Consider the following 55,461-nt stretch of genomic DNA (forward strand, 5'->3'; position numbering starts at 1 on the left):
GCTCCCCCTGGACCCGGACCTGCCGGTCATCCACGTCAATGCCTACGAAGCTGAAGCCTATTGCGCGTGGGCGCACCGGAGACTGCCGCGCGCGGCGGAGTGGGAGCATGCCGCGGCGGTGCTCGGCATGGCGTTCCACTGGGGCGCCAGCGTCTGGGAGTGGACCAGCGACGCCTTCCAACCGTACCCAGGCTTCAAGGCCGGTCCGTACAGGGACTACTCCCAACCTTGGTTCGGCAACCACCGCGAATTGCGCGGCGGTGCTTTCGCGACGCACGAGCGGATGCACGACCTTCGCTACCGCAACTTTTTCATGCCGCAACGAGCAGACGTCTTTGCGGGGTTTCGAACGGCCTCGAAGGGCTAGGCGCCTTTCAAGCAGGTTCAGTGAAATGAGCGATGTCGCCCTGCAGTCGACTATCACGTGCCCGCAGTGCGGTCACGCGAAGGAAGAGACGATGCCCCTCGATGCTTGTCAGTGGTTCTATGAGTGCGGAGGCTGCAAAGCGCTGTTGCGTCCAAAGCCCGGCGACTGCTGCGTCTTCTGTTCGTATGGCACGAACAAGTGTCCGTCGAATCAGGCCAAGTCCTCCTGTTGCTCGAGTTGAGCGCGAGGAGCTGAACGAGCGGCGGTACATCGTTACACTGTCGAAAGCCATGCTCCGCCGCCGCTTCCACCGCTGCATGACCGCATTCGCCGTGGTCCTCTCGCTGCTGTTCTCGCAGCTGGCGTTGGCGAGCTACGTCTGCCCTGGCGCGGCCGACGCGGTGGCAATGGCCGAGATGATGGCCGCCGGCGAGCCCTGTGAAGGCATGGATTCGGCGCAGCCGGTGCTTTGTCACCAGCATGCTGCCGGCATGACGCTGTCGCACGAACAGGTCAAAGTCGCCACCCCGTCGCTTCCGGCGGTCATTCAGGTCCTGGTCGTGCCGCTGCCGGTTGATGCGCAGCTGGCCGCGGCGTCTCCGGTCGCAGCGGCCCCGGAGCTCCGACCTCCGCCCGACCCTGTTTTCCTCTCCACACTCAGACTTCGCGTCTGAATCTCCGTCGACCAAACGGTGCTGGTGCGGCTTGCCCGCTCACCAGCTGTTGTGCCATTTGTCTTCGGAGCTTTCATGCAATCCCCATTCCTGCGTGCGGCAGCCTTGGCCTCCGCACTGCTGCCCTACCTGGTAGACGCCGCCCCCTTGACCCTCGACGCGGCCATCGACTTGGCTGTCCACCGCTCAGAATCCGCTCGGGCCGCGCGCGCCGGTGTCTTGAGCGCGTCCGAGCTCGCCAGCGCAGCAGGCCAGCTTCCGGACCCGACGTTGCGCGCCGGAATCGAGAACCTGCCGGTGACCGGGGCTGACCGCTTCAGCACCACGCGCGACCCGATGACGATGAAGCGCATCGGCATCGGCCAGGAATGGCTGTCGAGCGAGAAGCGAATGGCCCGCCAAGCGTCGGCCGAAGCCATGGTCGCGCGCGAGGGAGTCCAGGCACGCAGCGCCGTCGCCGAAGCCCGGCTGAACACCGCCCTCGCCTACCTCGACGCCTACTACGCCGCGGAAGCGCTGAAGCTGACGATGCTGACGGAACACCACGCCCATGAAGAGTTCGAAGCGGCGCGTGCCCGCCTGGCTTCGTCAATGGGCAGCAGCCAGGAAGTGCTGGCCCTGACCGGCGCGCGAGGCGCGGCGGAGGACGAGTCGGCCGAAGTACGTCAGCTGCAAAGTGCCGCTCAGGCAACGCTCCAGCGTTGGGTTGGAATTGCCGCCGACGCGTTGGCCCCCATCACCGCAGCTCCCGTTCCGACGGAGCAGGAATACGTCGCAGCGCATCCTGCCGTTCTGGCAAAAAGGTTCGACATCGATGTGGCCACGCGAGCCGCGGCGGTCGCGGCCTCGGAACGCAAGCCGAACTGGACCTGGGAGGTTTCATACGGGCAACGCACAGGCTATGCGGACATGGCGACTTTCGGAGTGAGCATTCCGCTTCAGGTGGCCCCGTCCGAGCGCCAGGACCGCGAAACCGCAGCGAAGCTCGCCTTGGCTGACAAAGCCGAGGCCGAACTTGCAGAAGCCACGCGCACGGCGACCGCCGAATATCGGGCGCTCGCCAGCGACGCCCAGCGCTTGCGCGAACGCGTCGAGCGGTACAGGTCCGGCGTCGTGGCGCCTGCCGAGCAGCGAACAGTCGTCGCCACCGCCGCCTATCGGTCGAACCAGGGCACGCTCCTGACGCTGTTCGAGGCACGGCACGCAGAAGTGGAAGCGCAGCGGAAGCTCCTCACGCTTCAACGCGACCTCGCCAAAACCCAAGCCCAGCTTGCATTCAAGCCTCTCGCGCAAGGAGCCGGCCTATGAAACGCACTCACCTCGCCGCGCTTCTCGTTGTCGGCAGCGCGGTCCTCGCCGGCGGAAGCTTCCTGCTGGGACGACGCCCCACCAGCAATGACGGCATGACCACGCAAGCCGGCGCCGGCGGTGGCACGTCGTCACCTGACGGGCGCAAGGTCCTCTACTGGCACGACCCGATGGTCCCAGGCCCACGCTTCGACAAGCCGGGCAAATCGCCGTTCATGGATATGCAGCTGGTGCCGGTCTACGCCGACAGTGACCCAAGCCCATCTGGCGTCAAAGTAAGTCCCACGGTGCAACAGAACTTGGGCATCCGCTCCGCCACAGTTCGGCGCGCCGAGACCTCGGCCTCGTTCGACGCCGTCGGCACGGTCCAGTTTGACGAGCGGCTGACCGTCGCGGTTCAGACGCGGGTCGCGGGGTACGTCGAGCGCCTGGCGGTGCGTGCTCCGATGGAGCGAGTGCGCAAGGGTCAGACATTGGCGACCATCTTCGCGCCGGAATGGCTCGGTCCGCAGAACGAGTTGCTTGCGCTCAAGCGCGCGGGGGTCGCGCCCGACCTCGTCGCTGCAGCACGCGAGCGGATGCGTGCCATGTCGATTCCGGACGACCTCATCCGCCGGAGCGAGGAGACGGGGACAGCCCAGGCGCGCTTCACCCTGAGCGCACCGGCCAGCGGGGTGGTGACCGAGCTTGGCGTTCGCGAAGGCATTGCCATCACGCCGGGCATGACACTGTTTCGCATCGCCGGGCTCGAGAAGGTATGGGCCGTGGCCGAGGTGCCGGAATCTCAGGCGGTGCGCTTGACCCGCGGCCAGAAGGTCAAGGCGGTGCTGCAAGCCGACGTCTCTCGGACTTTCGAGGGCGAGCTCAAGGAAATACTTCCCGAGGTCAGCTCGAATACACGCACGCTGAAGGCGCGTTTCGAGGTCGACAACAAGGACGGCATGCTCACGCCCGGAATGCTGCTGCGCCTGCAGGTGGCAGGGCCAAGGAGCACCCGGCTGCTTGTACCGGCCGAGGCGGTCATCCGCACGGGCAGACGAGCGGTCGTCATCGTCCGCAACAACGCCGGCGCGTTCGAACCGCGTGACATATCGCTCGGCATGGACCTGGGCGACGACCTCGAGGTCGTCCAGGGATTGAAGGAAGGGGACCAGGTGGTCGCCAGCGGTCAGTTCCTCATCGACTCGGAGGCCCGGCTGCGCTCGGTGCTGGCCAGCATGACGGCGGCCGCCACACCGCCCGTACCCGCCGCCTCATCGCCGGCAGGGAAGGCAGCTGTCACCCACGTGGGCGAAGGGAAGGTGGAGAACGTCGAGGCGGATGGCATCACCATCTCTCACGGCCCCGTGGCTTCGCTCAAGTGGCCGGCCATGACGATGGGCTTCTCGAAGCCGGACCCCACCGCGTTCGCGGATGTGAAGCCAGGCGATACCGTCCGATTCGAGTTCAAGGAGGGCGGGCCCATGGGCTACGAACTCCTCTCGGTACAGCGCGTACAACCGGGCACAAAGCAATGATTGCCGCGCTCATCCGATGGTCGATTGGCAATCGAGTCCTTGTGCTCATCGCGACGCTGTTTCTGGTGCTTGCTGGCATCTGGTCGGCGACCCGCATTCCGGTGGATGCGCTGCCGGACCTGTCGGACGTGCAGGTCATCATCCGGACGCCCTTCCCTGGCAAGGCACCGCAGGTGGTGGAGGACCTGGTGACATACCCGCTGACGACAACGATGCTCAGCGTGCCGGGGGCCAAGACCGTTCGCGGCTACTCGTTCTTCGGGGACTCGTTCGTCTACGTGCTCTTCGATGACAAGACGGACCCGTACTGGGCCCGCTCGCGCGTCGTGGAGTACCTCAACCAGGTGCAGGGCAAGCTGCCCATCGGCGCCAACGCGTCCCTCGGCCCGGACGCGACGGGCGTCGGCTGGGTCTACGAATACGCGCTGGCGGACCGCTCTGGCAAGCAAGACATCGGGCAACTGCGCGCGCTGAATGACTGGTTCCTGAAATTCGAGCTGAAGACCATCCCCGATGTGGCCGAAGTCGCGAGCATCGGAGGCATGGTGCGACAGTACCAGGTGGTGCTCGACCCCGACCGCATGAGAGGCCTTGGCGTCACGCAAGAGACGGTCGTATCGGCTCTACAGAAGGCGAACCAGGCATCAGGCGGTTCGGTGGTCGAGATCGCGGAGGCGGAGTACATGGTGCGCTCGCGCGGCTACTTGAAATCGCTGGATGACTTTCGCACGATTGCGCTCGCAATCTCGGGAAGCACTCCGGTGCTCCTGCGCGATGTGGCCACCGTGCAGGTGGGTCCGGAGATGCGCCGAGGCATCGCCGAACTCGACGGCGAAGGGGAAGTCGCGGGAGGCGTCGTGGTGATGCGCTCGGGCAAGAACGCCCGCACCACCATCCAAGCCGTCAAAGCCAAGCTGGAGACGCTCAAGTCCAGCCTCCCGGCTGGCGTCGAAGTAATTCCGACCTATGACAGGTCGCTGCTCATCGACCGCGCGGTCGAGAATCTGCGCTTCAAGCTGCTGGAGGAGTTCGCGGTCGTGGCGGTCGTGTGCGCCATCTTCCTGTTTCACATGCGCTCTGCCATCGTAGCGGTGATCGCGCTTCCCATTGGAGTGCTCACGGCTTTCATCGTCATGCAGTGGCAAGGCGTCAACGCCAACATCATGTCCCTCGGCGGCATCGCCATCAGCATCGGCGCCATGGTGGACGGCGCCATCGTCATGGTCGAGAACGTCCACAAGCACCTCGAGGCCTTCGAGACGAAGCACGCCAGGCACCCAACACCCTCCGAGCGATGGGATTTGGTCGGTACTGCCTCGACGGAGGTCGGGCCCGCCTTGTTCTTCTCTTTGCTCATCATCGCGCTCTCTTTCGTGCCGGTGTTCTCCCTGGAAGCTCAGGAGGGCCGGCTCTTCTCGCCGTTGGCGTTCACAAAGACCTATGCGATGGCAGCGGCAGCAGGCCTGTCCGTGACGCTGGTGCCGGTGCTGATGGGCTACCTCGTCCGYGGACGCATTCCTCACGAGGCTGCAAACCCAGTGAACCGCTTCCTCATGACGGCGTATCGGCCCGCACTGGAAGCAGTCCTCCGATTTCCAAAGGCTACCCTGGCGATTGCTGCGGTGCTCATGGTGCTGACTGCCATCCCCGTCATGCGCCTTGGCGGCGAATTCATGCCTCCGCTCGACGAAGGAGACCTGCTCTACATGCCATCAGCGTTCCCGGGCCTGTCGGTATCCAAGGCATCCGAGCTTCTCCAGCAGACGGACCGGCTCATCAAAACAGTGCCTGAAGTCGACCGCGTATTTGGGAAGGCCGGTCGCGCCGACACCGCCACCGACCCCGCTCCGCTGGAGATGTTCGAGACGACCGTCCAGTTCAAGCCACGCGGAGAGTGGCGACCCGGCATGACCCCAGACAAGCTGGTCGAAGAGCTGGACCGCGTCGTGAAAGTGCCGGGCCTGACCAATGTCTGGGTACCGCCCATTCGAAACCGCATCGACATGTTGGCGACCGGCATCAAGAGCCCGGTGGGCATCAAGGTGGCGGGCGCCGACCTCGCCGTTCTCGACAAGCTCACGATCCGGATTGAGGCGGCAGTCAGGGGCGTTCCAGGTGTGTCGTCGGCGTTGGCAGAGCGTCTGACCGGCGGTCGGTACATCGATGTCGACGTCGACCGGCTCGCCGCAGCCCGCTATGGCCTGTCTGTGGCCGACGTTCAAGCGATCGTGTCGACCGCCGTTGGCGGCGACAACGTCGGGGAAGTGATTCAAGGTCGGGAGCGCTATCCGATCAACGTTCGCTACCCTCGGGAGATTCGAGACTCGTTGCAACGGCTGCGGGAGCTGCCCTTCGTGACCGACAGAGGGGCCCAGCTACTGCTGCAGGATGTAGCGAAGGTCACCCTCGAGGATGGGCCGCCGATGCTGCGCAGCGAGAACGCGCGTCTCTCCGGTTGGGTCTACGTGGATGTGCGAGGCCGAGACCTCAGATCTGTCGTCAATGACATGCAGGGTGCAGTTGCACAGTCTGTGACCATGCCCGCCGGCTACGCCGTGTCGTGGTCCGGCCAGTTCGAGTACCTCGAGCGAGCCACACAGCGCCTCAAGCTCGTCGTGCCGGCCACCCTGGCGGTCATATTCGTGTTGCTGTATGTACTATTCAGGTCTTTCAGTGATGCGACGCTGGTCATGGCCGCGGTTCCCTTTTCGCTCATCGGGGGCTTCTGGCTGGTCTGGGCGTTGGGCCACGCCATCTCGGTAGCGACGGCAGTTGGGTTCATCGCGCTGGCTGGATTGGCTGCGGAGTTCGGCGTCGTCATGCTCATCTATCTCAAGAATGCGCTTGCCCGGTGCATCGAGGCTGGTGCGCCGATGAACGATGAGACCCTGCTTGCCGCCATCCGTGAGGGAGCGGTGCAGCGCGTTCGCCCAAAGGCGATGACAGTAGCCGTGGTAATGGCTGGCTTGATGCCCATCATGTGGGGAAGCGGAACTGGCTCGGAAGTGATGACTCGAATTGCTGCGCCCATGGTGGGCGGCATGGTGACGGCCCCTTTGCTGAGCATGCTCGTCATTCCAGCGGCGTGGTACTTGGTGCACCGGCGGCGGCCAAAGCCACGCCCTGAGGACCACGTTGCTTCAGCAGCAAAGGCTGCTTGAATCGCCCCCGCTTGAACCAACATCGAATTCCTGAAAGGTGACATTCATGCAAAGACGCTCCCCGCACGGGCCGCAGCCTCAAATGACGGTGTTCGCGAGCTATCCCGCTCAGCAGACATCGTTGAAGTCATGATGAAACGTCTAGGCATCATCGTCGCGCTCTGGCTCATGGCGTGCGCCGCAGCGCAGGCGCAGGAAGCAAAAGGCCCGGCTTCTGCCCCAGGCAAGACCTGGAGCGTCGGCACCCTTCCCGCGATGGCCCTCACCGAAGGCGAAGTAGAGAGAGTCGACAAGGAGCACGGCGAGGTCGTCATCCATCACGGCGACCTGCCCAACCTCGGCATGCCCCCGATGACCATGGGCTTCGCCGTGGCCGACAAGCGGATGCTGGACAGACTCCAGCCAGGCGACAAGGTGCGATTCAACGCCGAAATCAGGAAGGGCGAAGCGACGGTGACGTACATCGAATCCGTCCGCTGAACGCCAGCACCCTCCTCCTGGCTCGAGGCGCCTGGCGCGACCCACGACGCATGAAACCGGCGCAGCCAAATGCCAGGGATACCGCGGAACCGGCTTTGCCGGGCCGCTGGTATCGCCCCCTTGAGGGGCTGAGGTCCGCGGCTTCAAGCCTGCCTGCGCAGGCTTGGACGGACTCGAAGAGCCGCTGCCTCTGGCAGCGACTCGGGGCGCCGCAGGCGCTTCGGGGGTGTTTCATCCTATGCGCCCCGAATACCCAACGCGACGAACTCGCCCCTGAGCCAACCCACGCGTTGGCCTGCATGTTCGAGCACCGAACCGACCGAGATTCTTGCCTTGCCCTTGCGCGTCAGCGTGCGGACGAACTGATGCCACGCCTCGGGGTCCTCGATCGACGACCGGGCAGTGAATTCGCCGTCGATGGGGAGTTCGTATGCCATCGTGTTGCGTTGAATGACCAACCGGCTGGCGATGCCGACCCCCAGCAAGCGCGTGTGCAGCAACGACCAGGCCGCAAGGATGGCCAGCGCGGAGGCGCTGCCGCCGAATACCGTTTCCTGGTGATTGATGTTCGGCTCGAGCGGCGCCCTGAGGACCACGGCCTCCGCATCGACAGCCACGACCGACGTCTGCATCGCCTTCGACAGCGGAATGTTCAGGTGGAGGTATCGCTCAAGTTCGGCTGGCAACACGGATTCGTCTCCCTCGATGTCTGGCGTGGAAGACAGCATAGCGGCATTCGCGCCCCGGCCGAGGAGCGCCTGGTCGCGCTGCAAGCGCGCACGCGGCCTGCCGCTAGAGGAATCGGCCCGAGGGTTCGGCATGCAGACGCCCCTCCGATGCAGGACACTCCAGGTTCAAGGAATATTCCCATGTCAAAGCAGCTCCTCCATGCGTCGATCGCGGCGACGACGCACATCGTCACCAGGACAACCGACGGCGGGACAGCATGAACGCGCTCACCCACCACGGCGTGCTGGCCGCCCTCGGCGCGGCGGCGCTCTTCGGCGCCGGTACGCCAGTCGCCAAACTGCTGCTGGCACACGCGAGCCCTTGGCTGCTGGCGGGCTTGCTCTACCTGGGCTCCGGCACGGGTCTGTGGCTTTGGCGCCTTCTTTCGCGCGCGCCGGCGGTTCGGCTCCCTCGGGCCGAACTCGGGTGGTTGGCGGGCGCCGTGGTTTCGGGCGGCATGCTCGGCCCGCTTCTGCTGATGACGGGGCTGGCCGGCATGGCCGCAGCCGACGCTTCGTTGCTCCTGAACGCCGAAGGCGTGTTCACCGCGCTGCTTGCCTGGTTCGTGTTCAAGGAGAACTTCGACCGGCGCATCGCACTGGGAATGATTGCCATCGTGGCGGGCGCGGCCATCCTCAGCTGGCCAGGCAAGGCAGGCGTCGGCGCCCTCTGGCCCTCGTTGGCGGTCCTGGGTGCATGCCTGGCCTGGGCGGTCGACAACAACCTGACGCGCAAGGTGTCGGTGGCCGACGCGTCGTTCATTGCGATGGTCAAGGGCCTGGTCGCCGGCGCAACGAATCTCGCCCTGGCGGTCGCCACGGGCGCGGCGTGGCCGCCGGCAACAGTCGTCGCCGGCGCCGCTCTCCTGGGCCTGCTGAGCTACGGGACGAGCCTGGTCCTGTTCGTCGTCGCGCTGCGCCACCTGGGAACAGCGCGCACCGGCGCCTACTTCTCGGTCGCGCCATTTTTCGGCGCCGTGCTGGCCATCGGCCTGCTTCGCGAGCCCCTGACACTCCAACTTGTCCTGGCTGGCATCTTGATGGCCGTCGGTGTCTGGCTGCACCTGACCGAGCGCCACAGCCACCGGCATGTGCACGAGCCGCTGGCGCACAGCCACGCGCATGACCACGACGCGCATCACCAGCACGTGCATGCCGACGGCTCGCCCGCCACGGCCAGGCACACGCATTGGCACCGGCACGAGCCCCTGGCCCATAGCCACGAGCACTTCCCGGATATCCACCACCAGCACCCCCACCCGCATTGACCTCTTTGGGGGCGACACCTCGGGCCGGCGAATAGGGGATATGCACGCGAGCGTATGACCTTGGGCTGCCGACGCGCGAAACTGGCGGCTGGCGCCTCACGGCGCATGCACAACCGAGTACTTCCATGCCCAACTCGCAGATTCCTCCCATCGACAGACTCAGGGCCTTGCCGAAGGCGGAGGTCCATGCACATCTCGAAGGCTGTTTCGAAACGAGCTGTCTCGAGCAATGGGCATCGCAGGCGGGCGTGCCGATGCCCAGGCCTCGCGATCGCCTGTTCGAATTCGAAGGCCTGGCAGACTTCCTGCAGTTCCTCGACTGGGCTTGCGGCCTCGCGTCGACCCGCGAACGCCTCGCCGAGCTGAGCTACGGTTTTAGCCGGCGGCTCGCCGACGGCGGTGCAGGCTACGCAGACGTGATCGTCAATCCCACCCATTGGAAGGCGTGGCATGGCCGTCTGCCCGACATGATCGACGCCATCGATGCCGGCTTCACCGCCGCAGAGCAAGACGGACTTCCGCCGGTGGGCCTGTGCGTCAGCCTTCTGCGCACGCAATCGTCGGACGCCGCGGCCGAACTGGTCGACACGCTGGTGGCTCTGCGACACCCGCGGGTCGTGGCACTCTCCATCGATGGCAACGAGGCTGCCGCGGGCCGCACCGGCCCGCGTTTCGCAGAGGCGTTCCGACGGGCCGGTGCGGCGGGGCTGCGCCGCACCGTGCATGCTGGCGAGTCCAGTGGCCCCGAGGGCGTTCGGGATGCCATCGAACTGCTCGGTGCCGACCGCATCGATCATGGCGTGCGAGCGATCGAGGATCCGGCGCTGGTGCGACTGCTGGTCGATCGGCAGATACCCCTGGGCATCTGCCCGACTTCGAATCTGACCTTGGGCGTCTACCCATGCATCGAGGACCATCCTATCGATCGCCTGCGCCGTGCCGGCGTCGCCGTGTCCATCAACACCGACGATCCGGTCTTGCTGGGGGCCAGCCTGGTGAGCGAGTACGCCATGTGCAGCAAGGCGTTCGGCTGGTCGGATGACGACCTTCGATCGCTGGCACGCAATTCGATCGATGCGAGCTTCGCTGACGCCAGCGTCAAGGCAAGGCTGATCGAGGCGCTATCGCACTGGTGAGGGCGCCGGGCCACCCGATCGCCGGCGGGCGCTTTCGATGCCCCGTGTGCCCGATCGATCCTTGCGTGGCCATGCCCGCGCCGGCGGTGCGGGCGGCCTCAGAGGCGCGCCAGATACCGGGGCAGGAAGGTGGCCGCGCTCTGCAGAAGCTCGAACTCCAGGTCTGGGAGCGGCAAGCTTCGCATGTCGAAATGAGAAAGCGTGCCCCAGAGTTCTCCCGAAGTGTCGTCGAGCACGGGCACACTGTGATACGAGATAACGATTCCCCGCAAAGCATGCCCGACGAGGCGAGGGTCGGCAACGGAGTTGTCCGTACGGAACGACCCCCCCTTCACGACGAACTGGCAGAAGCTGCGACTGAACGGAACCACGGACAGGAAGTCAGGCCGCATCCGGCCGGCCTTGTCGTGAAGCAGTACGTTGTGAAGAAGCGGCCCGCCGAATCGATAGACCGCGGTGAACCGGTGCGGGACGCCTTCGTTGAGGTACGCCAAGGCCGCAGCGGGTCCACTTGCCGCCAATACCGCGGAGACAACATCCGGAGTTCGCACGCAGTCCATGGCGAATGCTAGCAAGGCCCGATCAAGTACGCTCGACTTTTGATGTCCTCGCTCCCACGGGGATCATGGCGAATTTGCCATGCCGGTGGTATCGTGCAAGGCGCTTCGATACGATCGTGCGCGCCGGTTCCGCCGGCGTGTGACCCTGGCTGGGTCACCCAGCCGAGCCGAACTTCGAAGAAGAGAAAGGCGGGCGATCATGAGCGAAGAAAGCTCACCGTTGGATGCCGGCCGGCGGTCAACCGCTCAGTTCGTATGCGCCCGCTGCAACACCCCTTTCAGTCCGGGTGCCAGGTTTTGTTCCGGATGCGGCGCGCGCCTGACCAGTCCGGCTCTGCTGGAATGCCGCCCCCTCACCGTCCTGTTCTGCGACTTGGTCAACTCCACCGCGATGGTCGCGGGCGCAGATCCGGAAGACGCCCGCACGCTGCTGACAACGTTCCATAGTGCTGTGACGGTCGCAATGAGAGCGGTCGGCGGCCACGTCGCACGCTTCATCGGGGATGCGGCATTGGTGTACTTCGGGTATCCGGAGGCACATGAAGACGACGCCGAGCGCGCGATCAATGCCGCGCTCGAAGCGTCGAGGCAAGTCCGGGCTTTGAAAGATCCTCGAGGCCGCCCCCTGCAATCGCGCATCGGCATCGCGACAGGTCTGGTCGTGATCGGCAACCTGCATGAAGAAATGACAACCGACGTGCTGGACGTCGCCGGAGAGGCTCCCCATCTCGCCGCCAGGCTTCAGGCAGCCGCGGAACCTGACGCAATCCTCGTCGACATGGCCACGCGCCAGCGTGTCGGTGACCTGTTCTCGTGGCGGGACCTCGGCAGCCTCACCCTCAAGGGCTTCGAGAAGCCCATTCATGGCTGGGCCGTCACGGGTGCGCGACCGGCGGCCAGTCGCTACGAGGCTCAGCACGAGAACCGCCTGTTGCCGATGCTCGGCCGCGACGATCTACGCGATGCCATTCTTGGCCACTGGCGCCAGGCGTGCGAAGGATGGGGCCGCAGCATCCTGATCCGCGGCGAGCCGGGTGTCGGCAAATCGCGCATGGCCGCGGCCATCCTCGAAGCGACCTCCGCACGCACCACCCTGCGCTACTTCTGTTCACAGTACCGCCTGGGCTCGACCCTGCACCCCTGCGTCCAGCAGCTTGAATGGGCGGCGGGGTTCGCTCGAGAGGACCCGAATGAGGTCAAGCTGGACAAGCTGTCCGCGGCGATCGGAGAGGTGTCGGAAGAAGACAGGGATCTGTTGGCCGAACTGGTCAACGTCACGCCGGCTGCGCGCGCGTCTGCGCCGACACTCACGCCGCAGGTCAAGCGCCGTCGCACGATGGAGGCGCTGCTCTCGCAACTCGAGCGCCTCGCCGCCAAAGAGCCAACGCTCGTGATCTTCGAGGACGCGCAATGGAGCGATGAATCGACGCTCGAACTTCTTGGCCTGGCCGTGGCGCGCGTACATCGTCTCCCCGTGCTCATGCTGGTTCTTGCGCGACCGGAGTTCAGTCCCGCATGGGTCAGGAGCAAGCACCTGGTAGAGATGTCGCTCACGCCACTCGATCCCCACGTTGGCGGTCAACTCGTCCGGATGATTGCGGCTGACATCGCCCTCTCCGGTCAGACGGTCAAGGACATCGTGGCCCGCACGGACGGCATACCGCTGTACATCGAGGAAGTGACCAAAGCGGTCATCGAGAACCGTCAGTGGCAGCCCTCGGCCAACCAGGCGACAGCGCAGTCGCTGCCGATCTCGCTGCAGGCTTCATTGCTCTCGCGGCTGGATCGTCTCGGCGAATCGCGCGAAGTCGCGGAGATCGCGGCGGCGATCGGACGCACCTTCAACGTCGAACTGCTGGCTCTCGCATTCAATCGATCCGACGCGCTGAAGCCAGCATTGGACACGCTCGTCGCAGCGGGCATCTTTCAGCGGCTGAGCGGAAAGGACTCGGAATACGCCTTCCGGCACGCACTGATTCGAGACGCGGCGTACCGGATCATGGTCCGCGAACGCCGTCAGGCCATTCAGCTGCGCATCGTCTCGGCGATCGAATCGCACTTCCCCGAGATGCGCAAAGTGCAACCGGAAGTCCTGGCCTGGCACTGCGCCGAAGGCGGACTGGCCCGTGAAGCCGCCCAGTACTGGCTCATGGCCGGCGTCGCGGCGCTGCGGCGCTCCGCCATGCACGAGGCGCTGGTTCACCTGCGCAGCGGCATCAAGGTCTTGCCGGCGGAGACGGACGAGGCCTGGCGTGCCAAGCTGGAACTCGATTTGACCATCGCCCTTGGCAAGGCGCTGATTGCAACGCAGGGCTATGCGATCGCCAGCACCGGGGAGACCTTCACACGCGCTCGGGTCTTGTGCGACCGGCTCGGAAATCCACCGCAGCTGCTGGCGGCCCTGCACGGCCTGTGGACACACGCCCTCCTGCGCGGCGAACTGGCCTCCGCTCAAAGCCAGGCCGATGCCCTGCTGACGCAGGGCCAGAACAGCGGCGACCGCATGCACCTGCTCATGGGCCATCGCTTCAGCGGCATCACGAGCCATCCGCGTGGCGAGTTCTTCGAAGCCGTGCGCCAATTGGAGGAAGGTCTCTCCCTCTACGATCCTGCGCAGCAGGCCACGTACTGGGCCCTGACGGTGGACGATCCGAAGGTCATCATGCTGACCTATTTGTCCTGGTCGCAGATGTGCCTGGGCCGCATCACGGATGCCCGCCAAAACAGCGAGCGCGCCATCAACGAGGCACGTGAAATGCACCACGCCTACACCCTGGCACATGCCCTGACGGGCGCCTCGTTCGTGACCCTCACGATCGACAGGCCCGAGGCGGCCCTGGAGAGGCTGGACGATCTGCGGGCACTGCTGGAGGACAACGGCATCTCCTACTACGACGCCGTCGAGACGGTGCTAAGGGGCTGGTGCCTCGCTGCAATCGGGCGTTTCGACGAATCGCACGCGCTGCTCGAGCGAGGCATCCTGGCCTACCGGGCAACAGACGCACGGCTCTATCTTTCCGGCTTCCTGAGACACGCCGCCGAAGCGCACGGGTGGGCGGGAAGGATCGATCTGGCACTGCAACTGATCACGGAGTCACTCTGCGTGCTGGAAGCGACGAATCAGCGTTGGGACGAGGCGGAAACACACCGTGTGCACGGTGCCCTGTTGAAGGCCGCCGGCGACAAGGAGGGCGCGCGACGCGAATTCGCCAAGGCCCTGGAGATCGCCCGACACCAGAAGGCACGACTTTGGGAACTGCGAACCGCCTGCGATCTCGTGGCGCTCGATGATTCGGCGGTCGGCTCGAACAACGCATCCATGAAAGTCCTCGCGGCTGCATTCGACGCCTCGGAGGCCTACGCCAACACCCCTGACCTCGCGCGCGCCCGGACCCTGCTGTTGCGAAGAAGCTGAAGTACCGCCGCGATCCTCATCAACATTGCGGTTGACTGTTGGCCGGTCGCTGGTAGCGTGGCTGTGGCGATACGTGAGGAGGTCCTTCCATGGTGAGCTCACCACTGTCCGTCCCGTGCGCGCTGGCGAACGGGCTCGCCAGGCAGACACTCAACGCCCGCGCGATCGGCCGCATCCTGGGAATCTCAACGGCGATTGCGATCACAGCGCTGGTGGCCATGAGCGCCGTCGACCCAACGCCTCGCGGTATCGGGTCGGTCTACGGCTTCGAACTGGCGCCGGATGCCGAGCAGCGCAAAGTGTTCCTGGATTTCTGGAAGGCGGGTGGTCTCGCGCACCGCGCGCGCCTCTTCCTGATCCTCGAGACGCTCGTGCTGGCACCGGCCCTGACGCTCGCGCTGCTCGCCTTCGGCGTGCGGCTGCGCCAACTGCTCGCGCGGGACAGAGGCACGGCTTCCGGGCCCGGCGCGCTTCCCACGCTCTTGTGGTTCTGTGCGCTGGTCTTCGCCGGCGCCGCCTTCACACTGGCGGCCAATCTGCTCACCCTGCTCGCGATCTCGCACGCCGACACGCCATGGTTCGCGCCGGCCGCACATTTCGCACAACTGGCGAAGTTCGGGCTGTGGGCGGCCGCCGCCCTGTACACGTCACTGTGGTTTGCTCACTGGTATTTCACGCTCGATACGCCCAACGCGCTGCAAGCTGCCAACGCGCGATCGCGCATGCGCGCCGACATCGCCGACATCCTGTGGCGGACCAAGTACGCGGTTGCCGTGTTGCTCGCCTACGGCGCGCTCGTTCTCCTCATGGACCAGACCCGTGACGGCCTGGTACGCCAGGTCCCCGACCCGACAGATCCGGGTGTGCACCCGGAGATGCTCGCTGGACTCCTGTTGACGGCCGCTTCGGTGTGGCTTCTCGCCTACGCCTCGTGGCTATGGCCCCGCCTCCTTTTGCGCCTCGCCACGCCGGGCCGAGAGAGCACGCCGAGCGCCGCATCGATTGCGTTCGCCAAATGGTGGGCCCGGCTCCTGGGCCTTGCACCCTTCGGGGCCGTCACCCTGGTGATCGCCTGGAGCCTGCGCGATCAGCCGCACGGATCCCCGGGGGCGCCATGGCTCGCCGGCCTGCTTGTGGGGATCGGCATGCTCGCTTTGCTTTTCCTCGCGGTTGTCACGCTGAGAAGCCACGAGAACGCCGTCGGCTACTACGAGGCGAAGGAGAGCGCCAGCGATGCGCGGGCCGACATGGGGCTGCGTCCTTTCTGGGTCGCTTGGGCACCACCGCTGCTCTTCATGCTCGTTCGGCTCGCCAGCCTCGAGACCTGGACGCCGCCGCTCGCGCTGGCGGTCATCACGAGCGGATTGGCGGCATGGGCCGGGATCTTCGGCTGGGTCGCCTATCTGTCGCGCCGCAACGCTGTTCCGTATCTGATCGCAGCCCTCGGCGCTTACGCCCTGTTTGCCGTCTTCGGATGGAGCGAGGTCCACAGCATCCGCACGGACCAGGCCTCGGAGCCGGCGGATCTCGCCAGGTTCCTCTGGTCGGTGGCCCTCGGGCTGCCCTGCGTGGTCTTGGCCTGTTGGCTCTACCGCCGCGATGTCCCATCGAGAGGCTGGTTGGCGATCGGCGTGCCGGTGGCGCTTGCGATCCTCGCGATCCTCAAGCTGCACGACAGGCCGCCGCATCCGCTCGGGCTGCCGCAGCGCCCCGATCTGGAAGCGGCGGTTGCACAATGGCTCGGAGCGCTGGCAAAGCAGGAACCCCAAGCCGCCGAGAACGCCCTCCCCGTCTACATCATCTCGGCCGAAGGCGGTGGCATCAGGTCGGCGTACTGGACCGCGTCAGTCCTGGCACGGCTGAAAGGCATCGATCCCGACTTCGATCGCCGCACCTTCGCCATTTCCGCAGTCTCGGGCGGCGCCCTCGGCGTCGCCACCTTCCGCGCCTGCGATCGCGAGGCCGGCGGTGATGCCCCGCGACTTCGGAAATGCGTGGACCGCATGGGCGGGGCCGACTTGTGGACGCAGCTGCTGGGTGGACTTCTGTTCGAGGATGCGCTTGCCGGCGCCTTGCCGACCTCACTGTTCTGCGCCAGCCCCGGTTGTGGCTTGCTGGGCCGATCCTACTGGTTCGAAGGAAGCATTGAAGGGGCTGTTCCATTCATGACGACCGGCCTCGCCGCATCGGGCACCGGGGCGCATCGACCCCATGTCCTCTTCGCCGTCACGCGCGTGGAAACCGGCGAAAGATGGATCCAGAGCGACCTGTCCATTGACTGGCGGGTTTTCCCAGGGGCTTGCGACGTGCTGGGCATGCTCGGATCGGACCTTCGGCTGAGCACCGCCGCACACAACAGCTCCCGCTTTCCCTACACAAACCCGGTGGGTGCGCTCTACGGCAATCAATGCGCCGATACCCCCGGCGAAAAGGGCCGGCCCCATGCGCTTCGAGCGCACCTGCAGGATGGCGGCTATTTCGACGACAGCGCCACCTCGACCAGCTCCGACGTCTTGCGCATGGTCACCCACTGTCTCTTTGGCCAGTGCGAGGCGCTCACGCCCAAAGGCGACACCGAAGCGGCGCAACGCCTGGAGCGGCTGCGCGCACGGCTTCGTCCAGTCGTCATCGCCATCCGCAACGAAGATCGATTCGAGAAGGAAGCGGCGCTCGATCCCAACGGGACGTGCAATGACTCGGCGCACCGTGATCCCGCCCAGCCACGCGAGCGAGCGCCGCTTCGGCTCGTGCCGGCGCTGCTGTCCTCGCCAATGACGCTCCTTGAAACGCGCGAGGCGCACATGCACGCCGCCGATGCGCAACTCGCTGCCGAGGCCAGCCAGCTCTGGGATCGCCTCGGAATTCGCCCTCGGCCGTCGACATCGCCGTGCGGACCGTTTGCGAATTGGGTGCTCGACCGGCCCGCTCACCGCTTCGATCTGGTGGCGGACGGCCTCTATCCGTCCGGATGGGTGCTGTCTCGCAGCGCAATGAACGGGATCAGCCGCCAGGTCGATGCGAAGCTGGGCGCGCCTGGGGCGCCGTAGACCGCTCGCGTGTTCCAATGGCCAGCGCCCGAAGCGCCGCACGTCCCGGCAGGAAGAAATAGCCCCCACCGCGCATCGTGACGAAGTTCGACAGGCCTGCTGCCTGACGACCCGGACAACCCGGGATGCTGAAATTCCGACCTTCGTCTTGGCATCCGAGTAGTGCGTCCGTCTCATCCTCCAGGCCGCTGAAGGAAGAATTGAGAAGCCATCGCTGTTGGACAAACTCGAACTGCCGCTCGATGCTCGCGTTGATGCACATGAACATCAATCCTCGGGTGCCGTCGTCATCGCGATAGGAGCGCCCGACGCGCAGCAGCCGGTGCGTCTGCACGGCGGCGAAACCCTCCGCCGACCCCGGCGCGAGCGCGTCGCGCGGATTGGCGCGGCGGATGTGGGCGCCAAGCGGGCAGCGCGCGCCGGACGCATCTTCCCGCGCATAGGAAAAAGTGTTGCTGCTATCGCCCCGCGCCATGCCGCCCCATCCGGTCGCCGGCTCGTCCGGATGACGAACCAGAGAACTGCCGTCGCGCCAGCGCCCCACCAACTTGGCAGCCAGCCATTCGATGCGTCGCCTCCCTGGCGCCGGTACGTCGGGGCCACGGATCCCGGCGGAGGCTGCGGCCAGCCAACGATGGAAGGACTCGACGTGCTGCTCCAGCTCACGCACGACCAGGTAGGTGCCATTGCGCCCCAGATCGCGACAAGTGACGTTGGGGCCGCCGTCGAAGTTCGGACGCTGTCGATCTGCTGGAAGGCCCGCATCGTCGAGCAGATGATGGGGGTCGCACGACGCGCGCAGGGTTGGCGAAGCAGGAAGTTCGCCGCGCTGATCCGGATAGCCGAGGACGAACTCGCCGGGTGCCACGACGTCATTCGAGCGCAGCCCCTTCGCGCGCCGAGTGCCGCTCAATGCGGGTTGCGAGATTCCATCGACAAAGCCGAAGGCCTCGCGCGACGGCCCTTTTTCCGGCATGTCCTCCAATTGCCGGCACAAGAGTTCGGTCTGTCCGCTCGCCTGCGACGCCGATCGAATCCGATCGAGCAGTTCAGCCAGGATGGCAGGCGCGCAGGCGTGCAACATCACGATGGCATCGATGCGCTTTGGGCCGCCACCCCAGAGCCAGCGCTGCGGCGCTTGCGCCCCGACGTCGCCGTTGGCTCGGGCGCGTTCGATGTCGTCCATGCCTTGCTGGAAAGCGACCGGGAACGTGGCCATGTCCTCGGCATTCGGCACGCCGGTCCTGAGGACTCCGCTCGCCGAAAGGGCCAGCGCCACCGCTCGGTCGCGCCCGGGATCTTCGCCATAGCTCGCCATGGGCTCGAGCCGACGGAGCCACGAGCGAACATCGTCCGGCGATTCGGTGAACGCGTAGGCGAGAAGGCACGCATACCGCAGCCTCGGCAAGGATCCGAACGCAAGGGCCGGAATGTCGTGAAACGCCAGCGAAGCGTTGGGCTCCTGCGCCGATCCGAAGCAGGCGAGCCAGTCGCGGGCATCCTGCGCGCTCGTCGCGTTGGCCAGTCCCTGGCGAATCGCGGCGTTGGTGCGGACGCGATCCGTGGTGATGCCGGGATAGGCCGTGTACCAGCCATGCACGGGGCGCTGCTGCCGCCTCGCCCAGCGCACCAGGCGATCGCGGTCCGCGGCGCCGTCGTCGAAGAGATTTCGGGTGCGGGGAAAACCCAGACAGTTGCTCCAGATCGAGGTCACGCCCTTTGCCCCTGCGGTATTGATGACGAAGTCGCCCACGTAGCCCTGCCAGCTACCGTCGTAGTTGGAGAGGAACAACATCTGATTCGTGCCCGGCACCACCAGCCAACGCGCAAAATGGATCACCCGGTTCGCACCCAGAAATCCGGGGCGGCAAAAGTACTTCACCAGACCCACTGAGAAAAAAGAAAGGCGCAAGGTGAAGCGGCGCAGAAGTCCCGGTTGAAGCCTGGACACCGAGAAGAGCAGGTTCTGAGCCGCATGGCCTTCGTGCTGCATCACGGATTCAACAGCACCTGACGCCGGCTCCTCGTCGACGGGCGTGTTCCTGGTTTCGAGACGCCGCAGCCTCAACACCACCAGGATCGACAACACAAGGAACAGCGCACCCACAAGCAGAAACGCGTCGACCACGGAGACAAACTGCGCCGCCCCGACGACAAGAAGCACGAACACGAGCAGCAACGGCCAACCGATCGTCGCCAAGAACTCCAATGCAATGCACGCGGTGGTGCGCATCGCCGCCAAGGCGTCGAACGAGCGCACCGGAATGGCGTCCCCGAAGAATCTGCGCACCAACGGCGTCAGCCCGCTGTCCGGCGCGGCCTTCAGGCATGGGGCCGCCTCAGGCGCGAATGCCCACTTGAAGCTTCCATCCCACCAGAGCACATCGCGGGCAGTCTGCAACCTTTCGAACGGAGGAAGATCGTCCGGCAGATCCTGAAGGATGGCGCGCAGTCGACGCGCGAGTTCAGCCTCTTGGCGGATCCGCTTGCATGGAGCGCCCGGGGTTCCCGCGAACGGCAGCCCCAGTGTTTCCCACCACGCCTGACCGAGGACGAGCCTGTGCCCCAGAAGCTTGTCTCGAAGTGAGCCGGGGCCCTGGATACCGGCCACCTGCAGCACCGCACCGAGCGGCACCTCGAGGTCTTTGGCAATGGCGTCGATACCGGCCTCGGCCGTGCCATCCACCGAAGCCTCGAGCAACAGGTTCGCAGGTCCACCAGGCTCCGCGGGAACAACAAGAAGACTCATGAAATGCACCACGGCGCGCGCATCCAGCGGCCGGGCAACGGCGTCGTGCATCGGATTGCCGAGTCGCAGATCGATCTCTGCCTCGACGGCTCCGGCCCGCGCAGCGTCGAACGGCATCAAGACTGTCACAAACCCTTGATCCATGGCGTTTGCTCCCGCACGAAAAGGATCTAGCTGAACTGCACGAACAGCTGTTCGGGAAAGAGGCCGAGCAACTTCGTCCGGCCGGCCGCCCCGGGGGCTCGACTCAGGCGCCCTTCCTGCCGCAAGAGGGCCTTGAATGCCTGTGTGATCTGGGCGTCGGCGATCGCCTTCCCGACGCACCAGTGCAGGCCGTACCCGAACAGCAGGGAGCCGGCGGGATCGCGTGTGCCGTCGAAGCGACCCGGTCGGTCGACATTGCGCGGATCAAGCATGGCCGATTGCGTGCTTGCCAGAACCACGGTGCCCGCGCGGATTCGTGTCTGGCGAGGCGTGCCGCGCGCCACGACGTATTCCTTCTCGCAGCGGCGCCACGGACCTGGGTTCAGTGGCTTGAAGCGCATCGCCTCGAAGAGGCAGCGCGACAGCTGGGCATCGTCGCCGCCGTGGGCAGCCGCGCGTGCGGCCTCCATGGCCTCGGGGCGCGAAAACAGGATTTCCAGAATGTGCCCGGCGGACACCGCATTCGTCGGCACCGACCCCATGATCATGCCGACCATGATCGCGCGCATCGTCAGCCAGTCCATCGCCTCGGGGTCATCGACATGCCGTCTTGCGAGCCTGTGGAGCACGACGTCTTCGGACGATCCGCTGTTGACCTGCTCGATGGCTCCTGCGATCGCGATGTCCACCAGTTCCGCGACACGGTCGGCGCCAGCGTCGGCCGTCTGCCATGCATGGTCCCGCTCGTAGGGCGGCCCGAACAGCAGGCCGCTCACGGCCACTGTCCATTGGAAGAATTTCGCATGTGAATCCTGAGGGACAGGAACCCCGAAATACCGCTCGCAGGTATCAATGAAGACTTCGACGAACAGCCCCTGGATGACGTCGAAAGGGCCATGGCCAGCGCACTGAACGATCTGCGATGCGCGTTGCGCAGCCATGGGGCGCACCACGTTCGCCACGTCATCACGCCGGAAGGCCTGCATGACCTGTTTGAGGCCATGCCAATACAACTTCTCTTCGTCGGGATCTTTCGTATCGAGACCCAGGATGAAGGGTGTTCCAGGCTCGCCGCCGTCGTTGAGCAGCCGCACATCCTTCCCCCACGGAACCGTGAAAATATCATCGCGGCCCAGAACCTCGCGGACGTCTTCATCACGCGTGAGAAGCACCCACAACTCCAGCTTGGGCACCGGAAGGCTGCCGACGTAGCGCCAGCCGGGGAGCCTCAGCGACGGGAAGACCGTTCGCAGGAAGGCGTAGACCCATGGCGGCGGATTGGCGGCGATACCCGCGAACCATGCCTTGATGCCATGCAGGCGCAGCGTCCTGGCATCGAAGACCTGGCGATTCGCGCGTCGACTGGATTGAACCAGACGCTGATCAGGGCGGAGGTCGCGAGCCACGGCGGACGAGGATGTGCAGGTCCGATGCTCCTGCCGTTCCAGCAACTCTTGCATGGTCCCTCCGGCGAACGGTTCAGTCGTGTTCTGCACCGGCAAGAACCAGGACGCGGTTTCCAGCCGGGGGCCGCTGATCGCAATGGTGATGCCCAGCCCCGGTGCGGTCAATCCTCATCCTCCCCAAGCTTGGGGATTGAACTGCCGGGTTCGCCGACGCGGAAGAACCCGGCCTCCTTGTCAGCGCATCGGCGCTCGAGTGAGCGTGTCGATCTCAGGACAAAAAGGGATCGAAGGCGAGGACAATGCGCCCATGAAAAAGCAGATCTCGGCACTGTTCGCGGCAGTCGCGGCGCTGATCGGCACCGAGCCCGCGATGGCCCAGTGGCACAACAGCCCCCAGTTCGATCGCGACCTTCATTTCTGCAGTCGCGGCCGTGGCAATTTCGAACGCTGCATGTGGGACCAGGGTTGGCAGCGTGACCACGGGCAGCGCTGGATCCGCCGGGCGCCCAACCAGCACTGGCACCAGCCACCGCCGCACCACTGGCACCAGCCGCCGCCTCCACCGCGGCGCAACCCGCCGAGGCTGAGCGACATGCAGCGGCGCGCACTGGACAACTGCAACTTCCTGCCGCCCCACGAGCAGCCGAGGTGCCGGGCGACGGTGATGTCGACCGTGCGCTAGTGACCCAAAGCGTCACTGGTTTTGACGGACGCCGAGCGTGAGGAGCTCAAGGCGCTGACGCTGCGACGCAAGAGGGCCACCATCGTGTGATGCTCGGCAACGACCGCTGGTACGGGGAGGCCTGAGGCGCGACTGCGACGCGTCGTCTTCCCTCCTCTCACCGCGTCTCAGCAGAGCGTCGATTCTGGCCTTGACAAACTCTCCAGCCGGTCTCAACGCTTGCGGAAGTGCGCCAGCGCGTACTCGACGAAGGCCTTCATCTTGGCGGACTGCTGCCGCCTGCTGGGGTAGTACAGGTGGAACCCCGGGAACGTCGGCGAGAAGCCGGTCAAGACGCGCTTCAAGGTCTTGGCTTTGATGTGGGGAAGCGCCAGCTGCTCGAATGTGTACGCCAGCCCGACTCCTTCCAGCGCAGCCTCGACTGAGAACAACGAGTCGCTGATCGTGAGACGCCCGCTGGGCTCGTACTCGACGAGCCGGTCGTCGACCTGAAGTTCCCACTTGTGAATGGCCCCGCTGCCGGAGAACCGGAATCGCACGCAGTTGTGACGCACCAGGTCGGAAGGGTGGCGTGGAACCGGGTGCTGCTTGAAGTAGTCGGGTGATCCCACGATGGCAACGGCAATCGGACCGCCCAGAGGCACGGCGACCATGTCCTTCTGAACGCTTTCGCCCAGGCGAACGCCGGCGTCGAACCCTCGTTCGACGATGTCGACGTAGCCCTCGTCGTTGGTCAGCTCGACCTGGACGTCAGGGTAGGTCTTCAGAAACCCGGCCAGCAGCGGCTGGAGGACCATCGCGATCGAGATTCGCGCCGCGTTGATGCGCAGCACGCCCGACGGCTGACCCTGAAGCGCGTGAAGTTGCTCCCCCGCTTCCTGCACGTCGCCCAGCGCCGGCCCGATCCGCGACAGGTAGGCCTCRCCGGCTTCGGTGAGGCTGACGCTGCGGGTGGACCGGTTCAGCAGACGGACCCCGAGTCGTGCCTCGAGATGGCGGATGGCTTGACTGAGCGCCGAGGGCGAGACCTCGAGCGCCGCCGCGGCGGCGGTGAATCCGCGGTGCTCCGCGACCTTCCAGAAAGCGAGCAGTCCATCAAGCTGGTTGAGTCTCATGGTTTGAAGAATATCTTCATATGGTGTTCAGTGATTGGGTATTTTTCTTCTTAGTCCAACTGCCTACATTCATGGCATCGAAAGAGAACCCAGACCCATGCCCCGCCTGTTCGATCCATATGTTCTCAAAGGAGCCGGCCGACTCCGACCGCCTCGTCATCTGCAACCACCCCATGCCATGCAACCGCTACGGCTACCCGGGGCACCTACCCCAGTGGAAGGACTTCGGCGGATTAGAGGTGAACTTCCTGCCGCAGTACAAGGCACTGCACGACGCCGGCTACAACGTGCTGGCCTACGACATGCGCAACCACGGCCGCAGCGGCATGGGCAGCGGCGGCGTCAACGGTCACGGCACGCTGAAGTACCGGGACGTGATCGGCTCGCTGCGCTACATGCGATCCCGCCTGGACACGAAGGACATGCGGACGGCGCTGCTCAGCCGCTGCCTCGGTGCGAACTCGACGATCGTCGGGATGAAGAAGCATCCGAACGAATTCGCCCACGTCAAGGCGCTCATCGCCGTCCAGCCCGTGTCACCGAAGGTCTTCATCGAAAAGGCCGTCGACAACGCCGGCATCGAAGGCGGGCTCGATATGTTTGAGAAGGCCTTCCACGAGCGGACCGGCCTTCGCCTCGACGAGACCTGGCCGATCGAGGACGCCAGGGCCGTGACCGTCCCGACGCTGGTCACCCAGGTCCACGACGACTTCAGGACCAAGCCGTCCAACGTGCAGCAGATCTTTGACCTGATCTCCGCCCGCGACAAGAAGCTGTTCTGGATCGAGGGCACGGACGAGCGCTTCCAGGGCTACAACCATTTCAACAACCGTCCCGAGTTGATGCTCGAGTGGTTCGACTCTCACATCTGACAAGGAGCATTCCATGACTGACAGACAAGTTTGGTTCATCACCGGCGCGGGCCGAGGCCTGGGCGTCGACATCGCCAAGTCCGCCTTGGCCGCCGGCCACGCCGTCGTCGCGACCGGTCGCGACCCCGCGAAGGTCGCGGCGGCGATCGGCGGCCACCCCGACCTGCTGGCCCTGAAGCTCGATGTCACCCGTGCCGACGACGCCCAGCCCGCTGTCGAGGCGGCCGTCGCGAAGTTCGGTCGCATCGACGTGCTGGTCAACAACGCGGGCAACTTCTACGCCGGCTTCTTCGAGGAACTCAGCCCGGATCAGGTCCGCCACCAGATCGAGACGCTGCTGTTCGGCCCGATGAACGTCGCCCGCGCGGCGCTCCCCGTGATGCGCAAGCAGCGCTCCGGCCTGCTGCTCACCATCTCGTCGACCGCAGGCATCGCCGGCGGCATGTTCTGCACGGCGTATGCCGCCGCGAAGTTCGGCATCGAAGGGTGGATGGAGTCGCTCACCCCGGAGATTGCTCCCTTCGGCATCCGCACGATGCTGGTCGAGCCAGGCTTCTTCCGCACCGAACTGCTCAGCAACGACTCCACCACCTACGCGCCACCGTCCATCGACGACTACGCCGAGCGCACCAGGCAGACCGTTGCCGCCTGGAGCAGCATGGATGGCAAGCAGGGAGGCGACCCCGCCAAGCTCGCCAATGCCCTCGTGCAACTCGCAGGGCTCAAGGAGCCTCCGGCGCGCTTTGCTGCCGGCGCCGACGCCGTGCAGACCTTCGAGGCCAAGGCCGACACTATGCGCGCCCAGGCCGACGCCCACCGCGAGCTGTCGTCCTCGTTTTCTTACGACGCTTGACCACGCAGGGCCGGGCTCGCACATCACGATCGACCAGGAGATACGACATGCATATCGGAGTCATCGGTTCGGGACTGATCGGAAACAAGCTTCGATGCGCATTGGGTCGCGTGACCACCGGCACCGCCCCGCAACCCGTCTCTATCCCTATCAACCTCACTCACGGAGAAACGACTCACCATGAGCACGCTCAACATCAACGGCCGTGATCGCACGGTCGATGCCGACCCCGGCACCCCCATCCTCTGGGCCCTGCGCGACACGCTGGGCATGACCGGCACCAAGTTCGGTTGTGGCGCGGCGCTGTGCGGTGCCTGTACCGTGCACCTGGACGGCCAGGCCATCCGCTCCTGCATCACGCCGATCTCGGCCGCCGAAGGCAAGAAGATCACGACCATCGAGGCCGCCACCGACGGCAGCGACCGTGCCGGTGCCGCTGTGCATGCCGCCTGGGTGAAGCACGAAGTGGCGCAGTGCGGCTATTGCCAGAGCGGCCAGATCATGAGCGCGACCGCTTTCCTCAAATCGGTGCCCCGCGGCAAGCAACCCACCTCCGCCGAGATCGATGGCGCGATGGCCGGCAACATCTGCCGTTGTGGCACCTACGCCCGCATCCGCGCCGCGGTGGCCGATGCCGCCAAAGCCCTCGCCTGAAGGAGCCACCATGTTGCCCAATTTCGACCACAGCGAAATGCCGCGCGCCCTTCAGCACCTGCTGACCCGTGGCCAATCCAACGATGTCGCCGTGCTGCCTCGCCGCAGCTTCCTGAAGCTCGCCGGTGCCGGCGGCCTGGCGCTCGGGGCGTTTCCGCACCTGGCCTCTGCGCAGGCCACCGACCAAGCGCCCAGCGCCCTGAAGCCGACGCAGCAGCCCTCAGCCTTCGTGCAGATCGCTCCCAACGGCGAGGTCACGGTGACCATCAACCGGCTCGAGTTCGGCCAAGGTGTGCAGACCGGCTTGCCGATGATCCTGGCGGAAGAACTCGACGCCGACTGGAGCCTGGTGCGCAGCCAGAACGGCACCGGCGATGCCGCTTACGTCGACCCGCTTTTCGGCATTCACCTCACAGGCGGATCGCATTCAATCAAGAACAGCTACACGCAGTATCGCGAGCTCGGCGCACGCGCCCGGGCCATGCTGCTGGGTGCCGCCGCAGCGCGCTGGAAGGTTGACGTGGCCACCTTGCGCACGCAGGCCGGCACGGTGCTCGGCCCGGGCGGCCGCAAGGCGGGTTACGGCGAACTCGCCGAAGCCGCGATGACCTTGCCCGTGCCCGAGAAGGTGACGCTGAAGAGTCCCAAGGACTTCCGGATCATCGGCAAACCCACCACGCGCCTGGACGCGCGGGCCAAGAGCAGCGGGCGACAGGACTTCGGCATCGACACGCGCCTGCCCGGTCAGCTCACCGCGCTGGTCGCGCATCCGCCGGTGTTCGGCGCCAAGCTCACCTCCGTGGACGACAGCGCAGCGCGCGCCATCAAAGGCGTGAAGGCCGTGCTGCGCGTGCCCGTGGATCGCGGCGGCGAAGGTGTGGCCGTGGTCGCCGACGGCTATTGGCCCGCCAAGCAAGGGCGCGATGCGCTCAAGCTGCAGTGGGACACGGCCTCGGTCGAGAAGGTGGACAGCGAACGCCTGCTGACCCAGTACCGCGAGCTGGCCGGCCAGCCCGGGCCGCGCGCGTTCGATGCCGACATGGCACCGCTGGCCACTGCGCCGCAGCAACTCGAAGCCGAGTTCGTCTTTCCGTACCTGGCGCATGCGCCGATGGAGCCGCTGAACTGCACCGTCCAACTGGCCGATGGGCGCGCCGAGCTTTGGGTCGGCACACAGTGCGCCGGCCTGGACGCCGCTGCGGCCGCACAGGCATTGGGCCTCAAGGCCGAACAGGTGACGATGCACGTGCAGACAGCGGGCGGCGGCTTCGGCCGCCGGTTCGTGGGCACGAGCGACTATGTGGTCGAGGCCTGCGCGATCGCCAAGGCCGCCCGCACCGCAGGCCTGAACGCACCGGTGCGCACGCTCTGGAGCCGCGAGGATGACATCAAGGGCGGCTACTACCGCCCCATGCACCTGCACCGCGCGCGCATCGGCTTCGACGAACGCGGCAACGTGCTGGCGTGGGACCACGTCATCGTCGGCCAGTCCATCACCACCGGTACCGTGTTCGGCCAGTTCCAGGTCAAGAACGGCATCGACGCCACGGCCACCGAGGGCATGCGCGAACCGTACGGCGTGCCGATGCGCCTGACCGTGCATCATCCGAAGGTCAACGTGCCGGTGCTGTGGTGGCGCAGCGTGGGCTCCACCCACACTGCCTACGTGATGGAGACTCTGCTCGACGAGATCGCCCGCACCACGAAGCAGGACCCGGTGGCCTATCGCATGCGGCTGTTCGGCGACAAGCACCCGCGCCACCGCGCGGCGCTGCAACTGGCAGTGGACAAGAGCGGCTACGGCAAGAAGCAGCTGCCGGCCGGACGTGCCTGGGGCGTGGCGGTGCACGAGTCCTTCGACTCCGTGGTGGCCTACGTGGTCGAGGCTTCGGTGCAGGAGGGCAAGCCGGTACTGCACCGCATCACCTCCGGCGTGCACTGCAATCTCGCAGTCAATCCGCGCAGCGTGGAGGCTCAGGTGCAGGGTGCAGCGGTCATGGGCCTGTCGATGTGCCTGCCAGGCGCCGCGATCACGTTGAAGGACGGCGAAGTGCAGCAGAGCAACTTCGGCGACTTCGTCGTGCCGCGCATCACCGACATGCCCCAGATCGCGGTGTACATCGTTCCCAGCGCCGATGCGCCCACCGGCATGGGTGAACCCGGACTGCCGCCGCTGGCACCCGCGTTCGCCAACGCCCTCGCGCGGCTGACCGGCAAGCCGCTGCGCGAGCTGCCGTTCAAGCTGGCGTGAGAATGCCGATTTGCAGACCATTGCGCAATGGCTGCTTGATGGCGCAAGGCAGTGAACTGGCCAAGTGGGGGGCGCCGGACCGGCCGCCGGTCGTGCTATGGCACGCTACTACCTAAACGATCCCGCGTGCCCTCTGGAGAGCTTCGAGTTTCCTGGACCGAACTGCGAGCCAACGCTTCTTAGATATTCAACACCATGCCCGAAAGGAACTAACGATGACCCCCGAGTCCAGCAAACAGTTGATGCAGAAGTTCACCGTGTTCATCAACACGGCCGACGAGCAACTTGCGACGGAACTCATCGCCAAGGATGCTGCTTTTCATGTGCCTGGTCAGACGGCGCCTCTGCAAGGCCCCGCTGGCTACCTCTTCATCATCGCGATGATGCGTGGGGGCTTCCCGGACATCCAATGGACCCTCGAGGAGACGATTTCGGAAGGGGAGAGGGTCGCTGCAAGATTTACGATGCGGGGAACTCACGAGGGTACCTTTATGGGAGTACCCCCTACCGGGAAGAAGTTTGAAGTGCAAGCGATCAACTTCTATCGGTGGTTTGACGACAAGATCGTCGAAGAGCATGGGCAGCCGGACCTGCTCGGGCTGATGCAACAGATCGGTGCCGTTCCTACGCCGTGAAAGGACGTGGCGACGAACGATCTTCCAGGAAGACGTTGCGCAGGTGGAGCGTGATGGAAGCCTGGTCTGCCACTCGGACCGCGGGTCGCAATCCAGGTTCAACTGGTCGTCGCAACATTGCTTTGCGGGGCTGAGCGTAGCAGTTCATTGAATGCTTCTGCCGGCGTGCGCCAGCCCAGTGACTTGCGTGGGCGCGTGTTCGATGCGAGGGCCACCAATGCCGGACGCTGGCTGCGCTACGGAGCACGCGAATCCCTCGCCTGCTCAATACCTTCCAGCAATTCGGAGCGGTCATCGGCTTGTCCGCCATGATCTCCACAGCGAGCTTCTACGCGTCCCATCTGGCCGGCCCCGAGCAGGCGCCGGTCGCCGCGGAACTGCTCGGCGGCTACAAGATGTCGTTCCTCCTCAGCGCCGTCGTCGCAGCCATTGCGACGGCCTGCCTGCTGATCAGCTTGATCCTGCGACGCGGCAGGAAGGGAAACGCGCCGATAGCCAGAGGCTGACCCTTGTCCGGCCGAATGGATTGAATTGACGTTCGGGGTGGAGGGGCCCATGAACGTCGACTGTCCTGTCGTACCGGTGCGCTGGAGGAAGGCGTCCGGCAGCGAGAGGCCACGGCGCCCACCATGACCGCTGAAATGCGACGCCACCGACAGATTGGTCATCGTATCGCTTCGCATCTCCTCGATCCCATAGAGCGCAGCGGCATTGAACAGCAGCGTCTCGCGACACACGAAGACGCTTCTCTCCGATCCTCAGACGAAGCCTATAGACGCTTTGGTGCCTGCGTTTTTATGCTGACCGGCTGTTGGCGCCAGGTCCTGCGCGCCGAGAAGCTGGACATTCCGCGCCCTCGACGCGGCAACAAGCAATATGATCTTTCTCCCCCGCCGGTGGGCGCGGCCCGCGGTGGCTGCGGGCCGCATTCCGACACTTTCGGTTTCTGCTCTCTCACCCCTCCTTCTCTCGGGGTTGACCGCGTCGTTCGCGTCTCACGCGCAAATCGCATCGGCACCCCGTCCCGTCGTCGAGGAGCAGCGCCAGCAAGAGCGCGAGCGCGCGTTGCGCGAGCAGCAGGAGCGCACGGTCGATGCGCACCTGCCCAGACAGCAGCCCATAGAGACACAGCGCCTGCTCGACCAGGAAGCCCCGTGCTTCCGCATCGATCACGTCGCGCTCTTGGGCGAACGCTCCGACGCGTTTCAATGGGCGCTCGATGCAATCACAGGCCCTCAGGGTGACGACTCCCCCATCGGTCGCTGCCTTGGCACGGAGGGCGTCAACATCGTGCTCACGCGCGTGCAGCAAGCCGTCATCGCGCGCGGCTATGTCACCACGCGCGTGCTCGCGGGTTCGCAGGACCTCACCCAAGGCGAACTCGGCCTCACGCTGATTCCCGGCCGCATCGCCGCCATCCGTTTCGACGGCGAGGGCTCGCCCACCAGCCTGCGCACGGCCATCCCCGCGCGAGTTGGCGACCTCCTCAACCTGCGTGACATCGAGCAGGGACTGGAGAATTTCAAGCGCGTGCCGACCGCCGAGGCCGACATCCAGGTCGAGCCATCGAATGCCGCGAACGCGCAACCCGGCGACAGCGATCTCGTCGTCAAGTATGCGCAGAACCGGCACCTGCGTGCCTCCCTGAGCCTCGACGACAGCGGCACTGAAGCGACGGGCCGCTACCAGGCGGGCGCCACGATTTCAGTAGACAACCCGTTGGGCCTGAACGACCTGTTCTACGTCGGCGCGAATCACAGCATCGACGGCCACTGGTTCAACAATCCCGACAAGGGAACTGCCGGCCAAATCGGCCATTACTCCGTGCCCTATGGCGACTGGTTGTTCAGTGCCACGGCATCGCAGAACGACTACCACCAGAGCGTTGCGGGCTACTTCCAGAACTATGTCTACGGCGGCGAGAGCAGCAATGCCAGCGCCAGTGTCTCCCGAATTCTGTATCGCGATCAGCACCGCAAGACCGTCGCGAGCGCGCGAGCCTTCCGTCGCTCCTCGCACAACTTCATCGACGACACCGAGATCGACGTCCAGCGCCGCGTTGTCGGCGGCTGGGAACTCGGCCTGAACCACCGCGAGTTCATCGGCCCGGCCACGCTCGACGCCAACCTCGTCTACAGACGCGGCACAGGTGCCTTCGGAGCCATTCCCGCCCCCGAGGAGCCCTTCGGCGAAGGCACCTCCCGCATGCGAATCATCACGGCCGATCTGGGCGTGAATCTGCCGTTCCAGCTTGGCGACCAGCAGTTCCGCTATTCCGGCCTCTGGCGGGCGCAGTGGAGCCGCACACCGCTCACGCCGCAGGACATGTTCTCCATCGGGGGACGCTTCAGCGTTCGCGGCTTCGACGGCGAGTCGAGCCTGATGGGCGATCGGGGCTGGCTCGTGCGCAACGACATCGGCTGGGCGCTCGGAGCGAGCGGCGCCGAGTTGTACGCAGGCGTCGACTACGGCGAGGTCGGAGGCCTGTTCGTCGATCTGTTGATCGGCAGTCATCTCGCCGGCGGCGTGATCGGCCTGCGGGGCGCCTATCAGGGTCTCAGCTACGACGTCTTTGTTGGCGCACCTATCAACAAACCCCAGGGCTTCCGTACCGCGGGGGTCACAGCGGGATTCAGCCTGGTTTACAGCTTTTAGGGGTGCGCCCTGACGCAGGACTTTTTTCAACCAACGGGAGTGAGATATGAAAAGAATGAATACGGTACTCAAAGGCTTGGCACTGATGTCAGCGCTGGGTGCATTGCATGGTTGCGGGGGCGGAGGAGGGAACGGCGGGTTTTTCCTGCCGCAATCTGATGCAGAGGCGAAGGCTCCGGATGTGGAGGCTGTGGATCCGACCCCCACGCCGGCCCCGGATTCGAGCACGGAAGTTGATCCGACCGCATGCATCACCGCGCCACAAGCCGGCTCCACCGCGGCCGTCGGCAACGAACTCGAAGGCGTGTGGAGACGCAAGCAAACCGGCGCCGGCTTTCTGATGATCGACTCGACGCTGCGCGGCGTGGGCTGGACCTATCTTGGCGCACCAGAGGGAATGTTCGATGGCGCGATGAGCTATAGCGCCCCCAATGAAAGCTGGCAGTTCGATTCGGGCGTCGTGAGCTCCGTGTCCTCTTCTCAGTGGGCGCCGCTCTCGGGCCAAGGCAGCTTCGCGGCCAAGAGCACGATCAACGGCACCTACGCGGACGGCACGGGTGCCCAATCGACATTCGGGCCGTGGCTCTATGACGTTCCGACGAACTCGCTCGCGATCAGCCCGGAACTGTTGCAGGGCGAATGGGGAAGCACGGAACAGAGCGTCGGCGCCTCCATCGCGGTTGGGGCCGACGGCGCGTTCACCGGGGCGAGCCCTGCCACCAGCCTTTACGGCGCCTGTGCATTCAGCGGGACTTTGGAGCCGAGCGAACCAGGCACGAAAAAGAACAGCCTCAAGATCACCTTGGTCGCCACGAGCACCGCCCAGGCCGGCGAGCGTGCGTGCGTGTGGGCTGCGGCCACAAGTGGCGTGGGCGCTGTGATGGTCGACCAGAACACGACAGATGGTTCGTGCACGCAGTCCACGTCGTTGCGCTGGTTCCTACGCGACGCCAGCGGTCGCCTCGCGGGCGGCCCCACCTTCCTTCGGTAGCCCTTGAACGCCGCGCAGCGACGACGCAAACGCGGCGGGCACTGACACATCCCCTCCATTCAACCCGGGCTGCGCTCCTGCAGACTCGCGCGCCTTTCGAGATAGCCAAGATGAATAAGAACGTTCACCGTCTAGTTTTCAATGCCGCGCGCGGCGTGTGCATGGCCGTGCAGGAAACGGCCAAGAGTGCCGGCAAGGCCACCGGGGCTACCTCGGGCGTGCTCGGTATCACCACGGCGGCGGTGCTCGGCCTCACGTCCGCGCAGGCGCAAATTGTCGGGGCACCCAACGTGCCCGGGAACCAGCGGCCCACGGTGCTCGTCGCGCCCAATGGCGTCCCCGTCGCGAACATCATGACCCCCAGCGCCGCGGGAGTCTCGCGCAACGTCTACAGCCGCTTTGACGTGCAGGCCAATGGCGTGATCCTCAACAACTCGCGGACTGCGGCGCAGACGCAACTCGGCGGCTGGGTACAAGCCAATCCCTACCTCGCGACCGGCCCGGCGCGCGTGATCCTCAACGAAGTGAACTCGGGCAATCCGTCGCAGCTTCGCGGCTATGTGGAAGTGGCCGGCCAGCGCGCCGAGGTGGTCATTGCCAATCCGGCGGGGATCTCTGTCGACGGAGGCGGCTTTATAAATGCCTCTCGTGCAACGCTGACCACCGGGGTGCCGCAACTCAATGCCTTGGGCGGCCTCGACGGCTTCCGCGTCAACGGCGGCAACATCAGCATCGACGGCAAGGGCCTCGATCTCAGCCAGACTGATTACGCCGCCATCTACGCCCGCGCCATGCAGATCAACGCGGGCATCTGGGCCAACGATCTGAAGGTGGCGACAGGAGCCAACTACATCGGCGTCGAGCAGGGCGAGGTCACCCCGATCGCGGGGACCGGCGGCGCCCCCGCCTTCGCTCTCGACGTGGCGGCGATTGGCGGCATGTTCGCCAACAAGATCAAATTGATCGGAACCGAAGCTGGCCTGGGCGTGCGCAATGCCGGCAACATCGGCGCCGGAGCGGGCGGCCTCGTCGTCACCGCCGCCGGCCGGCTGGAAAATACCGGCACCCTCGAAGGCCAGCGCATCGAGATTGCGAGTGCCACGGACATCGACAACCGCGGCGGAACGATCCGGCAGAGCGGCACGGCGGGGCTCACGCTGACCGCACCCATCTTGAGCAACACCCAGGGCGGCGCTGTCGGAGCGGAACCCTTGAGTACAGGCACGGGTGGTGGGGCAGGCAGTGCCGATGGCTCGACGAACTCAGGCAGCGGCGCCGGCGTCCCAAGCGAGGGCAACGGAGGCGGCAGCCCTACGGAGACTGGCGGCGCCTCGCCGTCGCAACCCTATGTGCCGCCGAGCCCCGGCAGCATGACCGCGTCCGGCGCCATCCTCAACGACGGCGGACGCGTCTATGCAGGTGGACCGATCACGCTCCAGGCCCCGCAGATCAATAATTCGGGCGGCTCGCTCGACGTCGACACCATGGCCGTTGCCGGCCCCGTTTTCACCAATGCGGGCGGGACGATCAACGTCAGCAGCGGCTTCAACGCCAATGTCGGCAGCTTCGACAACAGCGCGGGCGGCAAACTCAGTGCGGGCCGCCTGGACATCGCGACCACGGGCGACCTGAACAACCAGGACGGGACGATCGAGAGTGGCGGCGACGCGACCTTTGCGGTGGGTGGCACCGTCAACAACACGCGGGGTGAAATATCCGCTGCGGGTGCATTGACCGCCGAGGTCACCGGCGCCGTCCAAAATGCTTCGGGCTCGCTCAAGGCCAACCAGGCGGTCTCGATCCAGGGCCAGTCCCTGGACAACACGCTCGGCTCCGTGGCTTCGGCCGCAGCAGGGACATCGCTCGCCATTGCGAACGCCTTGGTGAACTCCGGCAACATCGGCGCGGCAACGGATCTGTCCATCCAGGCAGGCAGCTTGAACAATACTGGCAGCCTGCGCGGCGCCGACCACAGCTTGGTGGCGGTGGCCGGTCAGCTCGTCAACGATGGCAGTATCACGGCCGGACGGAACACGAGCGTGAACGCCGCCGGCCTGCAAGGTGGGCGCAGCGGCATCCTCGGCGCGGGAGTTCAGAACGACGGCAGCCTCGGTGCTGCGGGCGATCTGAACGTCACCACCACGGGTGTCTTGGTCGCCCAGGGCACAAACATCGCCGCAGGCAATGCCGCGATGCAAGGCGCCAGCGTCGATTTGTCGGCCAGCCAGACCGGCGGAGCGAACATCGCCATCACCGCCACGCAGGGCGACGTGACCACCAGCGAGGCCACCGTCGCCACGGTGGGTACGCTGAGCGTCACGGCCAACACTCAGGCAGGACAAACACTGGTGAATGAGGGCGGCACGCTCAACGCCGGGCAGTTGGACCTGCGCGCGTCGAACATCACGAACACGAACGGCGGCGAGATCGTCCAGACCGGCAGCGGCGGCACCACACTGGCAGTCAGCGGCAAGCTCGACAATTCCGGGGCACGCATCGCCAGCAATGGTCAGGACCTGAGCGTCCAAGCCGGCACCATCGCTAACACAGGAGGCAGGATCGAACACGCCGGCACGGGCACGTCAGGTCTCCAAGCCGACAGCTTCGATGGTGCCAATGGCCAGATCACCAGCAACGGCGCGCTCGCCGTCGATGTCCGCGGCACCTTCAATCAGGACGGCGGCACGACCACCGCGAAGCAGGTCACCATCGACGCCGGGTCGCTCGGCAACCGAGGCGGCAAGATCATTCAGACCGGGGCGGACGCCACGCGCGTTGCCGTCGTCGGCGCGCTTGACAACAGCAACGGCGGCGCCATCGCAAGCAACGGCACCACCACCCTCACCGCCGGCAGCCTGAACAACCAGGCCGGATCGATTCGCACAGCCGGAACCTCCGATCTCAGCGTCAGCACGGCCGGCCTGCTCGACAACAGCGCCGAGGGCGATATCGGAGCGGGCGGCAATCTCGCCCTGGCCGCCGGGAGCCTCTTGAACGACTCGGGTCGCGTCACCGCCGTGGGCGATCTCACGGCGACCGTCGTCGGCGCCACGTCCAATGTGGACGGCACACTCGCCGCGAACGGCGACACGACAATATCGGCCGGCAATCTGGACAGCACGCGCGGCGTGGTCGCCGCCGTCAACGGCGATTTGCGCGTCACGACGGCTGGCACCACCGCGAACGCTGGCGGCACGATGCAGGCCGGCGGCCATGTCGCCCTCGCCAATGGTGGCCTGGACAACACCGCCGGCAAGGTTTTCGGCAACACGCTGACGATCGACACCAGCGGCAACACGCTCACCAACACACAAGGGACGCTCGCCGCCGCGACCACTGCGGCGCTGAACTCGGGCCCGCTCATGAACGACGCCGGCCTGATCCAGTCCGGCGGTGCGATGACCATCCACACGAGCGGACAAGGCCTGAGCAACAGCAACGCGGCTGGTTACTCGGGACGCCAGGGCGGCATCGCCAGCGGCGGCACGCTCGACCTGAATGCGGGCAGCGTCAACAACACGGCGGGCTACATCGGTTCGAAGGACGCGCTCACCGCCAGCACAGGCGCTTTCTCGAACGTCGATGGCGGTGCCGTCTTCAGTCAATCGAGCGTTGCCATCGACACCCATGGTGCCACCTACGACAACGCGGGCGGCCAGACCCAGGCGATCGGCGACCTGACCCTCAGCGCGGGTGACATCGCGAACACGGCCGGCCTGATCCGCTCGGTCGCGACCACGACCCTCAGCGCCGGATCGATCACCAACGCGAACACGCAGGGCACGGACCAGGGCATCGAAGGCCAGAACGTTACGCTCAATGTTGGCGACCTCGACAACGCCTCGGGCGCCATCCGGTCCGATGTCCATACGACCATCACCAGCGGCGGCAACCTCGACAACACTTCGGGACTGATCTCGGCCGGCGACACGCTGCGCATCGCCGACCCGAACGCGGCAAACCCGGCCGCGAAGACCCTGAGCGTCGCCAATACCAACGGCACTCTCGTGGCGAACCAGCGCCTGACGCTCGACGCGGCCAACTTCAGCGGCGACGGCACCATCGTCTCGGGCAAGGACCTGAGCATCGCGCTGGTCCAGGACATCGTGAACAACGGCGAGGTCAGCGCCAACGGCGATCTCTCGTATACCAGCCTCGGCACGCTCACCAACAACGGCAAGCTGCTGGCGGGCGGCACCTTGACCGCCGGCGGCAACTTGGTGGAGAACACCGCCAACGCCGAGATGAGCGGTGCCGACACGCGCATCCATGCCGGTACGCTCAACAACCGGGGCCTGATCGACAGCCACGGCCAGACGCGGATCGATGCCGGAACCGTCAACAACATCGGAACCGGCCGCATCTATGGCGATGCGGTCGCGATCGGCGCTGGCACGCTGAACAATGACGCGGAGACCATCGCGGACGTGACCTCCGCCGCCTCCATCGCGGCGCGCTCCAGCCTCGACATCGGTGCCGACACCATCAACAACCGCGACGGCTCGCTGATCTTCAGCGCGGGCGACATGTACATCGGTGGTGCGCTCGATGCCGCCGGCCAGGCGATCGGCAGAGGCAGCGTGCTCAACAACCTGAGCGCCTCGATCGAGTCCCTGGGCAACATGTCCATCGCGACAGGAACCGTCAACAACTTCGATACCCATCTCGTCATCGGGCAGACCCAGGAAACCGGCCCGCTCATCAACACCGTGATTCCCACCGGCGGGTTCGAAGCACCGCGTTCGCGCTTCATCCTCGACCCCGACGATCGCTACACCTGGTACATCAACGACGACGGCACGCTGACCCCCCTGGGGCGTGGTTGGATCGAGAAGTACCGGACCGCCACGACCACCACGGACTATGTCGTGAGCAGCGCGCCCTCGCGGCTCGTCGCTGGGGGAAACATGTCCATTGACGGCCTGCTGCGCAACCACGACAGCAAGGTGATCGCTGGCGGGAGCTTCACCTCCACGCAGCCCGTGGACAACTACCAGTCTCCGGCGCAGAAGGTGACGCGCGTCGACGGCTGGGACGTTACGATCTCTGGCTTCGACACCAGCGGAAACAGCGACCACTCCACCGCCCCCTCACACCTCATCGAGCAGCGGATCGACTCCATCAAGCTGGGCGGATTCGAGTTCGAGGAGAACCTCAACGCGACCCAGGGCTACGACCCCGGGGCGGCATCGAACGTCAACGGGCCGGGCGGCTCTGCCGGCCAGGCTGGTGGCGTTTCGGGCGGTAGCGGACCCGGTGCCGTCATCGAGGTCGCCTCGGCCGTGAAGGGCTCTGCATCGGCGGGCGGAAGCGGTGCAGGAACAGCGGGCGCGGCCGATGCCGATGGCACGGCGGGCAGCACGCGCGATACCCCCATGGTCGTGCGGACCAGCGCGCCGGACACGCGCGTGCCGAGCGCCAGCCTGTTTCGCACGCAAGCAGGAAGCAACTATCTCGTCGAGACCGATCCGCGCTTCGCGAACTACCGCAACTGGCTCAGCAGCGACCACCTCTTCAACGCGATGGGGTTCGACCCCAACAGCGTGCAGAAGCGCCTGGGCGACGGCTTCTACGAGCAGAAGCTCATCCGCGAGCAGGTGGCCCAGCTCACCGGCTACCGCTATCTGGATGGCTTCTCCAACGACGAGGAACAATATGTGGCGCTGATGAACGCCGGTGTCACCTTCGCGCAGAAGTACCACCTGACGCCGGGCATCGCCCTCACGGCCGAGCAGATGGCCCAGCTCACGAGCGATATCGTGTGGCTGGTCGAGCAGACGGTGACTTTGCCCGACGGCAGCACCCAACGCGTCCTCGCGCCGCAGGTCTACGTCCGGGTGCAGCCCGGCGACATCAACGGGTCCGGTGCGTTGCTGTCGGCAGACCGAACGATCATCAAGGGCGCGCCGGGCGCTGGTGACGTGACCAACAGCGGCACCATCGCTGGTCGCTCGCTGGTGTCCATCAGCGCCGACAACATCAACAACCTGGGCGGGCGCATCTCGGGCGGCAACGTCGCGCTGGATGCCCGAGCCGACATCAACGTCATCGGCGGCACGGTCGATGCACGCGATTCGCTGGCGCTTACCGCCGGCAATGACATCAATGTCCGCACGACCACCAACAGCACGCAGAGCACTCATGGGAGCGCCACCAGCATCGACCGGATTGCGGGGCTCTACGTCACCAACCCGGGCGGCTCGCTAATTGCCGGCGCGGGTCGGGACGTCAATCTCATTGCCGCTGAAGTGGTCAGCGCAGGATCGGTAGGCGTGGGCGCCGGACGCAATGTGAACCTGGGCACGGTCACGGAGTCGAGCAACAGCACGGTGGTCTTCAATGCGCGCAACGGGTATTCGCAGTCGCAGAGTCTCGACGTCGGCTCGGCGATCCAGGGCACGGGCGACGTTCGCCTCGCAGCGGGCAACGATCTCAACATCAAGGCCAGCAGCGTCGCCAGCGTTGAAGGTTCGCTGGTGGCAAGCGCCGGCCGCGACATCAACATTCAGGCGGGACAGGCCAGCGAGTCCAAGACCTCCTACAGTCATGCGGAATCCAAGAAGCTCCTCTCGCGTTCCAGTGCGACCGACTTCAACAGCAGTTCGACCACCGACGTCATTTCCAGCAGCCTGAGCGGCAACACAGTCGCATTGGTGGCCGGCAACGACATTAGCGCACAGGCCGCGCAACTGCGTTCCGAAAAGGACATGAGTTTGGTCGCCGGCCGCGACATCAGTCTCACCGCAGCGGACCAGGTCACGCAAGGGTCGCACTACAGCGAGCGCACCAAGAAGGCCACCGGTTTGGGCATGCTCACCGGTGTATCCCTGGGCGCTGGCGACGTGGGCGCCAATTTCGTTGCCGGGAGTTCGAGCACTTCCATCGGGTCCACGACTTCCACCCAGGCCGTTGGCACCACCATCTCCGCAGGCAGCCTGCAAACGGTGAGCGGTCGCGACACGACGCTCCAGGGAGCGACCGTCGTCGCGGACAACGACATCACCATGCTGGCCGGGCGCAACCTCACCATCGAGAGCGCACAGAACACGACCACCCGCAGCAGCTTCGACGCCAACAGCAAGAGCGGCATGATCGGCACGCGCACGAATCCGTCGCTCGGCAACGTCAAGCGTGCCGAGGCGGTCAATGGCAGCGGTGTGTCGCAGGCGAGCAGCCAGGTCGCAAGCCTTCAAGGCAATGTGACCTTGGTCGCCGGCGAAACGTACCGCCAGACCGCCAGCAGCGTGATGGCCGCTGGCCAGGCAGGTCCGCTCGTTGGAGGCGACGTGAACATTCTTGCGAAGAATGTCGTCATCAACGAAGCATTCAACACCGAGCAGTCATTTGCAGTCAGCCGCAACTCCAGCACGGTGGTCGGCGGAAGCGCGAGCGTCGGAGGCATCTCCACCGATAGCCTGCGCAACACCCGCAACACGGCCAAGGCGATGGGCGACACCGGCGACAGCCGCATGCAAGCCCTGGGCGCCATCAATCTGGCGGTGGCCGGCAGTCAGGCGGTCGACACCGCGCAGGCCTTGGCCAGCGGCGGAGGCGTGGGCTACAAGGTCAGCGTCAACGTCAGCCGGAACAAGAGCGAGAGCAGCAGCACCACGAACGCGAGCGAGGCCGTCGGATCGAGCATCGTCGGCGCCAACAACGTCAATATCGTTGCAACCGGTGGTGGTGCTGCGTCCAACATCCACGCCGTGGGCTCCACCATCGCGGCAGGCAACACCGTCAATCTCGGTGCCGACAACGCCATCACGTTGGAAGCCAGCAAGAACACCTACGAGCACCACGGCACCAACAGCAGCAGCGGCGCGAGTGTCGGTGTCGGATTCGCGGGGGGTAGCCAGAACGGCTTCACGATCGAGTTGGGCGTCAGCAAAGGTCGCAGCAACGAGGATGCCTCGGATGTGAGCTACAACAATACGCACGTCAGCGGCGGAAAGGCCGTCAACGTGGCGAGCGGCGGCGACCTGAACCTTAAAGGAGGCGTCATCGATGGCGAGCGGATTTCCACCGTCGTAGGCGGCAATCTGAACATCGAGAGCCTGCAAGACACTAGCACCCAGGTGTCGAAGCAAAGCAGTTCGGGCGCGAACGTCAGTTTGTGCATTCCGCCGATCTGCTACGGCGTCAGCACCGTCGGTGGCAATGCCGCGAGCGCCAAGGCGAATGGCGACTTTGCGAGCGTGAACGAGCAGTCGGGCATCAAGGCAGGCGACGGCGGATTCAACGTCAACGTCAAGGGCAACACGGACCTCAAGGGCGGTGTCATCGAAAGCACCCAGGCAGCGATCGACGCAGGCAACAACAGCTTCAAGTCCGGCAGCCTGTCGATCAGCGACATCGTGAACCGCAGCACGTCGGACGGCAGCAGCTATGCCGTCAGCGGCAATGTTGGGTTTGCCGCGGGCGATCAAAGCGGAGCCAGCAGCGCAGCGGACAAGCGAGCGGCCGACGGCGCCCAGGCGAGCGGTCGACCAGGCGGAAGCGCGGGCGTCGGTAGCTCGGACAGCAGCCAGGGCAGCGTCACGAAGTCGGGCATCAGTGGGATCGCGGGCGACGAGAGCGTCAGAACGGGCGACATCAGCAGCGCCGGGACTTTGGTGAAGGACTGGAACACCAGCAGCATTCTCAAGGATGTGCAGGCGCGGGCGCAGATCACTGCCGAGTTCAACCAGCGGGCGCCGGCGGCAGTCGCGAGCTACGCCGCCACCCAGACCCAGGCCTACGAAGATGCACGTAGAGAGTTGGCAACTACGGAGCGACAGCTTGCATCGACGACCGATCCATCCGTGCGCGATGAACTGACGAGCAAGGCGCAAGGCTTGCAGCAAACCGTGGCGGACAACCAAGCGAGTTATGACAAGTGGAAGGACGGCGGCGACTACAGCGCTGCGGCAAATATCCTGATCGCTGCTGCTGGCGGGGCCACCGTCACCGCCGCTGGCGCGGCGATCACTCGCGAATCGCTGGTGTGGGCGGCCGATCAGATGCGGGCGTCGATGATCGAAAACTCGAAGCTATTTCCGGGTGTTTGCGATACGCAGGGAAATTGCCTAGATAACAAATCAGGGGAAAGCGTCGGGGTAAATGGCGATTCCTTCAAATTGGCTGGCGGGCGTGTTGATGTTGCTGCCCAGATCTGTGACGAAAATAGATGCACTAAAGATAAAGAAACAGGAGATTGGGTTCGAGATGATCTCGGTCGCATAAAAATGAATGATGGAGTTTCTTTGCCAGATTTAATGACCGAACATCCAGAGTGGCGCAGCCCTTTGGGAGGATTTCAAGGGGCTGTTGGAAAATTCATGCTCCTCGGCGACTATGCTCCCGGTAGCTTTCAAGACATATTGGCTGAGGCATATGCGGGAACGCACGACACGCTGAACAGCGGACGGTGGTATGGGCCTGATGGAAATATTCGACCTAGCCTGACAGATTCTGAAATGCAGATCGGGGAGATTATGAACAAGGTTAATGTTCTTGTAGCGACCCCCTTCGCCTTGGCAACCCTATTGCCACCAGAGGTCCTCAATTTTATAACTCAGGGAATGTCAAAATGATTAAAAAAATCCCTCTCGCAATTGGTTTGGTACTTACCTCTTTCGCTATTTTTGGGTGCGCGTCAGTCATTCAGGAAGGTGATCCCATGTGGCGGATTGCGACTAGCAAGGCAAAAGCGTGTAATCCGGTAGATGGGCGCTACTTGGACGGAGGACTGCTTTTTGAAAAGCTGACCGATTCATCAACGAGAAGAAAATTGGGAGAAAAATTCTCCATTACGGAAGGCTTTCGAAGTTTTCCATACGTAGGATTACCTTCAGCCGATTTCATCGAGGAGAGAAGAAGGTTTAACAGGGCGGCAAATACGAAAATCAATCGCACTGCGGAAGGATGGGAAGTTTTGCTCTACGGTGGCGATGAACTTCTATATGCAAAAACAACAATCCTTTTCTCTTCTGAATACGTTGGCTGCGACTCCAATAATAGTTTGGTCTTGCGAGAGTTCTCAATTGCGTCGGGTAGCGAAGGCACTGGCGGGACAGTCCGTGCGACCGAGAGAATCATTGAAAAGACGGAGAATGGGTCGCTAAGAATTAAAGAAATTACCAGGCAATGGTCGAGAACCATGAATTCACCGCCGAATCGGGAAACTGAAAAAATATTAACTTTCGAAAGATATAATAATTAGTAGCAGGCGAGCGAGGCCGTGGGAGCTGCGAACAATGCGAATCACGTTGGAGGCCAGCAAGAACACCTACGACAAGGTGGGCCAGAACTCCAGCGGCGGAGCGAGTGTTGGCGTCGGTTTTGCGGGCGGATGGCAGAACGGCTTTCGAAGTACTCGGATCCCCCAATGCAGATATCCAACGCTATATTGTTGAAAACTCGCAAGACAGTGCCAACTGGATTCCTGGTTCATCGCCTTATGTGCCGAGTATCGGGTTGCCTGGAAACTCCGCAGAGACCAGTAGTCCCACAGTTCCTTGCGCGAATTCCGCCGCCGACTGTAAGGCGGGAATTGGTCAAGCTCAGAATCCGCCGTTGATACAGCTGTCGCCTGCGCAACGCCAGCAAGCTGCCGACTACCTTGGGCAGGCTGGCACAAACTATCAACGAATTGCATTGCTTGCCGCGACCGCGGGAAAGCCAGATATTGCGCTGGCATATGAAATCGCGGCAGCGTCCGCAAATGCTATGGAGCAGCTCATGCGGCCCAGTGCAGGGAAGGTGTCTGTAGACATTGCCACGGATATGGCGATAGATGCAGTATCCCGTAAGACGGGAGTACCAAAATCGGTGCTCTTTGAAATATCCGAACGACAAGCAAAGCCATTGATGGCTCCAATAGTTCAAAAAATTGATGGCTACGTTCATCAATAAAATCAAAGCATTACATGAAATATTTTCTGAAGTTGCTCGTCGTGCTGGGTTTGGTTTTCCCCTGGTTTTTTAAGCAGCGACTGGGTGAACTGTTGTACTGGCTGGTGGCTTTGGGTTATTGTGCCTTGCTGATTTTGAGCGTTTTTCCACCACGCACGCAATATTGGTGGTGGACTTTGTTTGAGCATCTGGCCTTCTTCGTTGGAGGTTCTTTAATTGCAATTCCCATACTTTTGCCAATCAATCGAATGGTTGGATTCGTCATGGTGGGAGTAGGACTTTTTATTGTGATGTTCTTTGGCTATTCGGCGCGAATGAGATTAATAGGACAACCAGATCCTGGTCTGGATATTTTTCTTGAATTGAAAGATAAACTCGCAGCGCGGGGCCTAAAGCGCAAGCGGAAAAGATGAGAAATTCTTCTATTTTGCGAGGGCGTGCTTGCAAGATCTATCCTGCAGTTCTGATGTTGACGGCACTCTCATTGCTCGGCGGCTGCGCCTACCGCGACATCAACCCCCAAGCCGCCGCCGCAGACGAGCGCGCTTTGGATGACAGCCTTCGGGAGGTCACCCCGGGCGCGGCCAAGCTCGTGCTGCGCAGTTCCGGCGCAGGTCACGCCGTCGTCTATTCGGTCAGCACGGCCAGCGAGGCGTGCCAAGGCTTCGAGCCAGTGGGCAACGTGGCCTACAGCGGGCGTGGCGTGGTCTTCCCCTGGATCGCGCGCATGAACGAAAGAACGCGCAGCGCGTTGTTCAAGACACAGCCCTACATCGAGCACGAGCTGGACCCTCGCCAAGGCGTTCAAGTGAAGGCCATCGGCAACTGGCAGCAAGCGAACACGCCGCGCACCCTCCCGATCAGCACCGGCAGTTGTGGTCCGCTTGTCACGAGATTTCGCCCGACCGCCGGCCACGTCTACATCGTCGACTTTGTCTGGCGAGGCGACCTCAGTTGCACGCAGGTAGTTACGGATGCGACCGAGCCGAGCGCGGCGATATCGGTGCAACTCGACTCCGTGCAAAGTTGTCCCGCACCGTGACCTTCATGCTCCGTGGCTGCACAACCACGACAGAACGGCTCCGGTGCACTCCTGTCGGCAGACCGAACCCTCATCAAGGGTGCCCCGGGCGCCGGTGAATATCGGTCGCGAGCGCGGGCAACGATGTCAACGTCATCGGCGCCATCCTCGCGAACACCGGCGAGGGCAGCCGGACCCTCGTGGAGCCGGGCGCGACATCAACCTCGGCACCGTGACCGAAACCCCCGGACTTCCTCGTTATGAATGGCACGACAACAGGGGGCAGGTCGCGTTGCCAGCGCGGTGCACCCGACCGGGTCAAACCCGGGCGCGAGTCGTGTCGCGGGTGCGGTCCAGATCCGCCAGCAGTTCCGGGGTCGTCATGAGGCGCAGCGCGTCGACCCCCGACGCGTCATGGTCGCCCGAGAGGAAACGGATCTTGAACGCGCCGATCGACACCTCGTCGCCGTCGACCAGGACCTGGGACCGCACCCGGATGCCGTTGACGAAGACGCCGTTGCGGCTGCCCAGATCGCTGATGGTCGCGAACGGGCCGTCGTGGGTCACGACAGCGTGGCGCCGGCTCACCTGCATCGAGTCGAGCACGACATCGCAGGTTGAAGCTCGGCCAATGGTGGTTTCCTTCGCGAGCAAGGAAATCTGCTTGGTCATGGCAGGACCCTTCATCAAGATAAGTTTCGGCATGCGTCCCTGGCAGCTGCAATTTGTAACACCTTATTGTTACATCGAATGCGGCCTCAACCTGATCTGAAGCTGACGCCCATGCGCAAAAAGCGGCGGCGGCCCTGCCTGCCGATCTGCTCTGCTCTGCAGTCATCTCACCCGCCCTTCGGGTCTCCCAATTCCCCCATCACCGCCTCGCGCAGGGCTTTCAGCCGCGCCTGTCGACGGAGGTTGCGGTGATAGCCCATCCACACGGTTCGCGCCGGGGCCGACGCTCCAAGCTCCACCCGTTCCAGACCTGGATGAGCGTCGCCGAGCAGGCGCGGCAACACGGCGAGCCCCGCCCCCTCGGCGCACAAGCGCGCCTGAACGCTGCGGTTGTTGCTGCCCAATGCGATCCGGGCGCGGGGCAGCCTCTGGCGAAGCCACTGCGCATCCGGGAACTCCCGATAGGCAGAGTCCAAGGTGATCAGTGCAAAGCCGCTCCCGTCGCTCTGCGCGTCCGGCCGAGCGCTTCCCTGGGCCGCATAGAGGCCGTATTCGAGCTGCATGAGCCGGCGTTGCACGATCTCGGGCTCGTCGAAGGGCTGAATCCGGAACACCAGGTCCGCTTCACCGCGGGAGAGGTCGTAGAGCCTCGCATCCGTGATCAGCTCGATGCTGACGCCGGCGTGCTTCAGCGAGAACCTGGCCACCACCGGCGCCAGGACATGGGTGCCGAACCAGTCGGACGAGGAGATTCGCAAGAGCCCCTCGAGCAACTGCCCTTTGCCGTCAAGCTTCCGGCGCAACGCCAGAGCTTCCTCCTCCATGCGCTCCGCGTGGGCCAGCACAGCGCTTCCTTCCTCCGTCAGGACGAAGCCCGCACTGCTGCGCAGGAAGAGGGCCTGACCGACATCGGCCTCGAGTGCCTTCAAGCGACGCCCCATGGTGGGTTGCGTGAGCCCCACTTGCCTCGCGGCGGCGCCCAGAGACCCGGCTCTCGCTATCGCGAGGAACAGCCTGAGATCACTCCATTCCATCTGAACGCTCCCGCTCCAAGGCGCCATCCTATGCCAAACGTTTTTGCATGCATCAGATGCAAACATGTTGATTGTCATTCATCTTTGTTGCCCCGACCATTGGATCCTTCATCCACGCAAACCGGAGTTCCCCAATGTCTGTCGCCCTGCCCTCATCCATGAACATGAACGCGCTCATCGCCCCCGCCGCGGGAGCGCCCTTTCAACTTCGCCAGCGCGCCCGACCTGAAGCCGGCCGCGGCCAGGTCCTGGTCAAGATCACCCACAGCGGCGTGAACCCGCTGGACACCAAGATCCGCGCCGGCACAGCGGCACATGCCCGCCAGGCCTTGCCCGCCGTGCTGGGCATGGACCTGGCCGGCATCGTCGTCGCCGTCGGCCAGGGGGTGGACGGCTTCACCGTCGGCCAGGAAGTGTTCGGCCTGGCTGGCGGCGTGGGGGGCCTGCAGGGAACCCTGGCCGAGTACGCGGCCGTGGACGCACGGCTGATCGCGCCCAAGCCCGCCAGCCTGACGCTGCGGGAAGCCGCCGCGCTGCCGCTGGCCGTCATCACCGCCTGGGAAGGCCTGGTCGACCGGGCGCGGGTCGGCCCCGGCCAGAAGGTCCTCATTCACGGCGGCGCCGGCGGTGTCGGCCATATCGCCGTGCAGCTGGCAAAGGCTCGCGGCGCCGAGGTCTACGCCACCGGCACGGCCGCGCAATTCGAGATGATCCAGGGCCATGGCGCGACGCCCATCGACTACCAGGCGATGACCGTGGCGCAGTACGTCGAGCGTCATACCGATGGCAAGGGCTTCGATGGGGTCTACGACACCGTGGGCGGCGCCACGCTCGACGCCTCGTTCACCGCCGCTCGGCGCTACGGCGGCCATGTCGTGAGCATCCTGGGCTGGGGCACCCACAGCCTGGCGCCGCTCTCGTTCCGCGCAGCGACTTACTCCGGCGTGTTCACCCTTCTGCCCATGCTGACCGGCGAAGGGCGTGAGAACCACGGCCACATCCTGCGTGAAGCCGCAGCCCTGGCGGACCAAGGCAAGCTCAGGCCCGTGGTGGACCCGACCGCCTACGGGCTCGAACAAGCCACCCTGGCCCATGAGGCGGTTGCAGGCGGCAAGGCTCGGGGCAAGGTCGTCGTGGACGTGCAGCCCGCCGTTTGACTGGACGCCGTGGCCTGAGGACGAGCGACACCCTGATTCGCCCCTTGGGCATCGCCTGACGCACCGGGTAGGGCCTGTTCACAGGTGGGACGCAGAACAGTGCCCGTTCAGTGGAGGCACAAGGCCACTTTTCCTGTTTGCGGTTCAGCTCTCGAACGGAGCGTGGTCGAGCAAGTCGCAGACATCGGGAACCTCGAAGCCATGAACATGGCGGCGCCCGATGTCTGCCAGGCCGGTGCCGACCGTGGTATGCGGCTTCTTGCGCGCGACCGCTGCGAGAGCCTCTTGAAACGCTGCCTTGAAGCCGAGGCGTGGGTACAGGGCAAGCGTGTCATCGATGAGCCCGGGGGAGATTTCGTCTATCCGAAGGCCCATGACATCCACGTGCGCGCCCATGTGCACCAGGGCAACTTCCGGCTCTCTACGGTCGGCGATGCCGGCACTGGCGTGCAAGGCGATGGCATCCCAGACCAGCTGGGCCTTTGCCTCCGGGTAGCCCTCTGCAATCAAGAATCGGCTGGCGGCATCCGCGCCGTCGACCTCGAATCGGCTGTCCGCTGCGTACTCGTCGGTGAGCCCCAGGTCGTGCAGAAGAGAGGCGAGGTAGACGGTTTCTCGGTCGTACTTCAGGCCGCGCTTTCTGCCAAGGAACTCAGAGAACCACCAGGTCCGGTGCAAGTGGTTCTTCATCGTCTCGGAGTGCACTCGATGGACCAGCGAGACGGCCTTGCGAGCAAGCTGTGTGTCCGGAGTTGTGATTCCTCTGACAGTGACAAGTGCGCTCATTTTGAAATGCCTCGGATTTGGTTGACTTGGGCTCAAGTCTAAAGACCGCAGGGGTGGCGCAAAAGACATTCTTCAGACGATTTGTGCCAGAATGAAGTCTTGCTTTTTCGACGCCGGAGGCCTGATGAACAAGCGAACGAAGCTTGGAAGCACCCCTATCGGGCCCGCTCAAAAGCGGGTGGTCATCCTGGGCCTGCCACCGGTGGACGCTCTTGATGTCATAGGGCCGGCAGAGGTGTTTGCCTTGGCCAACAAGCTGCACACTGGAGAAACCGCGCCCTACGCGCTCGAGCTGGTGAGTGCGGGCACAGACGTGTACCTGGAAAGCGACACGGGTATCGGTCTCAGGGGGCACCGGAGCTTGGCCGACGAGCGCCGCGCAAGAAGGCCTATCGACACGCTCATCGTGGCCACTGGCACGGGCTCGCTGGAGCACTTGGACAGCACTGCTATCGATTGGCTACGCGTCCGAGCCAAAACCATCAGGCGGGTTTGCTCGATATGTGTTGGCGCGTTTGCGTTGGCAGAGGCCGGGCTGCTCGATGGCCGCCGAGCGACAACCCATTGGGCCATGGCAAATCAGCTTGCCGAGCGCTACCCTGCAGTCCTGGTTGACCCGAATCCGATTTGGGTGAAGGACGGAAACCTCTATACGTCCGCGGGAATCTCGGCTGGAATCGACCTCGCCCTCGCACTGGTCGGTGAAGACCTGGGCAACGCTGTTGCGTTGGAGCTGGCAAAGGGCTTGGTCTTGTTTCTTCGACGACCGGGAGGACAAGCTCAGTTCAGCGTCTCACTCCAGGCCCAGAATGGGCTGAGCCCTGTCCTCGATGGCCTGCGTCTTTGGGTAAACGAACATCTGGGCAAGGAGATAACGGTCGAGATGCTCGCTGCGGTCGCAAGCACCAGTGTCAGAACCTTGGTGCGGATGTTCCAACGAGAGATGAGGACCACGCCTGCGAAGTACGTTGAAGAGGTGCGGCTCGAAGCAGTTTGCCAAGCGCTGGAGCTTGGAGGGCGGTCACTGGAATCGATTGCGCGCCGATATGGCTATCAGAGCGTGGACGTCTTGAGGAGGGCGTTTGTCCGCCGCCTTGGAGTGACCCCCAAAGAGTATGCACAACGCTTCGCGATGGCTGCCCCTGGGTCTGACGGATTCGACGTCACTTAGAGTGGTAGAGCGCCGGTGAAAGTCCGCTCGTGGCCGAGGCCGTGTGCCGAAGTCCGCTGGGATGAATCCATCGCTCAGGCGGCGCCGTGGAAGACCTTTCAGGCTTCTTCTTCAAGCTGGCCGCCCGCGGCACACGAGATCACGACGCACCGCGCAGGCGGTCGTTCACTTGCCAAACAACTTGGTCACGTGCTGCCACGAGCGAAGCATCAGGCCCGAGCGCTCCACATCAGCCTGTGCGACCAGCGGGGTTTCCCCCACCGGCTTGCCATTCGAGCTCGCGACCACCTTGCCGATCACCGCACCCTTGGTCACCGGCGCCTGCAGGTCCGGCTTGATCTGCACCGAGGTCTGCACTTGCTGGCCGCGCGGCACGGTCACCGTCCATGACGACGCCAGAACCGCGGGAACCGTGTCGGCCTTGCCGAAGTTGACCTTGGCCGCCGTTACCACCGTGTCAGGCTGAATGGGGGTGGCCTTCTCGAAGCTGCTGAAGCCCCACCCAAGCAGCGTGCGCGTCTCGTCGGCACGCGCCTGCGCGCTGTTGGTGTTGAGAATCACCGTGATGAGGCGCATCCCGTTGCGCTTGGACGAAGTGACGAGACAGTAGCCCGCTTCCTGGGTGTGGCCGGTTTTCAGTCCGTCGACCGTGGGATCAGTGTAGAGCAGGGCGTTGCGATTTCCCTGCTTGATGTTGTTGTACTTGAACTCGCGCTCCGCGTAGATCGGATAGAAGTCGGCGCTGTCGCGAATGATGGCGCGCGCCAGGATCGCGAGGTCGCGCGCAGACGCCTTGTGCTCCGGGTCGGGCAGCCCCGTCGCGTTCACGAAATGCGTGTGCGTCATCCCGAGGCGCTGGGCTTCGGCATTCATGAGCTTGGCGAAGCCCTCTTCGGAGCCGGCCATATGCTCGGCGATCGCCTTGGACGCGTCGTTGCCAGACTGGATGATGATGCCGCGCAGGATGTCGATCACCGTGGCCTGGCTATTGAGCGGCAGGTACATGCACGACTCGGTGCTCGAGCCACGGCACCAGGCGTTCTGACTGACCGAAACAAGGTCGTCCTTCTTGAGCTTGCCCGAGCGAAGTGCCTGCTCGATCAGGAAGCTGGTCATCATCTTGGTCAGTGACGCCGGCGGCAGCGCTTCATCGGGGTTCTCCGAGGCGAGCACCTCGCCGGAGTCGAAGTCCATCAGCAGCCATGCCTTGGCGGGCAGCACCGGCGGGCCGCCGGCAACAGCGGCCGGTGCTGCGACTGGCGCCGAGGCAGGCGCGCCAGCCGCGGGCTTCTTGTGGGCTGCGGGCTTGGCGGCATGGTTCGAGGCCGCGTAGGACGCCGAGTACGGTCCAAGGGCCCCCGCGGCGATTGCGAAGACGACGGAGAGGGTGGAAAGATGCTTGGTTTTCACGATGGTCAGGGGCAAAACGAGCATTGTCGCGGATCGCGTGTCGATTTTCGATCGTGCATAGGCGATCGAAATGAGGCGAGAAGGTTCAGGCGACGGCAACTGGCTTCTTCGCGATTTTCTTGGGACCTCGGGCGGCCGTAGAACGAGTTGTAGCCGTCCCACAGAGGCATCCAGGCAACGAAGTCGCCTTCTGCGGCCGGGCGAATGAGAATTGGTTCGGGCACAGGAGGCGCTCGATGCGGCGCCAATGGCGATCTTGCAGCAGTGGTGAAGGCGCGAGCCGAGAGGGGCCTGGCAGATTCAGCAGGTTGAGACGTCCGGGTGCGCTGGAGCTTCGGTGTTCCGAGGTCAAGCCGGTGGAGAAATCCAGCATGCTGGTCGCGAGAGCGGACATGCGGACTTGCCTGTTCTTGTCGGCGGGACGAAACTTGCTTTTCCGGATCAATGAGGAGCCAATGATGTCTCGTCGAGCCTTCCTAACCGTAGCCGCGGGAGTCGCGGTCACTCTGGCAGCCGGCTGTGCGTCCAAATCACCGCAGGAGGAAGCCGCCAAACGGCGGGACATCGACGCCAGGGTAGATACTGCCCTGACTCGCCTGCACACCCAGGCTCCGGGCTCGCGCGAACTGGCCCAGAAGGCTCAGGGCGTGCTGGTGTTTCCCGCCGTAGCGGCGGGTGGCCTCATCGTCGGTGGCGAATACGGCGAGGGCAGCTTGCGCATGGCCAATCGCACTGTGGACTACTACAAGATGGCCTCCGCCTCGATCGGACTGACAGCAGGCGCGCAGTCCAAGTCCGTGATCCTGATGTTCATGACCCAGGACGCTCTCGACAAATTCCGCGCGAGCAAGGGATGGACGGCGGGAGTCGATGCATCCGTGGCGGTCATGAAGACGGGCGCGGACACGGGCGTGAGCACCATGACAACGCAGGCGCCAGTGGTTGCCTATGTGACGACCAACAGCGGGCTGATGGCGGACGTCAGCCTGCAAGGCTCCAAGATCTCGAAACTGGACTGACAGGCGTGCCATCGGCGCAGCGTGCTGCGCCAATCGCGCTGGCCCACCGAAGACGCCGCGGCGAGTCGGCCATCGGTTGATCGCCTTCCCGTGCGTCCTAGCAACGAGGAGTAGACGATGCGGATGATCATTTGTTCATTTACCGCGATCGCACTGCTTGCAGGATGCGCAGCACCGAACATGCCGGAGGCCGAGTACGGCCCGCAAGCTGTGGCCGGCGCCGCGCCCACGCAAGCGCAAGCGCAAGCTGTACCGGTCGCACACATGCCTGCATCTAGGCCCACCGGCCGGGACACCTACAACGCCGAGAAGCTCGCCAAGAACCGAGCCTGCGCCGCCCAGCCCTTGGCAAGCCTCAGTGCCAAGGGCCCCGGCTTCGAGACCTACAGCGTGCCCTGCAGCAACGGCCACTCGATCGCGATCCGTTGCGAGTTCGGCAACTGCAGGGTGCTCCAATGAGTAACGCGCCGCACCGGGCTCGCGTCAGGGCGTGAAACTTGGGCCGCGTAGGCCAGCGGTTGATCCCGGACAAGAGTGCGGCAAGTCCTTAGCTTTCAAAATTGAATCGTTCGACGTTGCCGACGCGCAACTTACGCAGCTTGAGCGCTGAAGATTTGAAACCAAAAGTGCCATGCGTCAACGGGGAGAGTGACGCATTTGGCTTTGAAGTTCACCTGATATCGCAAACACCTGATCCCCCTGTGGAAGAGTGATTTGACTTGAGAATCAAGTCCCAATCCGTCCGTGGAATAGCGTCAAGTCCTGGTCAAGTCCTGGTCAAGTCCAGTCCAATCCAGTCCTGTCAAGTCCAGTTGCGTATACGCCGATTTTCCGGCTTGCCCATCTATCATTCGGCTTATTTGCTTCGACTGAAGCTCTCCCAACACTGGCCTTCCTACCACGTCAGGAGGCTTTCATGTTAGACCGACGCACCTTCGCAGCTTGCTGCGCGCTCGCCTTCCCGTACGGTGCCTGCCTTGCGCAGACCACTTACACAGCGGATCGGTACTTCGACGACCGCTGGTACATCACGCCATTCGGCGCATACATCCATCCGGACGGTGACCGCAACGCCGACAACGGTTGGGGCGGAGGAGTGTCCATTGGCAAGCCCATAAGCCCCAATTGGAACATCGAGTTGCGCGGCCAGTACGAGGAACTCGATGGCAAAGTCAGCAGCTTTGGCGTCTTTGGCAGGAATGACAAATACAAGAACTGGAGCGGCACGCTCGACGCACAGTGGTTCTTCCTGGGCCGCGAGGGGATAAACCGCTGGCAGTCGAACAGCGTGCACCCCTATCTCGTGGGCGGCATCGGCGCCATCGACAACAAGGTGGAGACGTTTATCGGCAGCGACAGCAGCACGAGTTTCATGGCCAACGCGGGCCTCGGCATCGTCTGGCCGTTCTCCTCCTGGGGCCGCCTGGTGGCCGACGCACGCTACCGCTATGTAGACAACGCCAACGTCGCCAGGCTTGACAACCGGCGGGGGCAAATGAATGACTGGCTGTTCTCGGTGGGCCTGCAGATCCCCTTCGGGCCCGCCCCGCGCGTGGCGCAGGCGGCCCCGCCTGCGCCCCCGCCTGCGGCAATGCCACCGCCCCCACCGCCGCCGCCGCCGGCAGCGCGCAACTTTGAACTCAAGGCCGACGGCACGTTCGCGTTCGCCAAGTCGGATTTGACGCCTGCCGGCCGCACCCGCATCGACAACACGCTCGCGGAGCTCAAATCCTCGGGCATCCGGCTGCGCGCGATTTCCATCGTCGGGCACACCGACCCGATCGGCAGCCTCGAGTTCAACAATCGCCTGTCCGTGGCAAGGGCCAACTCCGTGCGCGACTACCTGGTAAGCCAAGGTGTGCCGGCCAACATCATCCAGACTGAAGGCCGCGGCCCGGCGGAGCTCAAGATCACCGAAGCCGATTGCAGGGCTCAGGGCAAGGCCAAGACCCGCACTGCGCTCATTGCCTGCTTTGAGCCGAACCGCCGCGTGGATATCCGCGCCACAGGCGAGCAGGGGCTCTAGAGTGCGCGAGCTTGAGTGACCTCTGTATAGAGGTCGCTCAACGCGAGCAGCTGGGCCTTGACCGAAGCGGAGACGGGTATTCAGGCGCTCGAGGTGCTGCAAGAGGGTGAGTTCGCCCTGGCACTGGTCGACCTTTCCCTGCCGGGGATGAACGGGCTTGAGCTGATGCTGCGCATCGAGGCTGAGTTCTCCGATGTACGCGTTCTGGTGCTGAGCATGCACGCTGAGAGGACTTCGTGGCCGCGACGTGCGACCTCAACGAGTGGTTCCATGGTTTCAAGTCGCCCTCGGGAGTGAACGATCCTTGATGGACAAGTCGAGAAATCGATCCTGAGTTGACGACAAGAAGGTTTGCGCCCGATCAATTCGTGCGCGTCACTCTCGAAGTAGGCTTCCCTTTTCGGCGCTGTCGCGCGCCCTTCTGAACGATGAGGAATGCAGGACATGGAAACGAAGGTCACCCTCGCCGACCAAGCGTTACGTGGTCAGATCCTCGTTGCACTCGGGCGCGACGCTGGCACGCAAGACGTCGATCTCGAGGTGGATGTCTCCGATGGCGTGGCGATGCTGGCCGGCCGTGTGGAGAGCTGGGCGAAAAGGCTGGCGGTCGATCGCGCCGCCCATGCGGTCAAGGGTGTGCGTGCGCTGGTCCTCGCGTTGGATGTGATGCCCGAGACGAGGCACCCGCGTTCGGATCTCCAGATCGCGCTGGCAACCGTGCAACGCCTGCGGTGGAACGGTGTTGTACCTGTGGAGGACCTGTTGCTCGACGTCGAAGACGGTTTCGTCACGCTGCGCGGCGAGGTCGAGTGGGATTTTCATCGCGCGATCGTCGAGGAAACGGTGCGCAGCGTCAGCGGTGTCCGCGGGGTTCGCGACAAACTCAACCTGCGACCCCGCAGCAGGGCGGCTACTGTTTCCCGGCTCATCCAACGCGCGGGTCGTCGGACCTGAGCGCGCCAGTGAAGGAAGCTTGGGCTGCTGCCCAAGGCGTCGTCGCATCGCGATCGGCTACGCCGATCGTGACGACTTTCGCCGCACTCCCCTGCTCGCCTTCGACGTGCGCCTGGGTCGTGCTTCACATAGAACTTTTTGCGACATTGAAGACCGTCGAGCACAAGCCAAGTGGCTGTGGCAAGCGCATCATCGCCATTGACGAACCCACGGTGCGGGCTGTGTGCGAGGCAGAGCATGACATGGTTCAAGAGGGCTTTCTGGGTCGGCGCTGGGCTCGCCGTCGTGGGTGCGCTTGCCGCATTCACGCTGGACGAATTGAAGACTTCCCGGCTGCAATCGGCCCTGTGGCGCGACCTCGCCAGCGGTGCCCGCTTCAGCGTCGGCGCCGGGCCCAGCGATACCATCCGCTTCCCCCACACCGGGCCCTACGATGAGCGGCTGGGTTACGACCAGTTACCCAACTTCATCGAGCACCTGGAGCCCCTGGGCTTCGCGATCACCCGCCAGGCCCGCATGTCGCCGCGGCTGATCGAACTGCAGGAGCGCAAGCTCTTCATCCCCTACCGGGAGAAGAACCAGGCAGGCCTGACCGTGCGCGACTGCCGCGATGCAACGCTGCTGCACACGCGCGTGCCGGCGCGCGTGTA

Annotated in this window: 41 protein-coding genes and 1 pseudogene (1 of these 42 cut by a window edge); 32 read left to right on the forward strand and 10 right to left on the reverse strand. The window is 64.5% G+C overall.

The genetic code is table 11. The annotated features are described in order from the left end of the window. The 7 genes from senA to AC1DYD_RS11810 all read left to right on the forward strand — a co-directional run. A protein-coding gene (senA, locus tag AC1DYD_RS11780; protein ID WP_478172917.1) for a selenoneine synthase SenA crosses the window boundary here: on the forward strand, positions 1-367 show its 3' end. 860 nt of this gene lie to the left of the window's left edge; the window shows 367 of its 1,227 coding nt (coding positions 861-1,227); its start codon lies beyond the left edge, outside the window; it ends in the stop codon at positions 365-367. A 25-nt stretch (positions 368-392) separates the two neighbouring features. Beyond that, positions 393-608, forward strand: coding sequence for a GDCCVxC domain-containing (seleno)protein (locus AC1DYD_RS11785; protein WP_478172918.1), 216 nt, complete (start codon positions 393-395; stop codon positions 606-608). Positions 609-684: 76 nt separating this feature from the next. Further along, positions 685-1,041 (forward strand): hypothetical protein, encoded by a 357-nt coding sequence (locus AC1DYD_RS11790; protein WP_478172919.1) that lies wholly within the window; start codon positions 685-687, stop codon positions 1,039-1,041. Positions 1,042-1,116: 75 nt separating this feature from the next. Beyond that, entirely contained in the window at positions 1,117-2,349 is a 1,233-nt protein-coding gene (locus AC1DYD_RS11795; protein WP_478172920.1) for a TolC family protein, read from the forward strand. Then, a complete protein-coding gene (locus AC1DYD_RS11800) occupies positions 2,346-3,866 on the forward strand; it encodes an efflux RND transporter periplasmic adaptor subunit (RefSeq protein WP_478172921.1) in 1,521 nt (506 codons plus the stop codon). The genes AC1DYD_RS11795 and AC1DYD_RS11800 overlap by 4 nt, the downstream gene beginning before the upstream one ends. Then, positions 3,863-7,027, forward strand: coding sequence for an efflux RND transporter permease subunit (locus AC1DYD_RS11805; RefSeq protein WP_478172922.1), 3,165 nt, complete (start codon positions 3,863-3,865; stop codon positions 7,025-7,027). The genes AC1DYD_RS11800 and AC1DYD_RS11805 overlap by 4 nt, the downstream gene beginning before the upstream one ends. 132 nt (positions 7,028-7,159) lie before the next feature. Then, on the forward strand, positions 7,160-7,507 hold the full coding sequence (locus AC1DYD_RS11810; protein WP_478172923.1) for a copper-binding protein: 348 nt from the start codon (positions 7,160-7,162) through the stop codon (positions 7,505-7,507). 236 nt (positions 7,508-7,743) lie between these two features. Here the strand turns inward: AC1DYD_RS11810 and AC1DYD_RS11815 are convergent, their stop codons facing one another. Beyond that, the gene (locus tag AC1DYD_RS11815; protein ID WP_478172924.1) at positions 7,744-8,280 is read right to left on the reverse strand and encodes a YiiD C-terminal domain-containing protein; all 537 of its coding nucleotides are present in this window, start codon (positions 8,278-8,280) and stop codon (positions 7,744-7,746) included. A 173-nt stretch (positions 8,281-8,453) separates the two neighbouring features. Between AC1DYD_RS11815 and AC1DYD_RS11820 the strand changes: the two genes are divergently transcribed. Together AC1DYD_RS11820 and add are read left to right on the forward strand one after the other, a co-directional pair. Beyond that, positions 8,454-9,503, forward strand: a complete 1,050-nt coding sequence (locus tag AC1DYD_RS11820; protein ID WP_478172925.1) for a DMT family transporter — start codon at positions 8,454-8,456, stop codon at positions 9,501-9,503. A 125-nt stretch (positions 9,504-9,628) separates the two neighbouring features. Beyond that, positions 9,629-10,639 (forward strand): adenosine deaminase, encoded by a 1,011-nt coding sequence (gene add / locus AC1DYD_RS11825; RefSeq protein ID WP_478172926.1) that lies wholly within the window; start codon positions 9,629-9,631, stop codon positions 10,637-10,639. A gap of 98 nt (positions 10,640-10,737) precedes the next feature. Here the strand turns inward: add and AC1DYD_RS11830 are convergent, their stop codons facing one another. Beyond that, complete coding sequence (locus tag AC1DYD_RS11830; protein WP_478172927.1) at positions 10,738-11,133, reverse strand: guanylate cyclase; 396 nt, start codon at positions 11,131-11,133, stop codon at positions 10,738-10,740. Between the two features lie 265 nt (positions 11,134-11,398). Here AC1DYD_RS11830 and AC1DYD_RS11835 point away from each other — a divergent pair, with 265 nt between their 5' ends. Continuing rightward, positions 11,399-14,614 (forward strand): AAA family ATPase, encoded by a 3,216-nt coding sequence (locus AC1DYD_RS11835; protein ID WP_478172928.1) that lies wholly within the window; start codon positions 11,399-11,401, stop codon positions 14,612-14,614. Between the two features lie 89 nt (positions 14,615-14,703). Continuing rightward, positions 14,704-17,661 carry a hypothetical protein gene (locus AC1DYD_RS11840; RefSeq protein WP_478172929.1) on the forward strand — a complete coding sequence of 986 codons (2,958 nt, stop codon included), beginning with the start codon at positions 14,704-14,706 and terminating at the stop codon, positions 17,659-17,661. On the opposite strand, the gene AC1DYD_RS11845 is transcribed toward AC1DYD_RS11840, so the two are convergent. Then, a complete protein-coding gene (locus AC1DYD_RS11845) occupies positions 17,615-20,554 on the reverse strand; it encodes a Dyp-type peroxidase (protein WP_478172930.1) in 2,940 nt (979 codons plus the stop codon). The two genes, AC1DYD_RS11840 and AC1DYD_RS11845, sit on opposite strands and share 47 nt — an antisense overlap. Positions 20,555-20,580: 26 nt before the next feature. Further along, on the reverse strand, positions 20,581-22,125 hold the full coding sequence (locus AC1DYD_RS11850) for a cytochrome P450 (RefSeq protein ID WP_478172931.1): 1,545 nt from the start codon (positions 22,123-22,125) through the stop codon (positions 20,581-20,583). 142 nt (positions 22,126-22,267) lie between these two features. On the opposite strand from AC1DYD_RS11850, the gene AC1DYD_RS11855 reads away from it, so the two are divergent. Then, positions 22,268-22,642 (forward strand): hypothetical protein, encoded by a 375-nt coding sequence (locus tag AC1DYD_RS11855; protein WP_478172932.1) that lies wholly within the window; start codon positions 22,268-22,270, stop codon positions 22,640-22,642. Between the two features lie 212 nt (positions 22,643-22,854). Here AC1DYD_RS11855 and AC1DYD_RS11860 read toward each other — a convergent pair whose 3' ends face one another. Next, the gene (locus AC1DYD_RS11860) at positions 22,855-23,757 is read right to left on the reverse strand and encodes a LysR family transcriptional regulator (protein WP_478172933.1); all 903 of its coding nucleotides are present in this window, start codon (positions 23,755-23,757) and stop codon (positions 22,855-22,857) included. A 173-nt stretch (positions 23,758-23,930) separates the two neighbouring features. Between AC1DYD_RS11860 and AC1DYD_RS11865 the strand changes: the two genes are divergently transcribed. From AC1DYD_RS11865 to AC1DYD_RS11885, 5 genes are all read left to right on the forward strand, one after another. Continuing rightward, positions 23,931-24,629 (forward strand): alpha/beta hydrolase family protein, encoded by a 699-nt coding sequence (locus AC1DYD_RS11865; protein WP_478172934.1) that lies wholly within the window; start codon positions 23,931-23,933, stop codon positions 24,627-24,629. Between the two features lie 13 nt (positions 24,630-24,642). Then, complete coding sequence (locus tag AC1DYD_RS11870; RefSeq protein ID WP_478172935.1) at positions 24,643-25,482, forward strand: SDR family NAD(P)-dependent oxidoreductase; 840 nt, start codon at positions 24,643-24,645, stop codon at positions 25,480-25,482. Positions 25,483-25,662: 180 nt separating this feature from the next. Then, positions 25,663-26,136 (forward strand): (2Fe-2S)-binding protein, encoded by a 474-nt coding sequence (locus tag AC1DYD_RS11875; RefSeq protein ID WP_478172936.1) that lies wholly within the window; start codon positions 25,663-25,665, stop codon positions 26,134-26,136. Positions 26,137-26,146: 10 nt separating this feature from the next. After that, the gene (locus AC1DYD_RS11880) at positions 26,147-28,387 is read left to right on the forward strand and encodes a xanthine dehydrogenase family protein molybdopterin-binding subunit (RefSeq protein WP_478172937.1); all 2,241 of its coding nucleotides are present in this window, start codon (positions 26,147-26,149) and stop codon (positions 28,385-28,387) included. A gap of 215 nt (positions 28,388-28,602) precedes the next feature. After that, the gene (locus AC1DYD_RS11885) at positions 28,603-29,022 is read left to right on the forward strand and encodes an ester cyclase (RefSeq protein WP_478172938.1); all 420 of its coding nucleotides are present in this window, start codon (positions 28,603-28,605) and stop codon (positions 29,020-29,022) included. Positions 29,023-29,258: 236 nt separating this feature from the next. Here the strand turns inward: AC1DYD_RS11885 and AC1DYD_RS11890 are convergent, their stop codons facing one another. Further along, positions 29,259-29,759: a hypothetical protein gene (locus AC1DYD_RS11890; protein ID WP_478172939.1), complete on the reverse strand. Its 501-nt coding sequence runs from the start codon at positions 29,757-29,759 to the stop codon at positions 29,259-29,261. A gap of 139 nt (positions 29,760-29,898) precedes the next feature. Here AC1DYD_RS11890 and AC1DYD_RS11895 point away from each other — a divergent pair, with 139 nt between their 5' ends. From AC1DYD_RS11895 to AC1DYD_RS11925, 7 genes are all read left to right on the forward strand, one after another. Next, the gene (locus AC1DYD_RS11895) at positions 29,899-31,677 is read left to right on the forward strand and encodes a ShlB/FhaC/HecB family hemolysin secretion/activation protein (protein ID WP_478172940.1); all 1,779 of its coding nucleotides are present in this window, start codon (positions 29,899-29,901) and stop codon (positions 31,675-31,677) included. Between the two features lie 55 nt (positions 31,678-31,732). Then, positions 31,733-32,668 (forward strand): hypothetical protein, encoded by a 936-nt coding sequence (locus AC1DYD_RS11900; RefSeq protein ID WP_478172941.1) that lies wholly within the window; start codon positions 31,733-31,735, stop codon positions 32,666-32,668. Between the two features lie 110 nt (positions 32,669-32,778). Then, positions 32,779-42,240, forward strand: coding sequence for a hemagglutinin repeat-containing protein (locus AC1DYD_RS11905; RefSeq protein WP_478172942.1), 9,462 nt, complete (start codon positions 32,779-32,781; stop codon positions 42,238-42,240). Then, entirely contained in the window at positions 42,237-42,869 is a 633-nt protein-coding gene (locus AC1DYD_RS11910; RefSeq protein ID WP_478172943.1) for a hypothetical protein, read from the forward strand. Before AC1DYD_RS11905 ends, AC1DYD_RS11910 begins: the two co-directional genes overlap by 4 nt. A 107-nt stretch (positions 42,870-42,976) precedes the next feature. Then, positions 42,977-43,561, forward strand: coding sequence for a hypothetical protein (locus tag AC1DYD_RS11915; protein ID WP_478172944.1), 585 nt, complete (start codon positions 42,977-42,979; stop codon positions 43,559-43,561). 14 nt (positions 43,562-43,575) lie between these two features. Continuing rightward, positions 43,576-43,974, forward strand: coding sequence for a hypothetical protein (locus AC1DYD_RS11920; protein WP_478172945.1), 399 nt, complete (start codon positions 43,576-43,578; stop codon positions 43,972-43,974). A gap of 71 nt (positions 43,975-44,045) precedes the next feature. Further along, positions 44,046-44,603, forward strand: coding sequence for a hypothetical protein (locus AC1DYD_RS11925; RefSeq protein ID WP_478172946.1), 558 nt, complete (start codon positions 44,046-44,048; stop codon positions 44,601-44,603). A gap of 297 nt (positions 44,604-44,900) precedes the next feature. Here the strand turns inward: AC1DYD_RS11925 and AC1DYD_RS11930 are convergent, their stop codons facing one another. Then, on the reverse strand, positions 44,901-45,287 hold the full coding sequence (locus tag AC1DYD_RS11930) for an FHA domain-containing protein (protein ID WP_478172947.1): 387 nt from the start codon (positions 45,285-45,287) through the stop codon (positions 44,901-44,903). 134 nt (positions 45,288-45,421) lie between these two features. Further along, positions 45,422-46,288 carry a LysR family transcriptional regulator gene (locus AC1DYD_RS11935; RefSeq protein WP_478172948.1) on the reverse strand — a complete coding sequence of 289 codons (867 nt, stop codon included), beginning with the start codon at positions 46,286-46,288 and terminating at the stop codon, positions 45,422-45,424. A gap of 134 nt (positions 46,289-46,422) precedes the next feature. Between AC1DYD_RS11935 and AC1DYD_RS11940 the strand changes: the two genes are divergently transcribed. After that, entirely contained in the window at positions 46,423-47,445 is a 1,023-nt protein-coding gene (locus tag AC1DYD_RS11940) for a zinc-dependent alcohol dehydrogenase family protein (protein ID WP_478172949.1), read from the forward strand. 144 nt (positions 47,446-47,589) lie between these two features. Here AC1DYD_RS11940 and AC1DYD_RS11945 read toward each other — a convergent pair whose 3' ends face one another. Continuing rightward, entirely contained in the window at positions 47,590-48,231 is a 642-nt protein-coding gene (locus AC1DYD_RS11945; RefSeq protein ID WP_478172950.1) for an HD domain-containing protein, read from the reverse strand. A gap of 124 nt (positions 48,232-48,355) precedes the next feature. Here AC1DYD_RS11945 and AC1DYD_RS11950 point away from each other — a divergent pair, with 124 nt between their 5' ends. Next, positions 48,356-49,402 (forward strand): GlxA family transcriptional regulator, encoded by a 1,047-nt coding sequence (locus AC1DYD_RS11950; RefSeq protein WP_478172951.1) that lies wholly within the window; start codon positions 48,356-48,358, stop codon positions 49,400-49,402. Positions 49,403-49,567: 165 nt separating this feature from the next. Here the strand turns inward: AC1DYD_RS11950 and AC1DYD_RS11955 are convergent, their stop codons facing one another. Further along, positions 49,568-50,836, reverse strand: coding sequence for a D-alanyl-D-alanine carboxypeptidase family protein (locus tag AC1DYD_RS11955; RefSeq protein ID WP_478172952.1), 1,269 nt, complete (start codon positions 50,834-50,836; stop codon positions 49,568-49,570). Positions 50,837-51,270: 434 nt separating this feature from the next. Here AC1DYD_RS11955 and AC1DYD_RS11960 point away from each other — a divergent pair, with 434 nt between their 5' ends. The 6 genes and pseudogenes from AC1DYD_RS11960 to AC1DYD_RS11985 all read left to right on the forward strand — a co-directional run. Beyond that, complete coding sequence (locus AC1DYD_RS11960; RefSeq protein ID WP_478172961.1) at positions 51,271-51,831, forward strand: BPSL1445 family SYLF domain-containing lipoprotein; 561 nt, start codon at positions 51,271-51,273, stop codon at positions 51,829-51,831. A 117-nt stretch (positions 51,832-51,948) separates the two neighbouring features. Then, a complete protein-coding gene (locus AC1DYD_RS11965; RefSeq protein ID WP_478172953.1) occupies positions 51,949-52,290 on the forward strand; it encodes a hypothetical protein in 342 nt (113 codons plus the stop codon). Between the two features lie 457 nt (positions 52,291-52,747). Further along, positions 52,748-53,857: an OmpA family protein gene (locus AC1DYD_RS11970; protein WP_478172954.1), complete on the forward strand. Its 1,110-nt coding sequence runs from the start codon at positions 52,748-52,750 to the stop codon at positions 53,855-53,857. A 57-nt stretch (positions 53,858-53,914) separates the two neighbouring features. Beyond that, on the forward strand, positions 53,915-54,154 hold the full coding sequence (locus AC1DYD_RS11975; RefSeq protein WP_478172955.1) for a response regulator: 240 nt from the start codon (positions 53,915-53,917) through the stop codon (positions 54,152-54,154). 147 nt (positions 54,155-54,301) lie between these two features. Then, a complete protein-coding gene (locus AC1DYD_RS11980; protein ID WP_478172956.1) occupies positions 54,302-54,811 on the forward strand; it encodes a BON domain-containing protein in 510 nt (169 codons plus the stop codon). Positions 54,812-55,048: 237 nt separating this feature from the next. After that, positions 55,049-55,461, forward strand: a pseudogene (locus tag AC1DYD_RS11985) (glycosyl transferase family 51); the annotation flags it as partial.

The organism is Variovorax sp. P4_B11, assembly GCF_056402355.1.

Coding starts and splice junctions, on each gene's coding strand:
- AC1DYD_RS11865 (WP_478172934.1), top strand. CDS start 23,931: ATGCCATGCAACCGCTACGGCTACCCGGGGCACCTACCCCAGTGGAAG.
- AC1DYD_RS11910 (WP_478172943.1), top strand. CDS start 42,237: ATGATTAAAAAAATCCCTCTCGCAATTGGTTTGGTACTTACCTCTTTC.
- AC1DYD_RS11835 (WP_478172928.1), top strand. CDS start 11,399: ATGAGCGAAGAAAGCTCACCGTTGGATGCCGGCCGGCGGTCAACCGCT.
- AC1DYD_RS11840 (WP_478172929.1), top strand. CDS start 14,704: ATGGTGAGCTCACCACTGTCCGTCCCGTGCGCGCTGGCGAACGGGCTC.
- AC1DYD_RS11905 (WP_478172942.1), top strand. CDS start 32,779: ATGAATAAGAACGTTCACCGTCTAGTTTTCAATGCCGCGCGCGGCGTG.
- AC1DYD_RS11820 (WP_478172925.1), top strand. CDS start 8,454: ATGAACGCGCTCACCCACCACGGCGTGCTGGCCGCCCTCGGCGCGGCG.
- AC1DYD_RS11895 (WP_478172940.1), top strand. CDS start 29,899: ATGATCTTTCTCCCCCGCCGGTGGGCGCGGCCCGCGGTGGCTGCGGGC.
- AC1DYD_RS11945 (WP_478172950.1), bottom strand. CDS start 48,231: ATGAGCGCACTTGTCACTGTCAGAGGAATCACAACTCCGGACACACAG.
- AC1DYD_RS11960 (WP_478172961.1), top strand. CDS start 51,271: ATGTCTCGTCGAGCCTTCCTAACCGTAGCCGCGGGAGTCGCGGTCACT.
- AC1DYD_RS11940 (WP_478172949.1), top strand. CDS start 46,423: ATGTCTGTCGCCCTGCCCTCATCCATGAACATGAACGCGCTCATCGCC.
- AC1DYD_RS11870 (WP_478172935.1), top strand. CDS start 24,643: ATGACTGACAGACAAGTTTGGTTCATCACCGGCGCGGGCCGAGGCCTG.
- AC1DYD_RS11790 (WP_478172919.1), top strand. CDS start 685: ATGACCGCATTCGCCGTGGTCCTCTCGCTGCTGTTCTCGCAGCTGGCG.
- AC1DYD_RS11800 (WP_478172921.1), top strand. CDS start 2,346: ATGAAACGCACTCACCTCGCCGCGCTTCTCGTTGTCGGCAGCGCGGTC.
- AC1DYD_RS11955 (WP_478172952.1), bottom strand. CDS start 50,836: ATGCTCGTTTTGCCCCTGACCATCGTGAAAACCAAGCATCTTTCCACC.
- AC1DYD_RS11900 (WP_478172941.1), top strand. CDS start 31,733: ATGAATACGGTACTCAAAGGCTTGGCACTGATGTCAGCGCTGGGTGCA.
- AC1DYD_RS11810 (WP_478172923.1), top strand. CDS start 7,160: ATGAAACGTCTAGGCATCATCGTCGCGCTCTGGCTCATGGCGTGCGCC.
- AC1DYD_RS11930 (WP_478172947.1), bottom strand. CDS start 45,287: ATGCCGAAACTTATCTTGATGAAGGGTCCTGCCATGACCAAGCAGATT.
- AC1DYD_RS11880 (WP_478172937.1), top strand. CDS start 26,147: ATGTTGCCCAATTTCGACCACAGCGAAATGCCGCGCGCCCTTCAGCAC.
- AC1DYD_RS11935 (WP_478172948.1), bottom strand. CDS start 46,288: ATGGAATGGAGTGATCTCAGGCTGTTCCTCGCGATAGCGAGAGCCGGG.
- AC1DYD_RS11980 (WP_478172956.1), top strand. CDS start 54,302: ATGGAAACGAAGGTCACCCTCGCCGACCAAGCGTTACGTGGTCAGATC.
- AC1DYD_RS11965 (WP_478172953.1), top strand. CDS start 51,949: ATGCGGATGATCATTTGTTCATTTACCGCGATCGCACTGCTTGCAGGA.
- AC1DYD_RS11795 (WP_478172920.1), top strand. CDS start 1,117: ATGCAATCCCCATTCCTGCGTGCGGCAGCCTTGGCCTCCGCACTGCTG.
- AC1DYD_RS11950 (WP_478172951.1), top strand. CDS start 48,356: ATGAACAAGCGAACGAAGCTTGGAAGCACCCCTATCGGGCCCGCTCAA.
- AC1DYD_RS11885 (WP_478172938.1), top strand. CDS start 28,603: ATGACCCCCGAGTCCAGCAAACAGTTGATGCAGAAGTTCACCGTGTTC.
- AC1DYD_RS11970 (WP_478172954.1), top strand. CDS start 52,748: ATGTTAGACCGACGCACCTTCGCAGCTTGCTGCGCGCTCGCCTTCCCG.
- AC1DYD_RS11845 (WP_478172930.1), bottom strand. CDS start 20,554: ATGGATCAAGGGTTTGTGACAGTCTTGATGCCGTTCGACGCTGCGCGG.
- AC1DYD_RS11875 (WP_478172936.1), top strand. CDS start 25,663: ATGAGCACGCTCAACATCAACGGCCGTGATCGCACGGTCGATGCCGAC.
- AC1DYD_RS11785 (WP_478172918.1), top strand. CDS start 393: ATGAGCGATGTCGCCCTGCAGTCGACTATCACGTGCCCGCAGTGCGGT.
- add (WP_478172926.1), top strand. CDS start 9,629: ATGCCCAACTCGCAGATTCCTCCCATCGACAGACTCAGGGCCTTGCCG.
- AC1DYD_RS11855 (WP_478172932.1), top strand. CDS start 22,268: ATGAAAAAGCAGATCTCGGCACTGTTCGCGGCAGTCGCGGCGCTGATC.
- AC1DYD_RS11920 (WP_478172945.1), top strand. CDS start 43,576: ATGAAATATTTTCTGAAGTTGCTCGTCGTGCTGGGTTTGGTTTTCCCC.